This window comes from Haloferula chungangensis (assembly GCF_042664875.1).
GTDB classification, from domain to species: Bacteria; Verrucomicrobiota; Verrucomicrobiia; order Verrucomicrobiales; family Akkermansiaceae; genus Haloferula; species Haloferula chungangensis.
In genome coordinates this window covers 1-56,667 of the sequence record NZ_JBHTBS010000014.1, presented here as the reverse complement: position 1 = coordinate 56,667, position 56,667 = coordinate 1, and the positions used below count along the sequence as shown (strand labels likewise).

The following is a 56,667-nucleotide window of genomic DNA, read 5'->3' as shown; positions in this document are numbered from 1 at the left end:
CATCACGCTCTTTGATCGGAGAATTGGATTTTCAAGCTGAGATGCGCCATCTAGCTTGGCGCCATGGAAAGCCATGAAGTGCTCAGAAAGGCGTTTGCGAAGACCAGTCCGAAGGCCGTCGCCTCGGAACTCGGGGTATCGCTTTCACTGGTTTACAAGTGGGCGGAAAAGCAGAGTGACGACGGTTCCGGCAGCCGAAATCCGCTGGATCGATTGATGAAGATCATCGAGCTGAGCGAGGATACGACGATCATCGAGTGGCTTTGCCAGAACAGTCAGGGATATTTTGTTAGAAATCCGGAAAGTTCATGCACCAAAGGCTTCGAGGTGCTGCCGGCAACGAATGAGATCATTGGCCAGTTCTCAGGCCTGCTTCAGCAGATCTCGGCGGCGGCTTTGGACAACTCGATCGATGCGAAGGAGGCCAAGGAGATCCGCGAGTGCTGGGACAAGCTGAAGAGTTATGCCGAGGGCTTCGTCAGATGCTGTGAGGAAGGCGACTTTGAACAATTGAAGCACATCCCCAAGCCGAGCGAAGGACCGAAACGCTACTATACGGACTGAGCCGCCTTCGGCGGAGTGCCGAGTGATCAGTGATCAGTAATCAGGGGATCGTCGCCCGGACCCTTGGGGATGGGTGGAGTTGCCAGGTAGCTTGTCGGGTCGGTGATCCCGGCGAGCTGGAAGGCTTCGCGCCTTTCGACGCAGGTTCCGCAGGTTCCACAGTGGGTGCTGCCACCTTTGTAGCAGGACCAGGTCTCGGCGAAATCGATGCCGAGTTCGTGGCCGCGTTTGGCGATGGCGGTTTTATCCATCGCGATAAACGGACGAAGTAGCTCAATCCGCGCGTAGGTGCCTTCCTTCATGGCCGTGGCCATGGCTTGCATGAAGGGTTCGCGGCAATCCGGATAGATCGCGTGATCGCCGGAGTGGGCGGCGATGGCGAGGGCTTCGGCTTCAAGGCTTTCGGCGAAGCCACAGGCGACGGAGAGCATGATGCCGTTGCGGAAAGGGACCACGGTGCGGATCATATTTTCCTCGGCGTAGTGTCCGTCGGGGATTTCGCCACCACTTGTCAGGAGGTCGGAGGCGAAGAGTTCGTTGATGAAATCCAGCTTGATCACCTGGAATGGAATTCCGGCGCGCTCAGCATGGAGTTTGGCGAACGGGATTTCATTGGCGTTGTGCTTCGAACCGTAGTCGAAGGACAGGGCCGCGACGATTTCGTGTTCGCGCGCGACTTCGTAAAAGGCGGTGACGGAGTCCATGCCGCCGCTGAGGAGAACCACTGTTTTCATGAAACTTTAAACCTCGAATTATAAACTCCAAAAGGGGGAAAGTCGGGGGTTTGAGATTTAGGGTTTGGAGTTGGAAGGCTCCGGATGGCTGGCTTCGCAGGTGAGCTGGATTCCGCCGCGCGAGCCGAACTTGCCACTGACGTGGAGCTCGGTGGGATTCATGGCAGTGACGAGGTCGTCGAGGATGCGGTTGACGATTTCCTCGTTGAAGGCGGGAAGGTTTCGGAAGGAAGCGAGATAAAATTTGAGGGACTTCGTTTCCACGCAGGACTCGCCGGGGATGTAGCGGATGATGACGTGGGCGGTGTCGGGCTGGCCGGTGACGGGGCAGAGCGAGGAGAATTCCGGGCAATCGAGGTGAATCCAGAAGCGGCGGCCAGGGCGGCAGTTCGGGAAGGTTTCGAGTTTGGCTTCTTCCGGGTTGGCGGGGAGGCGGTTCTCTGAGCGGCCGAGGAGAGTCAGATCAGGTGAATTCATGGGGCGGAGGCTAGCGCTGGCGGGGGCTGCTGTCGATGATTGCGAAAGGAAGTGAAAACGGGGGCTTTACAAAGGCCCCGATCTTGTTGCATATCCCGCCCGACGGGCTGTCCAACGGAGAGATGGCTGAGCCCGGTCGAAGGCACTCGATTCGAAATCGAGCGTGGCAGTGATGTCACCGTGGGTTCGAATCCCACTCTCTCCGCCAAAGTCCCCGCCCAGCTCGTCTGGACGGGGACTTTGGCGTTCAGGCCTCGGGAAGATCGTCGGACCTGAGTCGGTTTTCGATGGAGTTCCCGGCGCATTGGGTTTTTCAGGGCCGGAGAGTTGGGCCTGCCATCGACGTGCTGCTCGGCTTTTGCTGCGTCGATCTCTAGGTGATCACATCTTTCTGCAGTTGTCTCGCGGCATAGAGACGCTCCGGTTTGGGGGCGAGTTCAAGTCCGCGCATCGGACGGGCTGCCTTTTTGCGGCCTTGGGAAAAGTGGTCGCGGCAGGCGGCAAATGCCTGCTCGACGAAGTCGCGATGACCGATGACGAGGCCGTCAGTAAAATAGCGAATGCGACATCGCAGATAGGTCGCGCGGTCCAGACGACCGCCTTTGGCGAGGACGTCCAGAGCGGCTTTTCGTGGGACGCGGTCCCTGATAGTTGCACTGCCTGCTCGAGTTTTCTCGCGATCCAGTTGTTCGGCTTGGCCTGCCTCGCTTTCAGGAAGACCGAATAGCCAGCAGCGCCATCGCTGGAGGCCCTCCTTGTGAGTTCTGGGTCTTTGATTGGCTGGAAGCAGCCCGCCGTGTGGCGCAAGCGAATTGAGGAATGAGACGGCTTGGCGGGCAAGCTGACCGCCCGCGAGCGCCTCGGCGTAGTTACACCAGCGGTAGTCCGCAGGATCTTCGCAAATGCCCGCGCGCACGGGGTTGAGGTCAATGTAGGCTGCCATTGCGCGCAAGGCATGGCATTCACCCTGAACAAGAACGGAGCGGAATCGGTCCTCCCAGAGGGTGCCTTTTCGCTTGTGGCGTGCGTTGAACCATTGGGTGAAGCGTTGTTTGAGCGTCTTCATGAAGGAGCTGATGTCCCACATGCGCGCGAACCAACGTTCGCGCAGGGCATCGGCGCCTTTGATATTTCCGATGGATTTCAGATGTCCGAGTTCCCATTCGAGTTCGTTGGCTGACTTTTTGCCGAGAGTCTTGCGCACGAGACCGACGAGATTCTCGTCGTTGGGAAGCTCGTCGGGGGAGGGGCGTTGGGGAACTTCCACGAGGAGGTGGAAGTGATTTGACATCAGGCAGTAGGAAGCGATGCGGAGTCCGCAAAGTGCCTCGTAGATCCGCATCAGCTTGATGAAATGTTCCTTCTCGGCAGGACCGAGCAGGTATTCCCGCCCGACCACACGAGAAACGCAATGGAAGTAGGCCACGGGAAGATCCTTCGGGCCACGGAAACGAGGTCGACGCATAAGGCACCCAAACACGCACCAAAAAAAATTCAATTTCTTTTTAAAGGGACAGACACTTTAAGAAGAAAAACGGCCGTTGCTTTGGAGGGCTGTTTGTCGTAGGGGATTGCTTGATGTATGGGTTACCAATTCAGGACTTCCGGATGGATCTCAGTCTCGCCGTGCTGCGATGTTTGGGCTTGGGACTAATTTCTGCGGCGCATGCTCAGGAGTCGGTGGTGATGGCCAGATCTGGGGACATCGCTGAAGGGCTCTCAGGAAGTCTTTTCGAAATCGATTCCTGTTATCTTACCGATTCCGGGGATGCCTACATTCATAGCACTCTGCGCGAGAATGGCGCATACCAGTCTAACGGTTTGTTCAAGGCGAATGGCAATCGTGATAGGATATCGGCCCTGCTCCTTTCGGGTGATCCAACTCCAGATAGCAATGGCCGGATCGGGGGGGTGACAAATGATGCGTATTTGGCGAATGGTCGAGGGGACCTCGCCGCGCTCGTCCCGTTGACGGAGACATTGGGTGGATCCAGCGATAATGGAGCGCTTTATTTCATAAGTGAGCCCGATCAGATACTTCACCAAGTGTCGCGAAAAGGCGAGGTGATCGACAATGGCCACGGGGGCTCTCTTACCCGGTCACCCCTGAACTTCGCGCTGAATCATGAAGGTCAGCTGGCTTATGCAGCTGCTATCGTGGACGGCTCCGCCGGCTTTTTCGGGAACGCTGTTTACCTGTACAATAACAGCGTCGAAGCGGAGGTATTTCGGTCAGGATGGCGAACACCCGAGGATGATGGAAGCTTTCAAAATCTCAGCGTCGTCAATGACCTGCAACTGAACCAACGTGGAGAGATGCTCTTGAATGTAGGAGTGCTGCCCGATGATCCGAATGGGTCGCGAGCAGGGATCTTTCTCGCCAATCAGGCTGGCATCACCACGGTGGCCAGAGAGAATCAAAGCGTTCCGAATGGCAACGGCACCCTCAACGCGCTGAATGTTGTCGTGCCGTCGCTCGGAAATAGCGGGCATGTGGCGTTCTGGGCTCAGCTGCGGAATACCAACGCTGGAACGAGTGACGGCGCGGCGATTTTTCGTTCTGAAGGAACCGGCCTCATCGAGATTGCACGCCGTGGCGATCTGCTGCCCGATGGCAACGGCCGCTTTCTTAATCTCTCGACTACCGTCGATGTGAACGGAGAAGGAGAGGTGGCCTTTCAGTCGGGTATTTCCGGAGCGAGTGGAGGATCGGTTGATGGCATATTCGTAGGAGACGGTTCCAGCATTCGTGTTATTTCCCGTGTAGGCGATCCGGCACCCGGGGGAGGTAGCATGGGAGGGTTCTTCGAAAACTCGGTGGGCATCAATGACGTCGGTCAGATCTGTTTCCTGGCAGTTCTGAAGCTTGAAGATCCATCGGCACCTGCAGGCACTCTGGGATTATTCCTTCATGATCCAAGTTTGGGGCTTATGGAGATCGCCCGGGAGCAGCAATCATTGGAAGGCTTCGGTAAGATCACCCAGCTCCTTCCCAATCTTCGGTTTTCGATGCCGGGAACTCTGAACTCAAAAGGGCAGGTGATCTATCGGGCGTTTGTGGAGGGTGACGCGGTGGTGGTTCGATGGTCACCTCCCAGCGGTGCGGGACCCCTGACTCTCCCGCAACCCGAGATCATGAAGTCAGAAAGCGAAGTCACTCTTTCTTGGCCGCGGACGGATATCACTTTGAATCTGGAGTCGACTTCTGATCCCGGACTGCGGTCAAGTTGGAGAGTCCGCAGCGACGTGGTCCCTGCTCTGAATGGAGACATCTATCAGGTCACGGTTCCGGCGGATAAAGCGCGGGAATTTTTCCGGCTGCGGCGGAGTCGCTGAGATCAAATCGCGACCGCTCGCGCACCGCGGGCGATCTGATTGCCAGTCTGGCCGATGGCATTCTGACGGGGAATGAGCCTGGCGGAGGCGACATCGCTGACGAGATCGGCAAGTTGTTGGCTCCAGCTCTCTACTTCGGAAGTGATGAGCTTTTTGTCAAAGTCGCTCGACTCACTATGGTCGGTGACGTTGAGAGTGGGAGTAAGGACGTGGGCGAGGGCGGCCGAGCGCGAGTCGGCGTGAAGAATGATGTCGGCGGCGGCGCCCAGACCGGTGACACGTTCGACAGAATTCTCAGTGATACACTGCATGATGTGCATGCCGGCGGTGCTGACATCCTGTGCGAAGCTTAGAGTCGGTGCCCAATGGGTGATGCCGAGCTGGAGGCGGAAAATGCTGGAGTCACGCAGTGGATCGAGATCGGGGACGATGATGTTGCCGCCAGAAGCGATCACGTGTTGGGCGAGTTCTCCGAGGCTGCGTGCGAGTTCGTCGCTGAGATTGTCGCCGGACATCATGGCGAGCTTGAGGTCGGAGGCGCTGCCTTGGGCGAAATTTCGGGCAGGGATGTTCTCAAGCTGCTGATGGAACCACTCTTCGACAGCGGTGATGGTGTTCGCGGTGCCGCGGGCTCCTTGAATCGTCAACCAGCCAAAGTAGTCGAGTTCGATTTTTCGGTTCCGCACGGCTTTGGTGATTTCGGGGAAGCCGATGTCCTGGCCGCTCATCGCGGAGCGAAGGAAGTTAAGGGAAACCATTTCACAACCGAGTGAGAGAAATAGGCAGCGCTCGACGAGGGAGTGGTTCGAGTACCCGAGCATGAAATTGATGATCTCCGATCCGGTGGTGACGCCGCAGCCTTCTGTGTTTGAGAGCACGACGAAGCGTGAGACACGTTCACTTGTTAGAAGCCTGCTCCTGTTGAGGCGGATCGCTGCCTGCTCAGCGGTGGCGACCGAACAGCCGACCGTGGGGAGGATCAGTCCGACGCGTTCCCTAGGAGTCACGCGTCCGTTTTCGCGGATGCCATCGAAGGAAATTTCGAGCCTGCGCCAAGATGCCGAGGGTTGGAGTGTGAGGGGCTCACCGGAGAGGCGACTTGCGTGGGAGGGGGCCGGCAAGACGGGTTCGGCCATGAAAAATTTCCGGCGCCAGAGAAGATCGATGTTCTGGTGGGCCTTTTCACCATTGGTCCTTTCGCCCGAAGCAATGGCGGCGACGCGGTCGAGGCTTTCGGCCGTGAGATCTTCCATCGACATGCCATCGAGGTAGCGGCCGGCATTGATGTCGATGTCATCCTTCATCAATTCGTAGCGCTCGGTGGTATTCACGATCTTGATAGTGGGAACAATCGATGAATTCGTGGGGGTGCCGCGACCGGTGACGAACAGGATGATGTTGCAGCCGGCAGCGGCTTGGCCGGTGTAGCTGGCGATGTCGCCGCCCATGCCATCCATGAAGTAGAAACCGGGGAAATTCATGCGCTCTCCAAACTCGGTGACGTGCTGGATCGGGATCCGCGGGTCGCGTTTGACCGCGGCGCCGAGTGATTTGAGCGTGATGTTGTAAAGGCCGCCCAGAAGGTTTCCTTCCGAGGGGTTCTTGTCGACCTTGCCGCCGTGCCATCCGAGTTGCTGCTTGAAGCGATCGAGCATGTCGAGGAAGCGAGGTCCGATCGCCGGATCGGTGATTGATGAAAGCGTGTAGTCTTCCGCACCGGCGAGCTCTGGAGTCTCAGTGAGGTTGGCGCTACCCCCATAGTAGATCACTTCCCGGGCGATGGCGGAGGATAGGACGTTGCCGCAAATGCCGGAGAAGGCATCGGACGCGCCGCAGTTGAGGCCGATCTTGAGTTCGGAAAAGGGACGGTCGCTTCGTTCGGAACGGTTCGCTTCTGTTAGAGCCGTTTCAATCTGCCTGCATACCGCATCCAGATCCCGGGAAAAGGTTTCGGCGGCGGTGACGAGATGGATGGACAGATCGGAGATGTCCGGACCGTGTTTGGCAATCCAATCGAGGAGTTCCCCATTGGTGATCTCACTTTCGGTGCGGGTATCGATGGCGACGAGGGCGCCGACATTCGGGTGGGTGACGAGTCCGGCGAGGGTGCGCAGTGTGCGTTGGCGTTCTTCGTGATCGGTCTCTGCGCCTTCGGTGTGGCGAATGGCAACGACATCATCGACCTGGGTGAATGCAGCGGTTTTCCCCTGAAATCGCTCGGCGGCGCGCTGGGCGAGTGCCGATGTGCGGGAGGTGGTGCCGAGAACGACCACGAGGTTGCGGGTGCCGGTGCCGCGTTCGCCACGGAAGTGGCCGGCGAAGCCCCGAGTGGTGGCGTAGGCTTCGAGCGCTTCCGGCTCTGTCCACCCGCTTTCGTCGAAGACATACTCAGGCATGTCGTCGATGAAATTGGGTTCGCTCGGGATCTCGAGGTTCCGGTATTTCGGATCCTGCTGGATGGCGAAGCGATCGAGCACGCCCTGGTTGCAGAGGTACTCACCTGGTTGGATATCGCGTGTTGCCCGACCAAAGGGATATTCCCACGAGGTAATGGCGTCCCCCTTCTTGATCTCGCGGGCCGCAAAGCGGTGACCGGTGAGGATGTCGTGCTGGACACGGATCTCCTGCCCGCCGTGGAGAAGCGCGTAGCCCTTCTTCAGGTCCTGGGTGGCGATGACGGCATTGTCCCCGGGAAGGGGAAATCGGGCAAAACCTTCGATCGGGGATGCTTGAAATCGGGCGCTCATGATGATGGATTCAGGAAAGGGTTTCCTTCATGGCCTCGAAGACGCCAATTTCGAGAATACGGGCAAGGCGGGAAGTGACAGCATCTGTTAGTCCGTCGACTTCATTGAGGTTCATCTTCCAGTTTGCTTTGTAGGCGAGCACGGTTTCGACGAGTTTGTGGAGACCTTCGGGGCTGCTGTCATAGCTCGACCAGACGCGCTGATAGAGGTCGAGGATATCCTGGTTGTCTCGGCAGACATACATCTCTTCGGCCCGCTGGCCGGCGTAGAAGGCAATCAGTGCGGCGAGCGAGAAGGCGAGTTTGTCGGGGACCCTGCCGGTGTTCCTTTTGGCATCAAGCAGACTCGGAAGGACACGGGTTTCCCATTTGCTCATCGAGTTCAGGGAGATGGTCAGCCAGCCGTGGCGGATGAAGGGGTTGTAGAACCGTTCGAGGATCTTGTCGGAAAACTGCTGCAGGTAATCCTGATCACCGGGAATGTTCGGGACGATGTCCTCAGCGAGCATCTGACGGACGAATTTTCCGAGGTGCTCGTTCTCCATCGATTCGCGGACGGTGTCGAATCCACTGAGGTAGGCGACAGCCATGGTGCCGGTGTGCGAGCCATTGAGGATGCGGACTTTCTGATCCCGGATTTTTCGTTGCTCTGCTTCGTCGACGAAGCTGACGTTGAGTCCGGCCTGGTCGGCGGGGAATTCCTTGGCGACCCACTCAGGGGCCTTGATGACCCAGTTGTGATAGTACTCGCCGACGACGATCAGGTTATCTTCAAAGCCAAACTGTTCCTGATAGGTCTTCACGGTGTCGCGGGGGAAGCCGGGGACGATGCGGTCGACCAGCGTCGAGCAAAAGGCGCAGGCGTTTTCGAGCCAATCGATGAAGGTCTGTTCAAGCTTCCAATTGGCAGCGTGTCGCAGGACGTATTCCTTAAGTTTGTCAGCGTTGTCTTCGATGAGTTCGCAGCAGATGATGATGAGGCCCTTGTCAGCCGCACCGTCGTACTTCTGAAAGCGACGATAAAGAAGTGCGGTCATTTTTCCCGGGAAGGAATGTTGGGGTTCCATGTCGAGACTTTCACCATCGGCCCACTGGATGCCGGCTTCGGTGGTGTTAGAGACGACGAAGCGGACGTCGGGGCTTTCGAAAAGCCCGCGGTATTCCTGAAATTGGGTGTGAGGATTGAGGCAGCGGGTGACGCAGTGGATGAGTTCGCTTTCTTTGACGACTTGGCCGTCTTTCATGCCTTCAAGGACCAGGTGATAGAGGCCATCCTGTTTGTTGATCAGGTCGGCCAGGCCTTGCTCGATGGGTTGGACGATGGCGACGGAAGAGTTGAAGTCGACGGTCTGATTCATGCGCTGGATCATCCAGTCGACAAATGCGCGGAGAAAGTTGCCTTCGCCAAACTGGATGACGCGTTCGGGATAGTTGGGAAGGTCGCCGGCTGTGCTGCGATTGAGAGCTTTCATGATCTTTAATGAAGCCGCCGGACGGTTTTGGAGCCACGGCTCCGGTTGGCGGACGGCGGTGGGTTGTCATACAGATCGGAGTTTGTCGACTCCTGTTTCCAGGTGAAACCGGGAACCTAGAATCCGCTTGTGCCCCACTCGATGGTGAATTTCCGAGAATTCACTCGTTTTCACTGACAGGAGGGCAAGGGCGCACCTGTATTGCTTTAACCTAAAAATCCCATTGTGTCTCGAACGACCCTCAAATCATGCCTTGGTTCGGCTGCCATGCTATGGATCGTGGCTCCTTTCGTCCTCGGAGATCCCCTATCCAAGGATCTTCCTGCGCTGCTGGATGAGTACTGCATCGACTGTCATGACGGCGGCATCAAGCGAGGCGGACTCGATTTGGATGGGATCTCAGGCGATGAGATCGGGAAGCATCCGGAGATTTGGGAGAAAGTGATCCGGCGGATGGACGCGCGGCAGATGCCACCCGTGGAAGAGGTGCGGCCGGACGAAGAGACCTACCAAGCGACCTTGGAGACGCTGACGGCTTACTTTGATTCCCGGGCTTCGGAGTCGCCAGACCCGGGGCATGTGGATGCGGTTCGGCGGCTGACGCGGACGGAATATCAGAATGCAATTCGCGATCTGCTCGGGGTGGAAGTGGATGTGTTCGAGTTGCTGCCGAAGGATGAGTCGAGCCATGGTTTCGACAACATCACGGTGGGAAGTCTATCTCCGACTTTGCTGAGTCGTTACATCAGTGCGGCGCAGAAGATCAGCCGGATCGCGGTGGGTGGTGATCAAGGTTCGCCACAGATCCGGGTGGTGCGGGTGCCGGCGGACCGAACGCAGGACGAGCGGCTCGAAGGCTTGCCGTTCGGAACCCGAGGTGGCGTGGTGATCGATCACACCTTCCCGGTGAGCGGCGAGTATGAAGTGGATATCCGGCTTTCCAGGGATCGCAATGAGGAAATCGAAGGGCTTTATGAACCGCATCAGATCGAGGTGCTGGTGGGTCAGGAAAAGGTGGCGGAGTTTGAAGTAAAGCGGCCAAGGAATCGGGACTTCTCGAAAGTGGATGCGAATCTGAAGGCCCGCATCCGTGTGCAGGGTGGGCCTCAGAAGTTGGGCGTAACGTTTGTTAGGAAGTCGTCGTCGCTACAGGAAAACAAGCGGAAGCCGTATGACGCGCAGTATAACATGCACCGGCATCCGCGACAGGCTCCGGCGATTTTTCAGGTTTCGATTTCGGGGCCATTCGAGGCAGACGCTTCTGATGCCAAAACGGGGAATGGGACACCGAGCCGGAAAAAGATCTTTGTGAGGATGCCGGAGTCGGAGAGGGATGAAGAGGCCTGCGCGAGGGAGATTTTTGCAGGCCTGATGCGTCGGGCTTACCGTCGTCCGGTGAGTGAGGAGGAACTGGCGGGGCCCATGGGGTTCTTCGAGGAGGAGCGGAAAGAGAAAGGCTTCGAGGCCGGCATTGAGGCGGGCTTGAGCGCGATTCTGGTCAGCCCTCGCTTCTTGTTCCGGATTGAGGAGGATCCGGCGGAGCTGGAGGCGGGGAGTGTGTATCGTTTGGATGATCTCACATTGGCGTCGCGCCTGTCGTTCTTTCTTTGGAGCAGCTTGCCGGATGAAGAGTTGTTAGAGGTCGCGGAGAAGGGCGAGCTTTCGGCGGAGGGTGGGTTGGAAAAGCAGGTTCGACGGATGCTTGCCGATCCAAGAGCGGAGTCGCTGGTGACGAACTTCGCGGACCAGTGGCTGCATTTGCGAAACCTGGATTCGTTCTCGCCGGACCTTCGTCTGTTTCCCGACTTTGATGATAACCTGCGTCAGGCCTTCAAGACGGAGACACGGATGTTTTTCAATAGCATCTTACAGGAAGATCGCAGCGTGCTCGATCTGTTGAAAGCGGACTACACCTTCCTCAATGAGCGTTTGGCGAAGCACTATGGGATTGCGGGAATCTATGGGAGTCGTTTCCGCAGAGTGGAACTGGACGAGGATAGCAAGCGTGGCGGTCTGATGAGGCATGGCAGCATTCTTTCGGTGACCTCCTATGCCAACCGCACGTCTCCGGTGATCCGGGGGAACTGGATTTTGGAGAACATCATCGGAACACCGACTCCGCCACCTCCACCGGACACGCCGTCGCTGGATGATATGGTGATTTCCGAAAGTCTGCCGATGCGGGAGCGGTTGGCGGCGCACCGCGAGAAGAAGAGTTGCGCGGTGTGCCACGTGCTGATGGATCCGCCGGGATTTTCGCTGGAGAATTATGATGCCGTCGGCCGCTGGCGGAGCTGGGAGGGGGATTTGCCCGTCGATTCATCGGGAGGATTGCCTGATGGAACGGAGTTTTCAGGGGTCGAGGGGCTTGAGGATGGCTTGTTGGATCGCCCCGAGCTTTTTGCTAGGACAGTGGCAGAAAAGCTCCTAATCTACGGGGTTGGCAGAGGTGTTGAATACCAGGACGCCCCTGCTGTGCGCGCGATTGTTTCCGAGGCTTCGGCCTCCAACTACAAGCTGTCCGATATCATCATCGGGGTCGTGAAAAGCGTCCCCTTCACCATGAGAAAAAAACCATGATTCTTTCCCGAAAATCCCTTCATCGCCGAACCTTCCTGCGTGGCATGGGGGCGACCATTGGTCTGCCTCTGCTCGACGCGATGATTCCCGCAGCCACGGCTTCTACTCTAACAGTGGCGAAGCCGGTGAAGCGTCTGGGCTACGTGTTCATGCCCATGGGCTGTGATATCACGCGCTGGACGCCGGAGGGCACGGACAAGCTCGGTGAGTTGTCGCCCATCTTGAAGTCTTTAGGCTCGGTGAAGGATCAGATTTCGGTGCTTTCCAATCTGGAACTTCAACCGGCTTATCCCGGGACGCATGCGACCTCGAACTCGGCTTTCCTGAGTGCGGCGCAGGCGCGTCGGACCGAGAGTTCGGACTATTTCCTTGGAACGACGGCGGATCAGATTGCCGCGCAGCATATCGGGCGGGGCACGCAGTTGCCATCGCTTGAGATGTCGATGGATCTGATGCAGACAGTCGGTCAGTGCGACAATGGCTATGCCTGCGTCTATCAGAACAATCTTTCGTGGGCATCGCCCACGACGCCGCTGCCGGCGGAGGCCCATCCGCGTCTGGTGTTTGAGATGTTGTTCGGCGAGGGTGCGACTCCGGAGGAACGGCAGGCGAGCTTGAAGCGTCGGGCGAGTTTGCTCGATTGGGTGGGTGACGATTTGGCGAGCCTGAAGCGTGAGCTTGGAGCGGCGGATCGGGGTCGGGTGGATGATTATTTGCAGGCGGTTCGTGAAGTGGAGCGTCGGATCCAGAAAGCCGAGTCGGATGCGAAGGATAACCCGCTGCCTGACCTTGATCGTCCTGAGGGCGTGCCGGCTTCCTACGCCGATCATGCACGGTTGATGTTCGAACTGCAGATTCTGGCCTTCCAGGGAGACATCACGCGGGTGACGACATTCCAGTTGGCTCGGGAGACGAGCAATCGGACCTATCCGGAAACGGGCGTGACCGATCCACACCATCCGCTGACGCACCACGGCAATGACCCGGACAAGATTGCGAGGATGGCGAAGATCAATGCCTTCCACGTTTCCTTGTTTGCCGAGTTCCTGGAGAAAATGAAGGGGACGAAGGATGGTGATGGCACGCTGCTCGATCACTCGCTTTTCCTCTATGGCAGTGGCATGGGAAATCCTAACGTGCACGATCACAACAACCTGCCGATCATCGTGGCGGGCGGGGCGGCGGGTGGCATGCAGGGCGGTCGACACATTCGTTTCGACAAGCCGCAGCCGCTGGCGAACCTCCATCTCACCCTGCTCGACAAGGCGGGGGTGGATTTGGAGTCGTTCGGCGATAGCAACGGGATGATTGATGAGCTGAGCCGGCCGTTGGGAATTTGATTTTTAACCGCAGATGAACGGGGATGGACGCAGATTTTTTGAGTCGCTTATGAGTTCGTTTGGAGTGAATTCACGCGGTTTTAAATTTCGTCAATTTCGCGCAATTTCGTTGGTGGTGCTGGCTGTTTCTTCGTCGGCGTTTGCGGATGATTTGGATCGGTTGTTAGAGGCGACGGATCGGGATGACGTCGAGGCAGTGGAGGCCTTGGTGGTGAGTGGGAACCTGGCAACGCAGGCGAATCGCCACGGGGTGACGGCTCTTTCTCTGGCATGTCGGAATGGGAATGCGGAGATGGTCCGGCTGTTGCTGGAGGCGGGGGCGGATGCGAATGCGGTGCTTGCTGGAGGAGAAACCTGTTTGATGACGGCATCGCGGACGGGGAGTTCTGAATGCGTGAAGGCACTGATTGCCGAGGGGGCGGAGGTGAATGCGAAGGAGCGCAGGGGGCAGACGGCGCTGATGTGGGCGGCAGCGGAAGGGCATCAGGAAGCGGTGAAATGTTTGCTGGAGAATGGCGCGGAGCTGGGGACGAGTCTCGACTCGGGTTTCACGCCGCTCCTTTTTGCCGCGAGGCAGGGGCATATCGGGGTGGCGAAGATTTTGTTGGATGCAGGAGCTGATGCGAATGAGGTGGCTGAGCCGAAAAAGCCCAACGGCAAATTGATGAGGCCGGGGACCTCGCCCTTGATGCTGGCGGTGGAGAACGGACATTTCGAATTGGCGCTCGAGCTTGTAAAAGCAGGTGCGGACCCGAATGATCAGCGATCCAGATACACGCCTCTGCATGCAATGAGCTGGGTGCGAAAGAGCGTGCGCGGCGACGGTGTCAACGGGATGCCGCCACCCGATGGCTCGGGAAGCGTGACGAGCCTGGAGTGTGTGAGAAAGCTGGTTGAGGCGGGGGCGGACGTGAATGCTCGGTTGAAGAACGGACGTGGAAATGCCGAAGCCATGAACCCGAAGGGGGCAACGCCATTCTTCATGGCGGCGGAGACATGTGATCTGCCATTCATGAGGCTGTTGGTGGAACTGGGCGCGGATCCGACGATTCCAAATGCCGACAACACGCCGCCGATCTTGATGGTTTGCGGCATCGGGGTGAATGCACCGGGCGAAGAGGCGGGCACAGAGGATGACGCGATTGAGGCACTGCTTTATCTGCTGGAGCTCGGCGCCGACATCAATGCGACCGATAACAACAGGGAGACGGTGATGCACGGCGCGGCTTACAAGGCCTCGCTCAAGCTGGTGGCGCTGCTCGACGAAAAGGGCGCGGACATCAAGGTTTGGAATCAGAAGAACCGCTACGGACGGACGCCTCTCACAATAGCGCGGGGTTACCGGCGTGGGAACTTCCGTCCGATTGTCGAAATGATGGACGCGGTCGAGGCGCTGATGACGAAAAACGGCGAGGAGGTTCCGCCACGTGGCGACGGAGGACCGGACACGAAGAAAAAGGGTTATGGAAAGTGAGCAGTCTGCCGCTAGTCCGGCTTTAACCAATCGATGACTTGCTGATTGGATTGCCATCTTCGGATCTCGAAGGTGGCTCTGGCGGCGAGTCCGCAAATCGTTTGAGCGCCGAGAAGCAGGAGGAGACTAATAGTGAAATCCTTGGAGCCCATATCGGCGACAAGAAGGAAATAGGTGCTAAGGAGAGATGATCCTCCGGCGATCAGCCAAACGAATGCGAGGGCGATGGATAGAAGAGTGCCGAGGCCAAAGCGGATAATCGCTCGCTTCCGTCCTTTGGATCTTTCTTGGAGCCGACTCCAGATGAAAACGGGTCGAGATAGGATCCAGGTGAGACCAATGGAGGGAACCGCCATGAAGGCCATCCAAGGATTGATGTCCTCATTCAGCAACGTCAGTTGTATGGCCGCAACAGGGGCTCCGATGAGGATGAAGATCAGGGTGCGGGCGGTGGTTATCTTTGATGAAATGCGGAGGATGTCGCGCATGCTGATCGGTAGACCCGAGAAAAACAGAATGCTCTGTTCTCCGATATACCAAGTGCTGGTGGCTCGACTGATGGCATTGGTGAAGGGGAATAATCCCAGACCGATGATCAGTGGGGTGAGAAGCCAGATCCACAGGATAATACTGTCCTTGAGTTCGCCGTCCTTGAACGTGAATGCAAAGATGGCGACCGCAAGCAGCCAGATTGGGGTGATCTTCAGAACCAGGTTGGTGCGCCAGGTGTAGTTCCCGTTTGGGAGAGTAATGGCACCGGCGATGTGACGGTCCCGCAGTCCGATGCAGCGATTGATCCAGCGGTCGACCCACCCCTTGGCGGTGATGCTTAGAGGCTCGGGAAGGACGAACTCGTCAGGTTCATCTTTTGATGACAGGGAGCCACGAGCGATTGCTCTACTATTGTCAGGTTCTAGTTCGACAGAATCGAGATCATCAATTTCGTCGTATCCAAAATTGCCCCATGCGCCCAAAAAATCCTGAGGGGTATCGAAAAACCCGGCGATTTTCCGTGGCCAGGATGCCCATCGGATGAATCCCCATGAGATCCAGATGGCGGCAAGGAGGACGCCGCCACTCGAGAGAGCTTCAGGCAGAACCCAGGTGGGAGGATAGAGCCATGCAATTGCGGTGATGGCCTTGGCGACCCACCGGGGGGAATTGCCTTCGAGGAAGATTCCAGGTTGGGTGAAATAGAGAATGCTGAGAAGCAGTCCAAGACCGAGGAAGAGAAGTTGCCAGATGCTTGGAATTCGAAATTTGAGCAAGCGTTCGTCACCGAGAAGCATGACGGACGACATGGTTGTAGCGAAGAGGAGAAGACTGGTGCTGACGAGCTTAAGCGGATGATCAAGTGGCGACTCAATGAGGGCGAAGGAACATATGACACTCGCGATCAAAGGCGTAAGCCAATGCCGCCTCAAGTAGCAGCTCCTGATCCATCTGGCAGCATGGATACCGGCGATTGGAAGATTTACGAGGACGGTTGAGGCTCCCAGACGGGTAGCGGTTTCGTAGAGTTTTCCTGATCCGGCATGAGCGACAAACATGTGTAGCATTGCCGTGAGCAAGGTCTGCCAATGGAGCCCGCGAACTTCTTCGTAGGGAATTCCGAGAAGCATCGACACCCCGCCGACAAAGAGGACGAGTGACCCCAGACTTCTTAAAAACGCACCTGCTGAACTTTGATCTGGTGGCTTGAGCTTGTTCTTTTCAGAGCCAAGGCGGGCAAGTCTGAGAAGCTCTTTTTCAAGGTCGGTGTGGTGAAGCTTCATGGGTTCCCCCAGTTGCCTGTTAGAATTTTTTCCGCAGCTTCAGGGTCATCTCCAATGCGCTCCTGGATGGTCGTGGTTGAGTCCCAGAGAATGGTCTCCCCTTCCTTGATGACACAGACGTGGTCGGAGAAGTCCATGGCCATATCGACCATTTGGGTGGTGTAGACGACGGTTCCGCCACTGGCGGTCAGGTGCTTCACGAGTCGGCGGAATGCGCCCATTCCGAGGGCATCCATTCCCGATGCGAAGGGCTCGTCGACGAGCCAGAGCTCCGGTTCGATCATGGCAACGCACGCCAGGCCTGCCTTGTAAATCTGTCCACGGGAGAGGTTGGATACGGTTCGGCGCATCAGAGACGCGCTGCCGGTCTCCTTCAACCAATGAGCAACAAAGTCTTCCCGGCCTTTCGTTTCCTTCTCATAGAGGGCGGCAAAGGTTGCGATGTTTCGTCCGACTGATTGCTCGGGAAAGAGGAGGGGGATATCCGGTGTGAAGTGGAGTCTCCTCCTGAGGGAAAGGTTCTCGCGTGAGAAGGCCACTCCATCGTAGCGGACCAGACCGGAGTCAGGAACGCAGAGGCCAGCCATGATTCTTAGCAAAGTGGATTTTCCTGCACCGTTTTCTCCTAACAGAACGACGACTGACGAAGGTGGAAGGTCGAGGGTGACTTCACTGAGAGCTTGGGTCCGTCCGAAGGACTTGTAGATTTTCTCAAGCTCGATCTGCATGACCTATCAGGAGTTGGCGAAGAGGGGAACGGCAGCAAACGCTGGATCGGTGCTTGGTCTGTTAGTCCGGGAACACGATGGCCCGGCTTCCATCGATGATGGTGCGGTCGTTGACGTGGTAGCGGATGCCGCGGGCGAGGGCGGCGCGCTCACAGTCGCGGCCGAGGCGGGCGAGGTCGTTGGGGGTGTGGAAATGCTGCACGCGATCGACTTCCTGCTCAATGATCGGGCCGGCGTCGAGATCGGCGGTGACGTAGTGACAGGTGGCACCGATCAGTTTGACGCCCCGTTCGTAGGCTTGCCGGTAGGGATTGGCACCGATGAAGGCGGGCAGGAAGCTGTGATGGATGTTGATGATGCGGCCTTCGTAGGCACGGCAGAAGTCATCCGGGAGAATCTGCATGAAACGCGCGAGGACGATCAGTTCGACGTCTTCGGCTTGGAGGCGGTTTTGGATTTCGGCGAAGCCGGCGGCCTTCTTGTCGCCATCCATTTCGATGTGATGGAAGGGGATGCTGGCGTGTTTGGCGATGGGTTGGCAGGTGTCGCGGTTTCCAATGATGGAGGTGATTTCGACCGGGAGTTCGCCGAGTTCGGTGCGCCAGAGGATTTCCTGGAGGCAGTGGTCGGTTTTGGTGACGAGCACCGCGGTGCGCATCTTGTAGGGGAGGCGGCGAAAGTGCCAATCGGCCTGGAGCGCGCGGCCGAGGGTGCCAAAGCCATCGATGAAATCCTCGACTTCAACCGTGAGGCCGGCGGTATCGATTTCGAGGCGTGAGAAGAAGCGTCCTGCGAGCTTGTCGGTGAATTGAGCGAATTCGACGAGGTTGCCGGAGTAGCTGGCGACGTAGCCCGAGATTTTCGAGACGATGCCGGGTTGGTCGGGGCAGGAAAGTTTCAGGATCAGTCCGGGGCGGGCCATGGGGCCGGAATTCAGGCGGATGATCGTCCATCACGCAATGCTAGAGCGCGTCTCGGCGTGCCGGATCGATGAGGACCGGGGCAGGTGAAAGCCGGACGGCTCCATCGACGATGCCGCCTGGGGATAGTCCTCGTGGAATTAGGAGTCGGTCTTGAAAGAAAAGGCATGACCTCGGATCGGCGGTGGTGCATGCATGGAGTCATGAAAGTATCAGTAGTCATGACGGTTCTGGCAGCGGATCGAACGGGTATCGTCAAGCGGCTCTCAGAAACGGTGGCGGATCACGCCGGGAACTGGCTGGAGAGCCGGATGGCGCGGCTTGCGGGTCAGTTCGCCGGGATTCTGCGGGTTGAATGTGAGGAGGAGGGGATTGAAGAACTGGTCGAGGCTCTGGAGGCGCTTGCGAGTGAGGGGATTTCGGTTCAGGTGCAGCGGGAATCCCATCAGGAGGCACCCAAGCGCGCGATGCTTACGTTGGACGTGGTGGGCAATGATCGTCCGGGGATTGTGAAGGCGCTATCAGCGGCCATCGCGAGTGCAGGGGCAAATGTTGAGGATCTGCACACCGCGCTGGAGAGCGCTCCGATGTCGGGTCATCCCTTGTTTCATGCGAAGGGGATCGTTTCGCTTCCGGATGGCCTTTCTCCGGGAGCCCTGGTCGACTCCATCGAGTCCCTTGGCGAAGACCTTGCGGTATCGGTGGAGTGAGCGTCGCAGGAATGGCACTTGGGGGGCCATGAAAAAGGCCACCGGTCGATGGAGGACGGTGGCCTGAAAAAAAATTTCTGGGGGAGGATCAGCTCTTGTTGTCTTCCGTCGGAGCGACCTTCTCGACGACTTCCACTTTCACTTTGGTGATGCCGTTGCCGAAAAATCCAATGCGTTTGGCCACGCCTTCGGTGACGTCGATAATGCGTCCCTTGGTGTAGGGACCGCGGTCGGTGATCTTGACGATTTCGGACTTGCCGTTGTTGAGGTTGGTTACCCGAACCTTGGTGCCCATGGGCAAGGTTTTGTGAGCGGCGGTCGGCGCGTGGTTGCAGAGGGTCTCGCCGCTTGCGGTATGGGTTCCACCATTGCAGCGGATGCCGTACCAGGACGCCTGACCCTTCTGAACGGACTTAACCTTCCAGGTGGATTGGGTGGTGGCGACTTTCTTCTGATTCGCTTGTGAGGCGCAAGAAGTGAAAAGAAGGGCTCCGGCAAAGGCCAGGGCCACGGATTTATAGGTCCGGGTCATGGTATGTCTTGAGTGGTTCCTGCCGTCGAACGGCGAAGCCCAATACGAGTGGGATTTAGGGCTGGCAAGCCCAAAGTTCGCTAGGCTAAATCTCACATTTTCAATGAAATACGGGGGTTTCAGCGTGTTTAGTTTGGTTTGATTAAGCTTTTTTATCGTCAAGATGGGCAGGAATCTGCTAATTGGATCGCTATGATGGAGACGTGGATTTCCTCGAGTTGTGATCGTTTTACTCGTTCCGACTTCGCCTTTCTCGCCGAAATTCTTTCGCCGGGAGATCAGAATCGCCACTTGTGGACTCTGTGGGAAGATCCCGAGGCGATGCGTGAGATGCTTGATCTCAAGGAGGTTTTCCGAGGGGTGATCGATTCTCCCGGCGCGGTGTGCGTTTCTCCTCACTTCTATTTTTACGTGCTCGTTCGTCACTCGTTCCTCCAGGCAGGAATTGAGGATGTGGCGGTTGCCGATTTTGTGTCCGCGGTTCTGGCCGAGAGGGTGGGGGCTGATCCGGATGATGTGTTGAAAGGGGTGCCATCCGGACTGACTCATGTGACGGATTTTGTATCGATTCTCGAATCGGCGCACGGCAGGCTGCGCTTTCATTTGCAGGTGGCGGCGGGAAATCAGTTCCTCGTTCTAACAGGCTTGTTCCCGGGATTTCTTCAGCGCCGGTGTGAACGTCGTGGTGCTCCAGGTGTCGAATTCTACGAAAATTTCGCTCGGAAGGCCTATCGTCAGGCGGCGGATAATCCGAACGTCCCACGCAATGCCCCGCGACAGCTTTTTGGCAATCTCTCGGAGGTGCTGCCGCAGGCACGACTGACCCTCAACCGGGTCGCCGAGGAATTGGTTTTCCTTGGCGACTGAGCGAAGGAGGTGTCGGATGTCGGGCATGGAAGTCCGTGCCATTGATCAGCAAGCGCCATTCACGACCAAGGATGGGTCGACCATTCGCAGCATACTCGATCGATCGAATGCCCCGGTGGAGAAGCAGAGTCTCGCGGAAGCGACCATTCCCGCAGGTGGCGAGACCGAACGTCACTGGCATAAGGAAAGCGAGGAATTCTATTTCATCCTCTCCGGCAGCGGCACGATGGAGCTTGAGGGGGAAACGAGGGAGGTTGGAGAGGGCGATGCGATTTTGATTCCAGCTGGATCCTGGCATCAGATTCAGGCGCGGGAGGATCTTCGTCTGCTCTGCTGCTGCTCGCCTCCCTATCGGCATGAGGATACCTACTTCGAGTGATGCAGCTTGAGCAGACGGCTTGATTCGTTGAGGAGGAAATCGATGTCCATGAACGGGTCGGCGGAAATATCGGACCAGAGAACCCTGCCTTTGGGACTGATCAGGTGGGTGCCGTGGAGTGGCTGCTTTTCGAAGTCGTCGTAAGCATTGTAGGCTCGGAAGGATTTCATATCCGGGTCGGCGCACAGCGGGAAGGGGAACGGGCCGTCCGAACTCGCGTAGTTGTATTGGGATTTGCTGAGTTCAGTATAGTCATCGGTGCTGATGGCGATGACGGTTAGGCCGGATTTTTTGAAGTCGTCGTAGCGCTCGGCGATGGCGTTGAGTTGCTCGGCGCAGTGGAGGCAGGAATGGCCGAGGTAGTGGATGAGGATGACGGCTTGACCTCGGTAGTCGGAAAGTTGATTGGACTGGAGATAGAGGGAAGCGAGGGCAAAATTGTAGGCCTGAGGCGGGGACCAGTGGCGCGGCCCGAGATCGGTCAGGTTGGGACGTTCGCCGAAGTCAGCGGGAATTTCGTAGGGAACGGTCCAGTCATCCGGGATACCGTATTCCTTCGCGATCGGTAAAAGTCGAACGAAGGGCGGGGCCTGAAGGTCGAGATGGGAGGAGTGTTGGCGCAGTTCGCCGAAGCATCGGCGGGCTTCGTCGTGGCGCTCGAGGGCATGAAGGACTTCGATGCGAGCGGCGAGCGGGAGAGTCTGATTCCTGCTCTTCTCCATGGTGGCCTTCGAGAGCTCATCGGCCTTCTTTTCATTGCCGAGTGCCAAGTGCTTGAGAGCTTTGGCGAAATCGGGGCGTTGCGATCTTTCCAATGCGGTGAGAGCGGCATTCGTGTCGCCGTCAATCGCGCTGAGGCACGCCTTGAGTTCGTCGAGGGTCTTGTTGATTTGTTCGGCTTCCTTGTTGGCTTTGCCTCCCGCTTTCCTGTTTCCGTTATTTCTGGCTTTCTGCGGTTCCTGTCCCTTCGTCTTCTTGATGGCTTCCACCTTGGCAATGGTTTCCATGAGGTAGTCTTTTTGTTTCAATTCGGACTGGGCAATGCCGATGAGCCGGAGGCGTGGGAGTTCGTCGCGAGATTCAGGAAGGGCTTCGAGCCAGGTGGTGCCGGCGAGCATCAGGGTTTCATTCCAGAGTTCGAATTTTTCCAATACCTCGAGCAATCGGTCGCGCCCATAGCGGTAGGAGTGGGCTTTTCCTTCGAGGCTGTTGAGTTTGGGGTGGCGTGGATTGGCGAGGAGGGACTTCGCCATGGCGAGGGCCTCGGGAGCATTGCCGAGGTGGATCCAGCTGCGGGCGAGCCATTCGTTGTTATGGGCGTAGTTGTGGATCTGGTCGGGAAGGAGTTGGCGATCATGCATGTGGGCGTGATCGATGCGGGAGGATGCCATTTGGTGCCAGACGGCGTCTTCGTGGCGACTGAGCTTCGAGTAGATATGGCCGGGCATGTGCCACATGTGGGCGATCGCCGGGGCGGTGATGCCGAGCTTGGCGGCGGAGTCGATGGCGCGTTCGGCTTTGTGTTTGTCCCACAGGTGGATGCGATAGTGATGGGCGGGATGGAGCGGAGCCGTGCTAAAAATCTGCTGAAGCAAGGCGTCGACGGCTTCATGGCTGGGAATCGGGATGCCACCCTTTTCAGAGAACTGCCAGAGGCGGCAGGCGAGGAATGCCTTGGCCTCGAGGTCGTGGGGGTAGTCGTGGATGATGCCTTCGAGGTCGTGGACGAGCTCCAAGTTGCGTGCTTTGGCGTCCTCCGGAATTCCGTCGTAATAGTTCGCTTGGGCGTTGATGTATTGGAGTTCGCGGGGCGAGGCTTTGGTGGCGAGCGAGCTTGCCTTGTCGATGAAATCACGCGCTCGCTCAGGATTCTCCCAATTGGCCATCGCCATGCCCCAGTAGGCCATGGCGCAATGGGGGTCATGGGCCGCGATCTGCCGAAAGGAGCGCTCGGCTTCATAGTACCAAAAACCGTGAAGCTGCCCGAGTCCTTGGTCGAAGTATGCCTGGCCATCTTCCCATGAGGTCGTGATGGGTAAATGGACCTTTCCGGTGCCCTCGATGATGACCGCTTCCTGACGGGGCCCTTCGTTGAAGGCTTCGCCCTGATGCGAGTGGCCGGGGTCCAGGGGCTCGGCTGCGAGGGTGGTGATGAAAAGGAGAGTGAAAAGTCGGTGCATCGGAGTGAGAGACCGAGTCTCTGGAAGATCGACAGGAGTCGTCATGAATACCAAGCGGCAGGCAGGGAGCTTTCAAGCGAGGAGTCTTTGGCGGGGCGCATGATTTCGGCATCGATGGCTATTTCTTATGATTTTAGCAGCGATGCTGGACCAAGCTGCCGGTGTGGTGTGGAGTTCCGGTCTGATGAGTTCCGAACAAAAGCCCGCAGCCAATCCCCCACAGGATCTTGAAATCAAGGACGCTCAGTTGATTTTCAATCGGGTCTGGAGGGGTTTGGAGAATGAATTCGGGCGCGAGAACCTTCAATTTCCCAAAGAGCTGATCCTTCTGGGTGGCGCTCCGGGATCGGGTAAGGGGACGAATACCAATTTCATCCGCAAGGTCCGGGGGATCACCGCGGAGCCGATCGTCATCAGCGAGCTGCTCGATTCTCCGGAAGCGCGGAAAATCAAGGAAGAAGGGGGAATGGTCGGAGATGAAGAAGTGCTCCGGTTGCTATTGTTCCGCTTGCTTCGCTCCAATATTCGGGACGGCACGGTGCTCGATGGATTCCCCCGGACCAAGGTGCAGGTCGAATGCCTAAAGTTGTTTTATGATCAGATGATTTCCCTGCGCCGGGAGTTTTCCAACACGCCCACGGCTCATCTCTTCCGGCAGCCGACCTTTCACATCATGGTGTTGTTCGTCGATGAAGCTGAAAGCATCGAACGTCAGTTGAAGCGCGGTCGTGAATCGATCGCGCACAACAAGGAGGTCAGGGAATCCGGGATCGGGGAGTTGTGGGAAGAGCGAAAGACCGACTTCGACCCGGAGCTTGCGCGGAACCGTTACCGGACTTTCAAGGAGAAGACCTATGATGCCTTGGTCTCACTGAAGCAGATATTCCACTATCACTTCATCAATGCCCAGGCACCGATCGAAGTGGTCCAGCAGAACATCATCCGAGAGCTCGACTATCAGAGTTCACTCGAGCTGGATCCGCGGACTTATGATTCGCTGCGGGCAATTCCATTGGCTGAGGACATTGTCCAGCGTGCGCGGCAGGAACTGGTGAAGCGGCTGGACGGCTACCAGGTAGAGCACCCCGAACTGCTGAAGGCGGTCGTCGACTTTATTCAGGAAAAGACGATGCCGATCATCAAGCGCTACGCCGTGAGTGGACGCGCGACGATCAATACGGAGGATCCGCTCTTTGATCAGCCCATTGCTTTGGCAATCCTGATCGACATCTTTTCGGAGCGCGGTTTCAAGGCCAGCGTCGATATTCACCGTCAGGAGATTCCCGAGCGTTTCGATCTTGCGACGGGTAAGATCGAGACCCGGAAGAAGAAGGTCTATCGGATCATGGTGCTATTTACAGGATCGACGATTCGCAGGGGATAATTCCTCGCGGAAAGGCCGATGGAAATTCGGTCAGGTGGCGTCTGCTGCTCGGTGTGCCTTCGTCGACGGCTCTCCCTCCGGCGAGAGTCGATGGCATGGGCCGCGTGCGCATTTCGTGTATCTGCGTAGCGGCCTGGATTGCAGGATGTGCGACAGAATGTCCAAAGTGGGGCATTATGCATCGGCCAAATCGGTCGTCCCTGCTTGGAGGATTCACGAATAGCCTACGAAATAAGGCTTTAAGGGCGTTTGGCTGCCTCGGCACGTCATTTGCTAGGATAGCCTTGTTGAAATGACAGGGCTTCAGTGTTAACCATGTCATTACAAAAGAAGTCGAAAAAATCGGGAACAAAACAGCCCCCAGCGACGTTTAATCTTATAGTAACACTCGAACCATCCCGCTTAGGGACCCAATATTATGGCATTTGAAAATGACTCCAGCTTGAAGCTCTACATGCGAGAAATTTCCCGCACGCCGCTGCTTACCCCTGAAGAAGAGGTAGTGCTGGCAGGCAAAATTAAGAAGGGAGACAAGGAGGCGCGAACCCAGATGATCAGTGCCAACCTGCGGTTGGTGGTGAAGATTGCCCAGGATTATTCGGGCTACGGGCTGCCACTCTCCGACCTGATTTCCGAAGGCAACATCGGCCTGATGAAGGCGGTCGAGCGTTTTGATCCTGAGAAGGGTGGAAAGCTTTCAACCTATGCGGCCTGGTGGATCAAGCAATCGATCAAAAGGGCGCTCGCCAACCAGAGCAAGACGATCCGTCTTCCCGTGCACATGGTCGATAAGATCGCCAAGATGCGCCGGATTTCCTCAATGCTCGGCGAAGCCCTTGGCCGGGAACCGACCGATGAGGAGCTCTCCGAAGAACTGGGTCTTCCGCGTCGCAAACTGGCGATGCTGAAGCAGGCTTCGCAACGTCCGACATCGCTTGATGCTCCGATCAATGAAGGCGAGGCAACTCAGTATGGAGAGATCATTGGCGACGAGTCAGCCGACAACCCACTCGAAAGTCTCAGCGACAAGAACATGCATGGTGAGTTGGATGACCTCCTTTCGGTTCTTGATCAGCGGGAGCGCCAGATTATCGACGAGCGTTTCGGCCTTAATGGCAAGAAGCCGCTGACCTTGGAAGAAGTCGGCCGTGAGTTCGGGGTAACACGCGAGCGCATCCGCCAACTTCAGAATGTCGCTCTGACCAAAATGAGAAAGGCTCTCCGTCGTAAGGAGAAGCCCTTGCCCAAGGCCCTCGATGAGGGGCTGGCAGCTTCCTAACAGGAGCCATTTGATTACGAACCAGTTTAGAAAGAGGGCTGCGGGATCCATCTCGCAGCCCTTTCTGCGACCCTCACTCTAGACCTCCGACGAGATGACCGCGATGGCATGCTCGGCGGGGGTTACAAAGATCCGTTCGAATCGTTTGTCGGAACTACGTACCAACCACTGTGATCCCGCCTTGTCTCGACTGATGAATTCCATGGCCCCCCGGTCGAGGACGGCGACGCGGGTTCCTTTGCCGTTCGCGTCGACTGAGAATAGCTCGATGATTTCGTGAAGGGCGTTGGCAACGATGAGTGTGTGGGGGGGGAGGTTGCTTTCGCCCGCGTGACCGATGGGCTGCTCACCGGGCACGAACCAGCTTACCGCATCCCGATCTGATACCTGGCAAAGTGCCTTCAAGTCGCTGTTAGAAAGCGCTGCCTTGTTCCATGCCTTGCGGAATTGGAGAGGCGTCCATGAGAAGGCCTTGCTGAAGGACCGGATGAACTGTTCCCGGCTGTTGAAGCCGGATTTTCTTGCGACATCCTTGATGGAAATATCGGTGCGCATCAGATGGTGTCGCGCGAGAGTCAGACGGTGAGCCGTGAGGTGTTCGGCGAATCCTGATCCGGTCGTTTCCTTGAGGATGCGGATCAGTTGTCGGGGGCTTTTCTTGAAGTGCTCGGCTGCATCCCCGAGCTTCACCGATTTTTCCACTTGAGAGGATAACCAGCGGTGGAGATCGGTGACAAATTGCTGCTTGGCAGGGACGTTGGAGGTTTTTCGGACACGGAGTTCACCCATCGGCAGCTGGCGACCCAAGGCGACCAGGCGTTGGGCTGCGATGATCAGTGGAAGGGTATCACCGTTTTGAGAAGCCGCCGATACCGAGCAATTCCTCGCGTCGTTGATGATCTCATTGAGTTGTTGCCGATGAGCTCGGTTAAATAGGGGGAAGTTGTGGGTCGGATGACCGTTAGATCGTGCTGACAGGCCTTTGGGGGTGACTTCGATGACGAGGTATTGCTGGGATTCCAGCGTCGGTGTCAGGTGCACGCCTTCAGGGAGGAATTTGATCCCGATCGGGCCCTGATCATGGTCCCAGCGGTAGAGGAAACCCGGACCCGTGATTTTCAGCTTCGGGTGCCTATCGCCACTTATGGCGGCGGAAAGTGTGGATCCACGACCGTTTGCCCAGCTGGCCGCAAGATCGTTGAATGGGGGGGTGATGGCATTGCCGTTCTGCTTGGTCATGCGATGTCAGTGGTCCGGGGGAGGGGAGGGGGAGGAAACGCCCAGGATATCAAGGGGGGAACCTGATATCAGACGGCCGTCTGATCGGGGTGGTAGACGAAATTTTCGCTAGCAGAAAGCGAAGATTTCCCGACAGGCGCTTTCGCCGGTCGGATGGGGAGCTCCCCAACTTGGATGGGGGCGGGGGAGTGGGCATTCTCCCTTACGAGAGAAACGAGGAATGCTGGGGAGCTTTAGTGCTCTTCGTCGTCGTGGGGAGTGTTGGCATTGGGGCCGGAACTCATTCCGATTCCGGGAATCACCTTGCGCACGAGCCGTTTGAGACCGCTTTCTCCAGCTTCGACCTCGGCTTCGGCCTGACGGACGGCTTTTTCCCATGCTGGGGCGAAGCCGGGTGCCTGTTCACGCATCATACGCACGGCACTCTCGGTGATCTGATACTGACGGTGCTCGGCCCGGCCGGGCTTGTTTTGCAGACCCGCCAGAGACACTCGAAGGTTCTCGTTCTGCCTCCGCAGGTCGTCAAGCTCGTCTTGGAGTGACTGATTTCCCTGGGAATTGATCTTCAGCTGGGTGTTGAGGTGGCCCTGAAGTTCGCGCAGTTCGCTTTCCAATCGGCGCACATCGCGGGACAGCCGCAGTTTTGTCGAAAGCCCGGACTTCCAAGCGAAAAATGCGAAGGTGAAGCCAATGAGGAGTCCCCAAACGAACTCGCTTTGCATGATCTTGATGAACTGTTCCATGAAGTTAGTGGGAAATATCTGATGCGGTATCGGTTGAAGTGTGCCCGAGAGCAGAAAGGACTTCTGATGTCAGGTCGAGCGGGTTTTTTTCGTAGAGCGTGACAAATCCGTTGGCGCGTAACCTCGACGCCCCGGCGAGGGCTGTCTTCAAGCTTGCCGCGGCAACTCCGGTGGCGGAGCTGTGAGTGCTGGAGGCGGCGCTGCGGAGCATCGGCGGGGAGCATGTACCCGCTTTGACCGCCTGTCTAGCGTCCGAACTCTCCGGATGCCTGTCATCTCCGGATATCGACCGATTTCAGCGCTGCCAGCCACCGCCGAGCGACTGGATAAGGTGGGTTGCTGCCAAGGCGCGCGCGAGCTCGATGGAAAGAGCGGCCTGTTCTTCATTGAGGGCCGTTCGTTCCGATTCCACGACCTCAAAATAGTCGGTAACGCCCGCGTTGTAGCGCTTGCGCGTAAGCGTGGCGGCTTCTGCGGCACTGGTGGAGCCTTTCTTTCTCGATGCTGATGCCACGGCGAGGTGGCGGACATCGCCGAGCGCATCCTCGGTTTCCTGAATGGCGCTCAGGAGGGAACCGCGATAGATGCCGAGGGCTTCGCGATAGGCTGCCTCTGCCCTCGCTTTATCGGAGAAACCACGGCCACCTTGGAAGATGGGCGCAACAAGCTCCGGTGCAATTCCCCACAACTTTGATTGGGGATCAAAGAGGTCGGTGCTGCTGAGGGAGCGGAAACCTCCTTCACCGGTAATGGAAATGCGCGGGAGGTAAGTCGCGATGGCGACACCGATGGTTTCGCTGGCATAGGCGAGTCGGCGTTCGTTGGCCGCGAGGTCGGGGCGCCGGCGAAGGAGATCAGAGGGGACGGCGGATGGGGGCACCGGGATGGTCGGGGTGCGGCCGTTGGCTGCGAGGTGATAGCCCGCAGCACTTTGTCCGGTGAGGACGGCGAGCGCGTTCTCGTAGCGCTCGCGCCGGGCGCGCAGCTGGGCGAGCTCGGCCTTGACGCTTTCATCTTCCGTGATCGAGCGCTGGTAGTCGATCTTGCTGCTCGCACCGCCATCGAAGCGGGCTTTCATGAGGCGTCTCGCCTCACCGCGCAGCTTCGACGTTTTTTCGAGCAAGGCGATCTCGGCATCGGCAAAGCGGAGCGAAACATAGGCGCGAGTGATCTCACCACGCAGCGAGAGAATCAGGCCCTGGTAATCATATTCGGCGGCAAGGAGGCTGGCCTCTGCGGCGCCGATGCTCCGACGAACCCGGCCCCACAGATCAATTTCCCAACTCAGGTTCAGAGCGGCGCGGTACTCATTGTAGACGCCGAAGGAAAAGTTCGAGTTCGAGCTGTCCTTCTGGCGCCGCGCGTAGGCGTCGGCCGTGACGGACGGGTAGATGTCGGCGCGAGCCAGCCCGAGGGTGGCACGGGCCTGGTCGTAGCGGGCCAACTCGCTGCGCACTCCCTGGCCCTGGGTGTCGGCCATCTTGATCAGGCGTGAGAGTTCCGGGTCGTTGAAAAGCGACCACCAGGATCCCTCGGGGGGTGCCTGTGAAAAGCCGGTGTTCTTGAAGGCGGACTCGAGCTCAGCCTGGGGGGCAACGTAATCCGGGCCGACCGCGCAGGACGCGAGGAAGGGAATCACCAGCACGCAAAGCTTGCTAAGATTTCTAGGAAATGGAGATCGCATGAGTGAAATGGTTAAGCTGCCTCGGACTGAGGCTGTTTCAGGGCAAAGATCACGCTGAGAACGGCGGGGACGAGAAATACGGTGAATACCGTACTTACGGTAAGTCCGCCGACGACCACGGCGCCAAGGCCACGGTAGAGCTCGGAGCCCGCGCCCGGCATCACGACGAGTGGAAGCATGCCACCGACCGAAGTCAGCGTGGACATCAGGATGGGCCGCACCCGGCTGCGAACGCTTTCGACCACTGAAGTCATCGGATCGAGCTTTTCGTGATGCATGAAATTGAGCGCCTGGTGGACGATGAGGATGGCGTTGTTCACCACGACGCCGGCGAGAATCACGAATCCCAGAATAGTCAGCATGTCGAGGTTCTGCACCGGCATGTAGCGGTCGCCCTGGCTGAGATGGTGAACCGCGGCGAGACCGAGGAAACCACCGAAGGTCGCAAGCGGCACGCTCAGCATGATCACGAGGGGGTAGGCCCAGCTCTGAAACAGAATGACCATCAGAAGGTAGATGACGACCATGGCGAGGACCAGTTTGCTGGTGAGGGTGCCGATGAGGGATCCGTCTCCAAGGAGTGCGCCCTTGATGTCCGCCAGCTTGCCGGCTGAACCGGATAGGCTGACATCGACGCCGGGAGGGATGGCACCCTGCGCCTTCATGTTTTCCACCATCTCGGTGACCTGGCTGATCACCGTTTCGAGCGGCTGGCCGGCCGGCGGGGTGAGCTCCAGCGTGACGGCGCGCTGACGGTCCACGTGGCGGATCTGGTCGGGTCCGCGAACGCGCTCAAGCGTGGCGATCGAGCGCAGGTCGACGATGTCGCCGGACGGGGTGGCGACCGGCAGGTCGAGGAGCTGATCGAGCGGCTCCTTTCCTTCCTCTCCCTTTGTTAGAATCTTGATGTCCTTGAGTTCACCGTCCTGCTCATAGTCCCGGAAGAGCACGATGCCATCGCCTCCCGCCTGGACCGCAAGGCCGAGATCGGAACGAGTCATGTCGAGCTCCCGAAGACGGGCGTCATCGGGGACGATGCGCATTTCATCGAGCGGGAAGGCGAAGTTCGGAGGAGCGGGAGTAATCCGGGCTTGGGAGTCGGGATTGCTCATCATGGCACCCATGACGGCCGCGGCGGCCCCGGATACGGCATCGAGATCGCGGCCTTTAAAGTCGATCTGCACAGCGGATCCCGTCGAGCCGCCGACGCGGAACAAGGGCATCTGGAAGGCGATCGAAAAAGTGTCGGGCGTCGCTGTGCCGGAGGCGGCGTAGTTGAAGGCGGGGACGAGGTCGGCGACCGTCTTCTTGTCTGCCGAGATGCCGCCGTGAAAGATCCGTCCTTCGAAGGAAACGAGGAAGTAATTGTCCAGCGGAGGAGGCGTGATCATCAGCCCCGAACCATCGCCGGCGGGGATCGGCTGGATATTGTTTTCGACCACCATCTCGCCACCGGACAGGCGGGTCTCGATGCCGTACTTGTCAGGCGTGGCCTCCCACAGGGGCTGGATCCTCTCCTCAATGCGCTCGCCCATTTCCGACAGGGCGTCGAGGTTGTAGCCGGGAGGCGGGAAGAGCAGACCGAAGACAAGGTTGCGATTTCCTTGCGGGAGGTAGTCGAGCGGTGGCATCAGGATGCCAGTGCCGGTGATCATCACGAGGGTGAAGGAAATGATCACGGTGAAACGTCGCGCCCAGGTGGCGGTCACGAATCTCACCGCGCTGGCAGCCATGTCCGGCAGTCTTTCAAAGAGGATGCCGAAAGGGCGCAGAGGAGCTCCGAGGATCTTGAAGAAACGTGATCCGAACACCCGGTCAAAGAGCGAAGGTCCGTCCCCGGTTTCGGTGGGCGTCAGCCATTTTCCGGAGGCGACGGGAATGAGCGTCAAGCTCACGACCAGCGAGAGGCTCACCGCGGCCATCAGTGCCAGAGCGATGTCTCGGAACAGCTGTCCCGCCTGCTCCTCGATCATCAGAATGGGGGCAAACACGACCACGGTTGTTAGAGTCGAGGCGAGCACGGCGCCACCGACTTCGATGGCGCCATCACGGGCTGCGGTCGTCGGCTTCTTGCCCATTTCCAGATGGCGGAAGATGTTCTCGATGACGACGATGGCGTTGTCGACCACCATGCCGACCGCGAAGGCGAGACCCGCCAGTGAGATGATGTTGATCGAGCGTCCCAGCATCACCAGCACGGTGAATGAGGCGATGGTTGAGACGGGAATGGCGATCGCGATGATGCCGACCGCCCGCAGGCTGCGCAGGAAGAACAGCAGAGTGATGGTGGCAAGTAGGCCTCCGAGGACGAGATTGGAGCGGACCAGTTCAAAGGCGTCTTCAACGTAGGTGGAAGCGTCGTATGTCTGCACCAACTCCAGAGTTCCATCCATGCCGAGTTGGCGGGCCTTCTCATCGAGCAAGGCGCCGGGTTTGTTCAGCTCGGCCACTTCTGCATTGAGGAGCTCCATGGTCTCGAGAAGGTTCGCTCCCCGTTGGAGCTGGAAGTTGAAAAAGGCGGCACGTTGTCCGCGCGAACGAACCCATGAGGTCGGCTCCTTCCAGTCGTTGCGGATCTCGGCGACATCACCGAGGTAGACGGGCCCCGCCTCGTCGCGGAAAATGATCATCCTTTCCGCGGACTCCGGCGTGTCGAATCGGCCGGTTGCCCGGATTCGGAAGTCACGCTTTCCCTGCTCGATCTTGCCACCGGAAAAGTTGGCATTGGCGGCGGTGATGCCACTGCGCAGTTGAGCGTAAGTGATGCCGCGTTGAGCGAGCGCATGGGGGTCGACGACGATCTGAAGTTCGGAGGCTGTCGCACCCCGCACGCCCACCTCGCTGACTCCCGGGATTCGTTCGAAGCGCGGCTTGATGCTGCGATCCATGAAGTCGTAAAGCTGCCCGGGATTGTAGTTGGGGTCGGTCGAAAACAGCCCGATCCATGCGATGTAGTCGGCGGATTCGGGATCAATGTCCTGGACGACGGGTTGCAGCACGCCGTCCGGATAGCCGGGAACCTCATCGAGTTTCTGGAGCACTTCATGCTGGGCTTCGGAAATGTCGGTGCCGGTTTCAAATTCCAGACGGATCGTCCCCTGGCCAGCGGCGCTGGTGCTGATCATCGACTGCAGGCCGGTCGTTTCGCCGAGAACCTTTTCCTGCTCTTCGATAATGTCGGACTCGATTTCGTCTGATGAGGCATTTTCCCAGGTCGTGGTGACGGCGATCACCACCGATGAGATCTCGGGCGTCATCCGCACCGGCACCTGGGTGATGGCAAGGATGCCGGTAAATACGGCAAGCATCGTACCCACCGCGATGCTGATGGGTTGCCGGATGAGTGATTCGATGATGTTTCTCATGGCTCAGCGTGCGCTCGTGTTTCCTGCTTCACCGCGTGTCTCGGTCCATGGTTTCGGATCGAGAGGGGTGCCGGGAAAGAGGCGCTCGTTTCCTTCGACGATGACCTGGTCACCTGCTTTCAGAGTTCCCGGAACCAGGATGGATTTGCCGTTGCGCTCGAAGAGCAAATCGACGGGCACCTGCTTCGCGATTGGTGGTCCCTCGCTGCTCGTGTCGGGGACATAAACGTGGGTCCCGGAGTAGCTCTTGAGGATGGCGTCCGCGGAGATCACCAACTGCTTGGTTGGCAGTCCAAGCGGCACGATGGCTTCGACGGATGATCCGGGAATCAGCAGGTTCTCGGGATCGGGAACGTGGGCAATCAGGTTGAAGCTGCGTGAGCGTCCCTCGACGTCGGGAATCACTGAGATGCTGTCGGCTTTGATGCTCTCGTTGCGGCCAGGAAGCCTCAGCTGAACGGACTCCGGCGACGCATGTTTGAGCAGTGAAGCCTTCCTCTCGGGGAGTTGAAGCCATGCTTCGACGGCACCGGTGGAAACCAGCGTGATGACGGGATCACCCTCGTTGAGCCATTCGCCCAATTCGGTGTGGACGGCGACCACACGTCCCGAGAAGGGAGCTTTGATTTCCAAGTCGACAAAGCGGACGTCTAACAGCTCGAAGCGCTTGCTGGCGACTTCGACCGCTTCCTTTGCCGCGTTTACCTGAGCTTCGGAGACCTTCATTTCCCGGAGGCTGTCGAGGTATTCCCGCTCGGCCACCGCGCGCTCGTCCCACAGGCCGCGCATCATCTCTTCATCAAGAACCGCCCGTTCCCGCTCGGCTTCCCGTTGAGTCAATTCAGCCTTTGATGCGGTGAGTGCGGCGGTCGCTTCCTGTTTGAGGGCTTCCAGTCGGCGGGTGTCGAGTTTTGCGATCACGGCACCGGCTTCAATGAGGTCACCTTCGTCGACATTCAGCGAATCGACGGCTGCGGATTCCCTTGCCGCGACTTCCGCCCGATGGACGGCACGCAGTGTTCCTGTGACGGTGAGGTTCTCGACGATCTCGCTTTCTTCGACGGGGCTGACAATGACCGTGCTGGGCGGACGACCGCCGGCTCCGCCTGCTGGTCCGATCTCTGGCTCTGCTTCGCGCAGGGCTTTCAAGCCGAACCACATGGTGACGCCGAGAACGATGATGATGCCGATCCAGGCGAGGGATTGGCGCGATTTGGTTGATGAGCTCATGAGAGGATATGGGGAAATTGTTAGGAGCGGACGCTTGGGCTCTCGAGATTGGGGTGGAGTTCGGCACCGATGATCCGGCCGAATGCTCCGGCGAAATGGCGGACTCGTTCGGGATCGTTGTGAATGCGGGCCTGCGTGGAGCAGCCTTCCATCATGGAAAAGATGCAGGCAGCGGTCTCCTCGGGGTCGTCGATCGAGATGTCACCTTTCTCAATCGCTTCGCGTAGCGTGTCTTCCACGTAGGACTGGTAGCGGTCGAGCATCTGGCGGATGGTGGCAGCCACCTCGGGTTCGATGGCGGCCGTTTCAGTGCCAAGATTGAAATACGGACAGCCAAGAACGCGGCCGTGGTCCCGCTGGCAATTGATGGCTTTCTGATACCACAGCTCGATCATCCGCTCGAACCGTGCGAGCGGTGGCCGGGATGGCGAGAAGACTTCTTCAATGGTCGGCCGACTGGAACTTTCCCAAAGGTGTTCCAAGGCGGCAACGGCGAGATCGGTCTTCGATTTGAAGAAGTGATAGAAGGACCCCTTGCGGACATCCGCCCGCTCACAAATCGCATCGACCGTCGTGGATCCGTAGCTGCGCTCCCAAATGGCAGCGATCATCGCGTCGAGCAGGCGGACGCGGGCTGTGCTCTGTGGAGGCATGCGGGGACCTCTACTTGACTAATTGGTCAAGTCAATCCGCCATTTTGACTCACTAGTCAAATCGACCGGCCCTTCCCGGTCGCGTTCCCTCCAAATCGCACAAAGGATGGCTGAAGAGGCCCGATTTTTCCGATCAGTCTGCGGCCCTTTCCTTTTTCCTCAGCAACGGACCGATACCCGCCGTGAGAGACGCTCCTGCTTGGGTGAGATGACCCAAGCAGAAGCGGGGATGGGTATGAACGGTCAGGAGTGTTAGAACGCTGCCGTGATTCCGGTGAAGAATCCCAGGCCGGGGCCGGCGATGGGGGTGCCGAAGCGGGAGAGTTCGTAGTCGGTATCGGTGAGGTTCTCGACTCGGGCGTGGAGAGTGAGATGTTCGCTGACCTGGTAGCTGCCGTAGATTCGCAGCAAGAAGTAGTCTTCGAGTGGTGCGCCGCCGTAGGAACGCTCATCGATGTAGCTTGCTCCGACTCCGACTAACAGCTTGTCAATTGGTCGCCAGTCGAGGGATGCGGTGGCGGTATTTTCGGGCATGTCCCGGAGGGATTCATCGAGCCAGGTCCACGAGAGGCGGTAGCGCCATTCGTTGTCGCACCACGATCCATCAAGCGCGGTTTCGAGACCGCGTGTCGGGGTCTCACCGGAGATGTTGACGGGTGGTGTGGGGAAAGAGCGGACCTGGTCTTCGATGGAGTTGGCAAACCAGGTGACGGAAACGGCGTGGTCCTCGGCAATGATTTGCTCGACGCCGACATCCCATCCCAGGCTGGTTTCGGCCTTGAGGTTGGGATTTCCAGCGCCGAATGCGGTGCCATAGAGGTCGAGAAAGGTCGGAGTGCGGAAGGCTCGTCCGAGACCAGCACGCAGGCGGGTATCCTCAAGTGCCTGCCATGAGGCTCCGACACGCCAAGTGATCTCATCATCGAAGTCGGCGTAGTCTTCCCAGCGGACGACGGCGTCGGTGACAACGGATTCCATCGGCGTCCATTGCCAGCCGAGGTGCACGCCGAAGCGGTCCTGTCCGACATCGGAGCCGATGGTGTTAGAGAAGTCGTTGTGTTCGAAAAATGCCCCGGCTAGAATGCTGTGGCAGGGGTCGAGAACAATGGTGTGATCGGTGGAAAGAACGGTGCGATCGAGGTCGGTGCCGTAGTTTCCGAAGGCGGTGTCGTTGTCGTAGTTCTCGCGATAGTGACCGAGGGTGAAGCGGGCATTCCAGTTCTCCCGTATACGGGTGTTGGCGTAGATGGTAGCCAGAGCTGAGTCGGTGTGGTCGACGTTGGTGCCGAAGTTCTGATACTCGAAGCGCGAGTCGACAGCCCGGAAGGTCATGCCGAGGGTCAGGTTTTCATTCTGCGCCCACTCGAGTCGCAAGGCTCCGCGGGATTGGTCGAAGTCCTGGCGGATGTCGTCGTTGTGGGTGCCATCGTACCCGAGACCGGCGAACCACGAGAGTTTGCCGCTTTGCCCGGAGTTTGAGAGGTAGCCGTTGAGGGAGTCGAAAGAACCACCTTCGAGATTCAAGCGGGTAGTTGGATCGCCTGACCCCCTGGCAGTTTCGAGCCAAATCACGCCGCCGACGGCTTCTCCGCCGTGGATCGCAGCGTGGGGACCGCGCAGCACTTCAATGCGCCCGATGTCATCGATACGCGCCGCGCCGAAAAAGTTTCCGAGCTGGCTGGTCGAGTCGCTGAGGCGGATGCCATCGACGACCAACTGCGAATAGGCGGTGGAGGTGCCGCGGATGAAGACGGAGCCGACGGCTCCGGTTTGACCGGCGGTCGAAGTGGCGATCACGCCGGGAACTTCGTTGAGTGCCTGGCGGAGATCGTAGATGCCGCGACTTTCGAGATCTTCGGGATCGAGGATGGTGACGGCCGAGGTGGAATCCGAGGCGAGGCCGGGCATCCGCGTGGCGGAAATGATCAGGGCATCGAGTTCCGATTCGACTTCGGCGGAAAGATTGCCGGAGAAGGTGAGGGCCGAGGCGATGAAAAGGCTACGGCTTGTCGTGAGCGTCCTCCATGAGCAGGACGTTTGGTTGTTGTGCATTGTTCGTTTGGGTCCATGAACCCGATTCTCGCAGGTTCGCTAAGACAACTCTTCAGGCTGGTATTCTGGCTTGCGCTGCTTTCACAGCTCATACAGTGGCGGAACCGCTCCGGATTCTAACCGGATTCCCCATCAATTTCCTGCCCGTGCGACGGGCCTCCCGAAGGGTGCCGCTTTGTTTTTCGCGGCGGCGGGAGAATGAGCGACAAGGTCTGGCTGGCAAGGATGAAGAGGCCCCAACAAGGAAATCGCGCGAAACTCCCTTCGATCCCACTTACCCGTGGTTTTGGATGCGCCCGATCCGCACTCGCGAATCGGCAGTCATCATGAAAGGGTGCCGGATGCCGATGCGCCGACATTCCACCGTCGAGACCGAGTTTCAAAAAATCGAGGTCTGGAAATCGGAGCTTAGTTGTGAGTTTCGCGTGTCGGGAGCCGTGCACGCCTGGTGGCACCGGGATCGCTATCTCACGGGCTTGGCGTGGGACAATCTGGCTGCAGCTTGTCTGCTGCGCTCTGATGGTCCGCCGAAGTCGGTTCTGATGCTGGGGCTGGCCGGCGGTACGACGCTGCGGATCCTCCGGCAACTTTTGCCGAAGTGCCGATTCACGGCGGTGGATATCGATAGGAAAGTGGTGGAGGTGGCACGGGAGCACATGCATCTCGATGAGATTGGAATGAAGGTGCACTTTGCCGATGCCTATCGATGGGCGAGCGGTCGGAAGGAGCGCTACGATGTGATCATCGACGACTGCTATCTGGCGGGAGCGGAGGATGTCTATCGTCCGGAGAAGAAGCCCGGACGGGGCATCGACGTTCTAACAGAGCTGCTGGCTCCCGGGGGCTTGTTTCTAACAAATCTCGTAACCGGCTCGGGACATCGTCGCGTGCAGAGCCGGACGCGTGCGGCCTTCAAGCGCGCCTTTGCGGAGGTCCGCTCGGTGGTCACGCCGGATAGCTACAATGAAACGCTGGTGGGTGGCTCGAAGGTGCTGACGGGATCACGTCTGCGAGAATGGCAAGCCCGCTTCTCAAGAAAGAAGGACCTGGACTACTGGCGGCGTTTGCAGGTGCGTGCCGTGCAGCTCAGAAAAGCAACGGACAGTCCCGCTGACTGAGAGGGGCTGTTGGTCTCGCCAGAATGCTGTCGATCATCGTGATGAGATCGAGGGAAGGAATGACGTCGCCTTCCAGAATGGCTCGGAGTTCGGTCGACCAGGTGGATGGGTGGCCGCCTTCCTTTTGACTGAGGATCAGTGCGGTCTCACTCAATCGCCCGCTCTTCGCCAACTGCTTGCGTGTGCGCCGCAGCCAGGCAATGAGGTAGGGGTGGGCTGGTCGATGGTGCACGGGTGAACACTATCGGCTCCCGATGAGTTTGGCAAGGTTGAAGACGTGCGCAGTCCCTCATGCATTTCAAGGCTGTGCCCGCGCAGTCATAAGGTCAGGCGCGAGGCGCGGTGACACTTTCGGCTTCCTCATTGGAAGTTTCTTACGCTGACTTGATTGTCGGCTGCACTTCGTCCAAAGAAGCGGCTCTGGTTTTCGTATGAATGGTATGATTCGTCTAGTTTTGAGCAGCCTTTTGAGCTTGCCGTCGATTTTGCTCAGTGCTGATCCGGTATTTGAGGAAAAGCGCGGCTTGGTGGTGATGGAGGCGGAGTCGACGGCTTCACGGCTTGGCGATTGGGAGAAGAAAACCGATGTGAAGGATTTCGCGGGCGAGTGCCATTTGGAGTTCACCGGGAACCGGACGGAAGGTGGTCCGCCGGAGTCGGCACTGAAGTATGAGTTCAAGATTTCAAAGGATGGCGTCTACACACTGATGATTCGGGCGAGGAAGCAATTGGAGAGTAAGCGGGAAGATGTTTCGAATGATTGCTACGTGGCCCTGAAGGGAGACTTTGAGTCAGGCGGTGAGACGCCGATCAAGACGCTGAAGAACGATACCAAGATCTACGGCGGCGATGCGGATGGCTGGGGTTGGGCCATGATGCTTGACGAGGGGCACAAGAAGTTTCCGCCGGTATACAGCCTGAAAGCGGGCGAAACCTACGAGCTGACGATCCACGGGCGCTCGAAGAATTTCAACATCGACCAGATCGTGCTCTACCATGAGTCGGAGGATCGCCGCGCCCTTCAGAAAAAGAAGCTGAGCGAGAGCAAGCGGACCGAAGAAGGAATATCTGCGGGGCCGGCACGGGTGAATCGACGCCTAACAGATCGTGAGGGGCGTGCGGTAATTGCGCAGTTGATCGAGGTCGACGGAAGTGCCGTGGTCGTGATCATCAGCAACCGCCGTCACCGGATCGAAGTGGAGACGCTTTCTGACGAAGATCAGCTTTTTATCAGCCGCTGGTGGAGCGGGGAGGAGTGAATATGGAGACGGACTTCTTGTCCTTCGTAGCCTCGGCGAAGGAGGAGGGAAGTCCGTTGGGCGGAGGAGAAAGACGCTGGGGCGTGGGGATTCGCCCTGCGGACGGTTGATCATCTTGGGGTGTGGCGAAAGGAAACTCCTTCTCCCTATCGACTACGCCTGCTTGATCAGCGCGACGGCCATGGCGGCGATGCCCTCCTGGCGGCCGATCGCGCCTAACAGTTCGTTGGTGGTGGCCTTGATGCCGATGCGCTCCGGTGCAAGACCGAGGGCCTCAGCGATCTTCTTTTGCATCGCTTCGCGGTGCGGGAGGACCTTGGGGGCTTCGGCGACGAGGGTGGAATCGATGTTCACCAGTTCGTAGCCACGCTCGCGGATGAGGGCGGCGGCTTTTTCGAGAATAAGGAGCGAGTTGATGTCCTTGCAGGACGGATCACCCGGCGGGAACCAGTGGCCAATGTCGGGCAGACCGAGGGTGCCGAGGATGGCGTCGGCAATGGCATGGCTGAGCACGTCGGCATCCGAATGGCCGTCGAGTCCGTGGGTGTGGGAAATTTCCACGCCTCCGAGAATCAGAGGGCGGCCTTCCTTGAAGCGATGAATGTCGTAGCCGAAACCGATCATGGGTGAAGGGTGGGATATCGAAGATCGGGTGTCGATGCTGAGGTTCCGGCAGAGTTCGGAACAACGAAACGGCGCGAAATTACCAGGGCGATCAAGCTAGGGAAGGAATTGGACCAGGATGGATGGGATAAATAGGATGAAGGCAACGAAATCCAGTTATCTTGGTGATGATCGTCATGGTTGAACCTCAATTCTAGCCTGAACTGAGGATCATGATTTTAAAATCCTACCCACCTGTCCCGCCATAGCCTTGGCGACGGGGGATCCTATCCATCTTGGTCCGAAAAAATTAAGCTGGAGCCGATTCTCTCCCTAACTTGATCGCCCTGGCGAAATTACGCGAAATTCCTACTAGAGTATCTCTTCAATCGGGATCTTGCCGTTGGTGGCGATGATCGACCAGACGTTGTCTTTGCCGACGGGGCTGAGTTCGACTTTTCCTCCGCCTGCTTCGACGAGCAGTTTGCCGGCGGCAATGTCCCAGAGGGAGATGCGGGATTCGATGTAGGCATCGAGTCGGCCGGTGGCGACGTAGGCGAGACCGAGGGCGGCGGAGCCCATCATGCGCATCTTGCGGGCACGAAGCGAGGCTTTGCGGAAACGCTCGAGTCCAATCTTGAGGGATTCTTCGTCCTTGCCGCAACCGATGAAGAGGATGGATTCCTCGAGCTTCTCGCGCTTGCTGCACGAGACGAGGCGGCCATCGAGTAAGGGCTGGCCACCCTTTTCGACGGTCCAGGTTTCACCGGCGATGGGATCGTGGATGACGCCGAGGACGACTTCGTCATCGACGCGCAGGGCGATCGAGACGCAGAAGTGCGGGATGCCGTAGAAGAAGTTCACGGTGCCGTCGATGGGATCGACGATCCACTGGCGGCGGGAATTCTGATCGCCGCTGATGCCTTCCTCGCCGAAAAAGGCGTCGTTCGGATTGGCACCGATGAGGATGCCTTCGATGAGGTCCTGGGCTTCCTTGTCGAGCGCGAGCTTGATGTCGTGGTGCATCGCTTCGTCGACGGTCTTTTCGCTATGGAAATTGGCGCTGAGGAGTTTGCCGGCTTCCTTGGCGGCGTGGACGGTGAGTTCGAGATCGGTCATGGCGCTGAGTGAGACGGGATGGGCGCCGGGTGGCAAGTGATGAGTGGGGAAATGTCGGGAGGGCGGACACTCTTGTCCGCTGACAGGCCTATGAGGTGGGGCGGCAGACAGGAGTGTCTGCCCTCCTTACGGGTCGTGAACAGGGATTCGATGGATGAGGACTCCCGCTTTCTGAAGGCGGGCGAGGGTGAGCTTTTGGATTTGATCCCAGTCTTCAGGAGCGAAGAAGGTGTGGCTTAGCAGCAGCGTCTTTTGGAAAGGCAAGATGCCGGCGTCGTGCTTGATTCGGATGAAGTAAGAAGTGGCTTCGGCGCTTTTGGCGGAGGATAGATCCACGCAGTCGGAGGTGCTTTGCGAGTTCGCGAACTTGATGGACTTCAATCCGATTTTGAGATCGGACCGAAGTCGTTTCCGGATCAGACCGATCTGTGACCATGCGAGGCATGGCCAGATTGCCAAACTGATCAAAATTTGAACGACATCCCGATCCAAGGAGTATGTGACCTGAGATATCGCTACTGCGATGAATAGGATGCCGACGAAGAAATCCATGGGTGTCGGGATTCTGCGGGCCTTGAAGCTGAACTGATGTGCTGTTTCCAGCGCAGATTCGTCGACGACACTTGCGGCAGGCGACAAATTGCGAATTCGTTCTGACAAGGTTGATCGGACGGTTTCCCAGTTTGCGGAGGTAAACTGAGTGCGACGCAGCTCGAGCCCAAGCGGCACGCTGATCGAGTCGTGGGTGATGCTGATAGACTCAAGGTCTTCGTGGTAGTCCCTGACACGATGGAGCTCACAGGGACATTCGTCGGTCTTTGGCGAATTGAAGCCGGCTTGCGTCTCGGTGATGTAGAAGTAGCGCTTGGTCCGGCGGGTGTAAGCAATCCAGATGAAGACCGGGAAGACGGCGCACCAGGCAAGCATGGAGACTTTGCTGATGGTGCCGGGTTCGATGAGAAAGGTGGCGAGCTGGTTGATGAAAAGGGAAAGAAGGACAATGCCAAGAATCATGAAGCCGTTCGGTAGGGATCGACGGACAGGGACGCGAACGAGCGACGAGTCGGGCACGTCGATGAGTGAGAGTGATCGCGCGGCGGGTGGCAAGCGGGGAAATCGGGAGCTTTGGAGTGCGGTGGCAGAGTGAGGCACGAACGGCGGCACCGCTTTGCGAGCCACCGGGAAAAATCCGACTCAACACTGTGGGTCCGCCTGAAGTCATCACTTCATGGACATCGCTTTTCGATTAAGAACTTGGCTCCGTGCATTATACGTGGTCGCCCGAGGTGCCCGGAAGATTATGAATTTAACCGCAGATAAACGGGATGGACGAGGTTTGAAGGCAGGGATTTTTGGTGATGTTAGTGGGGCTTTAAGGGAAATACAGTGGTGAAACTTCGGAGGGTTTTTGTCTGCGTTCATCCCGTTTATCTGTGGTTGGCTTTTGTAGACGGATGTCGGGACTTCTGCGCCAGGCGGAACTGGCCTTGAGGAGAAGAGAGTAATGGTGGCTCGCAAAGCGGTGTCGTTGCCCCTTCAGGGCGTTGCCACCGCAGTCCAAAGTCTGGAGAGGCTTCGCCTCAGGGCTTGGCAGCCAGCAACTCGATCTCGCGGACGATTTTGGGGGCGAGGTGGTGCTTTTCGTCCTCAGGGAGCGGTTCGCTGTGGTCGGGGTGGACGAGGAGGACCCGATTGCGATCGGAGTCGAAGCCGATGCCGGGCTTGGAGACGTCGTTGGCGATGATGAGGTCGCAGCCTTTGCGCTGGAGCTTTTCGCGGGCGTTGGCTTCGAGGTTTTCGGTCTCGGCCGCGAAACCTACTAGAACTCCCGTAAATGCGAATTTCCCTCGGGCGGAGCCGAGGATGTCGGGATTCTTGACGAACTCGAGCGTGAGGGTTTCGCCGTGCTTCTTGATCTTTTGCGCGGAGACCGATGCGGGCCGGTAGTCGGCGACGGCGGCGGCGAAGACAGCGGTGTCCATGCGGCCGATGTGATGCTCGACGGCGGCGAACATTTCCGCTGCGGTTTCGATGGGGATGAGGTCGACTCCGTCAGGGACATCGAGATTCGTCGGGCCGGAGATGAGGAGGACCTGATGGCCGGCTTCGGCGAAGGCGCTGGCGAGCGCGTAGCCCATCTTGCCGGATGACCGGTTGGTCAGGTAGCGGACCGGATCGAGCGGTTCACGGGTAGGACCGGCGGTGATGAGGACGCGCATAGACTCTAAATATCAAATTCTAAACTTCAATTGGGAGGGGACGCTTTGTGACGGGCGATGTGATTGGGTAGCCAGCTGCATTTTCTCCCCTTTGGAGTTTAGAGTTTGAGTTAGAAAGTTTCTCACCCGGTGGTGCGGAGGCCGGAGGAGATGGCGTTGATGGAAAGCAGGAGTCTTGGGAAAAGAGCTTCGGCTTCGGAATCCTTGCCGGCGGCGACGAGCGCGCGCCATTCCTTGAGAAGGTGGACCTGCTGACGGTGGAGGACACGCAGCGGAGCTTCGCGGATCTCGAGGGTCTTCGCCATGCGCGGACGGCGCTCCGCCATGTGGCCATCAAAAATCTCGGCCAACAGATCGCGGGTGCGCTCGAACTCAGCGATGATGATTTCCATGAATCGCTCGCGCAGCTCGGCATCGGTGACAAGCTCGGCGTAGGCCTTCATCAGGTCGAGATTGGCGGAGGCGAGGTTGGTTTCGACGTTTGTCAGAGTGTAGCCGAGGAAGGTGGATTGCCTGACGGCTTCCTTGAAGGCGGCGAAGCGTTCCGGGCTTTCGGTTTTGAGATGGTGCAGACCGGAGCCGACACCGAACCAACCGGGGAGGTAGAAGCGGGCCTGAGTCCAAGAGAAGACCCAGGGGATGGCCCGGAGGTCGGAAATGGAGTGGCCCTTGTTGCCGGTGCGGCGTGCGGGGCGTGACCCGATGCGCGAGTTTTCCAGCGCGTCGATCGGGGTGACCTGGCGGTAGAAATCGATGAAGCCCTCGGCGCGTATGAGCGTTTGATAGGCCTTCTGGCTGACTTTGGTCAGTTCGGGAAGGAAGTCCTTGGCGGGTTCCCTTCCCGGGCTCGGCAAGCGGTGGGTGGCGGTGGTGATGGCGGCGCCGGCGACGAGCAATTCGAGGTTGAAGGTAGCGTTGGCCGGGTTGGCATACTTCTGGCCGATCGTTTCACCCTGCTCGGTCATCCGGAAACCGCCGGCAAGGGAGCCGTGCGGAAGCGCGGCCATGAACCAGTGGGTCGGCCCGGCACCACGTGAAATGGTGCCGCCGCGACCGTGGAAGAAGCGCAGTTTGATGCCGTGCTGCTTGCCCACTTCGGTGAGGTTTTCTTCCGCTTCATGGAGGGCCCAGGCGGCGGAGAGGATTCCGCAGTCCTTGTTCGAATCCGAGTAGCCGAGCATGACCTGCTGGCACTCCGCCTTCTGGCGCTTGACCACGGGGTGGGCGAGGAAGTCGCCAAGAATTCCGGGGGCATTTTCAAGGTCGTCGATGGTTTCGAAAAGCGGCACCACTTCCAGCGGACAGACCGGCCCATCGTTTGTGATCTCCGTGAGACCTGCTTCGCGAGCAAGCAGGAAGACACCTAACAGATCGGAAAGCTGTCGGGTCATCGAAACAATGAGCGAACCGAGCCCGCCATGGCCGTGTTGGCTGAGGTGGTCGGCGAGCACGCGGTAGCAATCGAGCACGAGATCGGCTTCGGTGCCGGCACTGGCAGTGTCGTGAAGGAAGGGGCGGGCGGATTGGAGTTCCTCGTTGAGGAAGGCGACACGCTTTTCCTCGGGCCAGCTGCCGTAGTTTTCGCCATCGGGGATTTTGGCGGCTTCGAGAAGCTGGGAGATGGCCTTGTCGTGGAACTCGGAGTTCTGACGGACGTCGAGGGTGGCAAGGTGGAAACCGAAGACATCGAGCTTCTGGCGGATCGGGCGGATGTACTGCTCTTCGATGAGGGTGCAGCCGGTGGCGCGGATGCTTTCAGACAACAGATCGAGATCGTCGGCCAACATTTCCTTCGACTGATAACCATGGCCTCCTTCGACCTGCTTTTTCATCCGGGCAGCCATCAGCGAGACGAGATGGCGCCATGGTTCTTCGTGGAATCGGTCGTGAATTTCCGTGGCCGTTTCCTCGTCGCCGAGGGTGAAGGCGAGCTCGTCGATCCGGATTTCGAGGTCTTCGGAAACGGGATTCAAATGGCAGGAGAGCGTGAGCTGGGTGCCGAGGTGTTCGAGTTCACGGTGAAGGAGCTGGAAGGCACCGCGGCGCAGTTGGTCGAGGGCCTTGGCGGTGACTTCGGGAGTGACCAGCGGGTGGCCATCGCGATCGCCACCGATCCAGGTGCCGAAGGACAGGCGCGGGATGTAGCCGCCCGAGCGGAGCTCAGTGAGCGGGAAGCCCGCTTCACGCCAGGCTTCGGTGAAGTGCAGGTCGAGGCGATCGAGAGCGAGGGGAAAGAGGTCGCGGAGGTAGTGGATGGCATCGCGCAGCTCGCGGAAAATGTCCGGACGGACGACGTGGATTTCACCAGTACGCCAGAGGGTTTCCATGGCGGTGATGATGCGCTCCCGGGTGCGGTGCTTTTCCCGGTCCGTGTATTTCTGATTCTCGGTGCGGGCGAGCAGTTCGTAAAGCGCGCGGTGGCGTTCGCGAACGGAGCCGCGCTTGGCCTCGGTCGGGTGAGCGGTGAGGACGGGTTGGACATCGACGTCGCCGAGCACGTCGACGATTTCCTTTGGAGAAAATCCAAGCGCGGAAAGATCCTTGAGGGCGCGGGGCCACAGTCCCCGGATGGAGGTGCTGCCGAGGGCTTTTTCGCGCTCGCGGCGGATCGCGGAAGCGACGCGCTCCTCGACCATGTTGAGGAGTTGAAAGCCGATCGAGTAGAGCTGCTGAGTGCCTTCGGGCGGGTTGTCGTCGGGCACGGAACCGGACCAGGGGAGGTAGGGGATGAGTTCGGTTTCGCCGAGACTTTTGAGCGCTTCAGCCAGGCAATCGGTCAGATAGGAAAGTTTCTCATCAATCAGTTCGAAGCCTTCGGTGCGAAGTTGTTCGCGTGTGGGAGAGGAAGTTGGGGAGCTCATCGGCGGGGCGAGTGAAGCAGGCAGAGTGCCGAGCGCAAATCAGGAATTCTCGCAGAAAACTGAAACCCCTTGAACGCTTTGCCGCGTCGGCGAGTCCGAGAAGCCCCTGGAGTCGGCTTTGAGCGCTGGTGGCGTGCGGCGATTCACGCTTGTCGGTGGTGGGGAATCCGGAGTGGAGCTGGGATGGGAACTTCGTGGAGCGAGCTGTGGTTACCGCTTGACGCTCACGGGTTGAGGGTGGTTCTTTTCGCCCGCCATGCTCCATCAGGTCCTCAAATCCAAGTTGTATAAGGCCGTCGTCACGGATTCGATTGTCGAGTATGAGGGGAGCATTGAGATCCCGAGGGATTTGATGGAGGCTGCGGGTTTGTGGGAGGGGGAAAAGGTGCTGGTGGCGTCGATTGATACCGCCGCACGCCTGGAAACCTACGTGCTGGCGGGCGAAGCGGGCACGGGACGGATTTTGGTCAATGGGGGCGCAGCTCACCGGATCAAGAAGGGCGAGCGTCTGACGATCATGGCCTTCGGGCTTTCCGACGCTCCGGTGATGCCGAAGAAGATCGTTTTGGACTCAGAGAACCGCATTGAGCGGGCCGGGCGCTGAATTGCCCGGAAATCCGAGGTCGAAATGGGCGAAAAACCCGTCTTTACAAGGTGGGAACCCTCTGACAGTTTCCCGCCCCCATGATTCTAGCGAACGCCGACTGGCTCTCCATCAGCATCACCCTGTTGCTGATCGTCTTCGTAATTGTCTGCCTGCTGATGAGCTTGCTGATCCTAATGCAGCGCCCCAAGCAGGAAGGCCTCGGTGCCGCGTTTGGTTCCGGCATGACCGATCAGATGTTCGGTGCCCGGACGACCAATGTGCTGCAGCGTGGTACCGTCTACCTTGCTTCGGCCTTTTTCGTGCTGACGATTACCCTTGCGATTCTTTTTGCCCGCAAGAATGAGCGCCAGTATTCGATGAAAAAGGACGAGCCCGTGGTCGTGGAAGAAGCTGCGGCGGCTTCGACCGAAGTCGAAGCTCTCGAAAGCGAGGCCCCTGCGCCTTCGCTTGAAGACGAATTGGAATCGACACCGGTGAATGGTGACACATCAGCCGCTGAGGAAACTCCGGCCGAAGTGGCTGAGCCAGCCGCTGAGGAAGCGCCAAGTGAGGAAGTTCCAGCGGAGCCGGCCGCAGAGGAAGCGCCTGCCGAAGAAACTTCGAGCGAGCCAGCTGCCGGCGAATCTCCTGCAGAAGATGCTTCCACAGAGCCAGAGGCTGCGGAGGCTCCTGCGGAAGAGGAAAAACCGTAATTGGGAGCTTCTTGTCACCACTCGTGAAGTGGAATGGACAAGAGCTGCGATGAAGGTCGCTATTTTCCCGATGGGATGACGGACGATCAACAGCAGCATGAGGATTCTGAGAAAGCAGGTAGCGAAGAATCGCAACCTGTGTGGGCACGACCGCAGGCATTCGCCGTAGCGGACGCGGGCTGGGGATGGGTGAGCCGGAAAGGTCGCCGTCATCCTTGTGAGTCGTTCGACGAACTCTCGAAAGCGATCGTCCGCGACGCGGGGGCCCAGGTGGATCTGGTTTGGACGCCGGCATGTGACTACCTGGTGTTGCCGGAGGAACTGCCGGAGCTTCACCAGGCAATGCGGGATGCGCGGATTCGCTGGGCGGAGTGGGAGATGGATGAGGGTCACCGCCAGATGGTGATCTTTGGCGTCGTTCTCATGGGCATGGCAGCGTATTCGAAATTCAGCGGGAAGCCATTGATGGCCTTTGGCCCGGCGGGGCTGGCCCTGCTGCTGTTCATCGTCCTTGGAGTGATCCCCTGGTATCAGGGGCGCAAACGTTTGCGGCGCGCGCGGACTCGTCCGCTGGTAGTGAGTGCCGATGATCTCGCCGAGATCCGGTTCGAAACCTGGCTGATGCACCAGAAGACGCCGGTGACCAAAGTGCTGCTCGGCTTGATCGCCATGGTCGCCTTGTGCCAGCTGGCGTCGGGCGGCTGGAATGCCTCGGTCATGGATGCGGGGCTGACGAAAGTGAACGGTCGCGCGAGCGATTGGTGGCGCTTGTTGACCGCGCCCTTTCTGCATGGGGGATGGATTCACCTCTTGATGAATGGCTCGGCGCTCTACTATCTGGGAAGACGCATGGAAGTGCTGGCGCGTTGGCCGCATGTGGCTGCGGTCTTTTTGCTGGCCGCCTGGGTTGGCGGGGAGGCATCGGCGCGCTATGTGACTTCGAGTTCGGTCGGTGCGTCCGGCGGACTAATGGGGCTGTTAGGCTTCCTGCTGGTCTTTGAAAACCTTCACCGCTCGCTGGTCCCCCAGGCGGCAACGCGACGGCTACTGGCGGGCGTCGTGCTGACAGGCGTGATCGGCGTGATCGGCTTCAAGCTGATTGATAATGCCGCGCACGTCGGTGGACTGTTGGCGGGGATGGTTTACGCCTTTGCCGTTTTCCCGAAATCGAACTCCACCCGCCGTCCTCGGGAAACGGGAGTGGATCGATTGTTAGGCGGTGCGGCGCTGCTGGTGCTGGGACTCTCAGCGGGCTGGGCGTGCCTGAAGCTGATGTGATCGGCTCCGGGCGGGGTGTTTGGAAGGGAGCCGGGCGGTAAAATGCGAACCCGCTTTCCCTAACAGCCTGGAAAACCGCGCTCCTTCCCTCATTCCTCCCAGCCAGGATACTTTCGATCGAGTTCCTGCTGGTAACGCAGGGCGGCGTCAGACTGGCCGTCCTTCTGAAGGGCGGCGATGAGCATTTTCAACGCTCGGGGTTTCACGACCTGATCGCTGTCGGCCATGAGCTGGACCGGCAGGACGAAGGAGCGAATGGCTTCCTTCAGGTTCCCTTGTGCTTCGTAGATCTCACCACGCAGCATGTGCAGGCTGGCGCCGATGCGACCTTCCGGGCGCAGAGCGAGGCCTTCTTCGACGGCTTTCATGGCCTCGTCGTAGCGCTTGAGCTTGTAAAGTGCTCGGCCCTTGTCGTTGAGGCAGTCGGCCTGCCAGGCGGCGTCGGATTCCTGATCGAGAGCGTGTTCGATGGCCGCGAGTGCCCCCGTCGGATCATTGGACTCGTTGCGAGCCTTGCCGAGGAAGCGCCAGATCTCCTTGGGGGCGAGCTCCGGATTCTCGTCGTCGGCGATGAGGTCGTAGAAGCGGGCGGCGTTGAGGAATTCCTTGCGGTTGAAGGCCTGGTCCGCGGCCCAGCGGATGAGCTGTTCGGGAAGGTTGAGGGCGTAACCCTTGGTGATGGCGACTTCGAGTTCAGCGATCAGCTCGCTCGGTTTCTTCATCGAAAGGTGCACGAGGCAGAGCAGCAGACCGGCATGCTTGTCGTAGTACTTCGGTGAAAGTTCTCGGGCCCTTTCCAAATAGGGAAGGGCTTCGTCACCGCGGTTCTTTTTCACCATGGCCCAGCCCGCCCAGTAGCTGGCTTTGGCGACGGCATCTTCATCGGGGTCCGGCACTTCCTTGAGGAAGGCGAGGTAGTAATTGATCATCCCATCCAGGTCGTTGGCCTGTTTGCTGATGTCGGCGCTCTCAAGGTAGGCGAGGGTCAGCAGGGTGTCGTCCTTGGTGGTCTCGATGATTTGCTGGAAGTCGGCGATGGCAAGGCCGGATTGGCCGGTGGTGGCGTAGGCGGTGGCACGGGTGGCGCGGGCGAGAGGCACGCGTTCATCCGTGGGATACTTGTTGATGAAGTCGGTTAGAGACTTGATGGCCCCTTCAGGATCCTTGGCTTCGGCGAGGCAACGGCCGCGCTGATAGAGCATGCCGCGGCGGTTCTTCTCCGAGAGCAGGGTGGAATCGATGTCGCGATAGACATCGGCTGCTTCGGCGGGTTTGTCCTCGGCAAAGAGGGTCTCCGCTTTCATCAGCAAGGCGGTGTGAATCTTGGCATCGCGCGGATGTTTCTTGCGATAGATCTGCAGGAATCCGTCGACCTGATCGAGCACATGGCGTCCTTCGATGCGGTAGAAGCAGAGCAGGCGGAAGTAGGAGGCGTCGAAGGCGTAGTTGCTGTCCGGTAGTTCGAGGCGCTCGATGGCTCGGAAAAGCGGCATGGCATCGGCATTGCGGTCGAGCATCATGTAGGAACGGGCACCGAGCATCAGACGCCGGGCTTCGCGCTCGCCCGTGCTGGGAGTGGTGGATTGGCTGAAGATGGTGACCACGTCGCGGTAGCGCTTCTGATCAAAGCGCGCAGCCATCAGGGCGATCTGGGCATCCGGACGGTAGTCCTCCATGCCCGGTGTGCGCAGGATCAGATTGAAATACTTGTCGGAAAGTTCGGTGTCGCCGAGGCGGGCGGCGACGGCTCCCGCTTCGAGGGCGGCTTTTCCGCGGATTTCGGGAGTGGAATGGGAGACGGCAACTTTGCCGAGGAGTTGGAGGGCTTCCTCGAGTTTTCCGCTTTTGGCATAGAGGGTGCCGAGGGCGACTTCGGCCTTCGAGCGATAGCCGTTGTTAGGATCGGGATCATCGAGGAGCTTGCGGTAGTAAGCGATGGCCTGTCGATCCTGGCGCATCATCTCGTAGCTCTGGGCGGCGTAGAACTGCCCGCGCTGACGGTCGGAGGATTTGGTGGCGATGGCGGCGAGCTTTTCAAACAAAGTCGCGGCGAGCGCATACTGCCGGTTGTTGTAATGATCGGCGGCGAGGCTGTAGGCCGCGGCGGCGGCGTAGCGGCCTTTGCCGAAGCGATTCAGCAAGGAGTGAAAACAGCGCTTGGCATCTTCTGGGCGGCCGATCGCGCGGTAGGACTGGCCAAGGTACCACCAGGCGGCCTCGGCATTCTGATGGCGGGGGTACTCGGTGATGTAGCGACTGAAAATTTCGGCCGCGCGGACGTAGAGCTCGAACTGGGTCGGTCCGTTGGTGCGCTTGGCGGATTCGTAGACATTGCGCCCATGCTGGAACCAATCCTGGCCGACGTCGCGTTGGAGATTCGGGTCCACGGGGACAGCCCGTGGGGCTTCCTGGGCCATCGAGAGGCCGGGAATCAGGAAAAGGAGAGCGAGGAGGCGCATGGCGGGAGTGTCTTTCTCTGGTGGGCTTTTGCAAGCCGGGGGACCACCTGTTGGTCAGGGAGCGCCGTCGGGCTGGCGACTCGTCAGAGAAACTTTGCTGATCCAGGCTTTTGCGCAAGCGTCGAGGAGGGCGAATATCGCACTTTATGAGGCGTTTCCGTCAGGATTCCGGGCAATTCGCCGGCGCGCGGGGAAAATGACGCCGCCCGGCGTGGATCGGGAGAAGGACTCGCCCAGCGACCTTGCTGTGAAAAATCGAAGCCGCCGGGCTGATAGCGCAGGGAGAAACCTCGTCCTGGGCCCCGATGGGTGCTTCGGAACATGCTTCGCGGAGCAGTTCAGTCGCCTTCAGCAGGTTTCTGAGTGGCGAAGGAAATGTTCCAAATGCCGGATTTCTGGCAGATGTCGATGACCTCGACGATTTGCTGGAAAGGAGTGTTCGAGTCGCCGCGGACGCGCACCGGCTGGTTCTTGTGCTGGGCGGCGATGGCCTTGAGGGTTTCGGCAAGGCTGGCTTTGGTCTTGGTTTCACCCCACACCGAAACGCTGCCATCGGCACGGACGTTGAGGACGATTTCACCGAGCACGCGCTGCGGGTCGGCACCTTCCTCGGAAGTGGGGACGGCAATCTTGAGGTCCATTTCATCGCGCGAGAACTGCCAGGTGACGATGAAGAAGATTAGCAGCAGGAACACGATGTCGATCATCGGTGCCATCTGCATCTCCGCCGGTTTCGGCTCTCGGTTTTGGAACTTCATCAGATGCCGTGGAGATCGGGACGGTCGTCAGCAAGCGGCGACTGGACCGGCATGCTGTAGTCATCGTGCGGACGCGGCGTCGGAGGCAGCTGCGGCGAGCTCAGGTGGAGCTGAGCCTGGAGCATCGCCATCATGTGAGTGCTGGCGGCTTCCAGCTCCGACACGTATTTCTGCACGCGGCCGCGGAAGATCGAGTAAAAGACAAGTGCCGGGATGCCGACGACGAGTCCGGTGGCGGTGGTGACAAGGGCTTCGGAGACGCCTTCCGCGAGCTTCATCTGGCGCGCCCCTTCGAAGCCGCCCTGTGAAATGTGGAGGAAGGATTTGATCATCCCGAGCACGGTGCCGAGCAGCCCGACCATCGGAGCAATCGAGCCGATGTCGGCCAGGTAGGTGATGCGCGAGCTGAGCATGCCAGCCTGGCGTGAGCCCTCGGACTCGGCAATTTCACGGATCTCACTGAAGGACGAGCCGCGGTTCTTGGTCATAAACTCGAGACTCTTCTGAGTGATCCGCGCCATGCACTGGTTCTGGCGGTGGCAGTAGCCGATCAGGCCGACGAAATCGCGCTTCCGGATCATCGCTTCAGCGGTGTTCATGAAGCGATCACTGACGACCGCATTTCGCCGGATGGTCATCAGGTAAAGGAGGATCAGCACCATTCCGACAATCGAAAGCAGGGCCAGCGGAAACATCATCGGACCGCCTTTTTCGACGATTTCCATGAAATCGAGTTGCTTGGCGGCAGCTTCGGCCTCTTCGGCGGCGAAGAGGCTGGTGGGCGACATCAGGGCCGCGGTGATAAGGATTCGGTGCCAATTCATTCGGATGCGGGAGCTTAGCTTATGACCCCCAATAGGCAAGAGCCGGGACCGAGCGGCCAGCCTGAGGCGGGGTGACTCCTTATTTCAGCGCCATCTAAATGCATTTTCGCGTTTGGATTTCCCGAATCGTGGGTTCTGTTGGGGGAAAGCAAGTGGCCGTTGATCTGAAAGAGAAGCTGCGAGAAGTCTCGCACAAACCGGGAGTCTACCTGATGAAGGACCGCCTCGGGTCGATCATCTATGTCGGCAAAGCCCGCGATCTGAAAAAGCGGCTGTCGTCGTATTTCATGGCCTCACGCAAAACGCGGGCCGATATCAAGACGCGCGCGCTGATCGATACGATCGCCGACTTTGAAACCCACGAAGTCCGCAATGAGGCCGAGGCCCTCTTGTTGGAAGGAAAGCTGATCAAGGACTATCGGCCGCGCTACAACGTCGCGCTCCGCGATGATAAGCGGTTTTTCCTGGTGAAGCTGAATCGCGATGACCCTTGGCCGCGCTTTCAGATGACCCGGATGAAGAAGGATGACGGTTCGCGCTACTTCGGACCCTTCGCCCATTCGAGTGCGTTGAAGGCGACGATCGAATGGCTGAACCGGCGGCTCGGTTTGCGGACCTGCCGACCGCGTGTGCCGGGTGAGAAAGATTACAAGCACTGCCACGCCGATGTCATTCGCAACTGCTCGGCACCCTGCGTGAACCGCATTTCCCGCGAGGAATATCTGGAACGGGTGGATGAGGCCTGCCGGATTCTTGACGGAAAAGGCCGGCGCGAGCTCTTCGATGAACTGGAAATCGAAATGCAGACCGCGGCGGGAAAGATGCAGTTCGAGAAAGCGGCGGTTTTGCGCGATGTGGTGGCGAACCTTCGCAAGACGATCAATCCGACCCGCCAGTTCACCAGAGGTCGCGGCGTGCCGACGACCGTCAAGCCGGTCGAGGACCTGGCGGATCTGGGCGAAGCGCTCGGACTCGCCGGGCCTCCACGAGTGATGGAGTGTTTCGATATCTCGAACGTTTCATCGAACCACATCGTGGCGTCGATGGTGCGCTTCACCGATGGCCTCCCGGACAATCAGAACTACCGACGCTACCGCATCCGCACGGTCGAAGGGCAGGATGATTTTGCCTCGATGGCGGAGGTGGTGAGACGGAGATACTCCAGGATATTGTTAGAAAACTCCGACGCGGCACCGGACCTGGAGGAAAGTCAGGAGGATGTGATCGAGATTCAGAGGCGCCTTGCGAAGGAGGGCCGGGCGAAAATCATTTTGCCGGATCTGGTGATCGTGGATGGCGGAAAAGGTCAGCTGTCCTCGGCGGTGAAGGAGTTGAGGAGGATTGGTCTGCATGACCTGCCGGTGATCGGCTTGGCAAAGCAGCACGAGGAAATTTTCCGGCCCGGAAAGAGTGAGCCGATCCTCATCCCGCATGATCGCGGGGCGCTGAAGCTGCTGCAGCGGATTCGCGATGAGGCCCACCGCTTTGCCAATGGCTACAACGAACTGCTCTATCGCCGGCGAATGAAGGAAAGCCTGCTCGATGACTGCCCGGCGGTCTCGCCGAAGAAAAAGCAGCTCCTGCTGACAAAGTTTGGAAGCGTCGCCCGGATCAAAAAAGCCAGTGCCGAGGAGTTGGCGGAAATTCCCGGGATCTCACTGAAGAGTGCGGGATTGATTCTCGACTGGCTGGGTGGAAGCGCCGGGGGCTGAGGGGATGAAAGCAGAGTTGAAGGAAGCTCCAACCGTGGCCCCATACTCTCCACGACGCGCCCTGGACATCCGGAACAAGGATACCAGTTCGCCTGCTGATTGGAGGGCAACGTCCAGTCAGACGCTTTGACTTGGCCTGCTACCCCCCGGGACCCGATTCGGCATTGCTTTCTTCTCTTTGTTGGAGCTGGAATATCCGATCATGAATTCGGCTCTTGAGCTTGTCGTCAATTCTCCGCTTGTGCTTCGAAGGAATGCTTGGCGACGACGCAGCAAGATCATCCATGCGCTCTTTGACCTGTAAAAAGAAGCTTTTCGTCTCCTCTTCGCTTTCACATGGCAGGGTCTTAAATAGTTCCAATTCACGACGTATCGCGCCATATGCAGCGCCGGCGGCCTTATGTTTGGCGGCCCGGTCGGACATGTTAAGGAAGGTCTGTAGCGCAGCTACGGCAGCAGCCAGCATGCTGAGGAGCCCGAACAAGATCCGCAATGCGTCACCTCCCGCGTTCGACTCCCACGAGGCAAAGACTGCGGTGCCGACAATTGTCGATAGAAGAACCGCTGGAATACCCAACCACAGATGCCGAGACTCAAGCAGGCTGCCATACTCGTAGTGCGCCATTTGGCTCTCCCGGCATCGACGAAACCAATCTTTGGCAAGGAGCTCCACTTCTTTTGATTGGATGGACATAGGATTCTCTGCCGAATGTTATAGGAATGGGGGCGCCGGTGGGAAGCCCCATATTTAATTAGACGGCTTCCTCGGCGTCGCCATCTCCGCCTGGTTCGGCTTCATGTCTCACCGCTGATCCTCGCGGGTCCGGCACCCTGTCAGGAGAAAGTACCCCGCCCAGAGGGAACCCCAGATGACGACTTCTCCTGCTAAGAAGATTCCGACATCCATCCTGTAATACCTTCGATCACCCGCGGCATTTCCACCGAAGCTTGTGACATAAGAGGTCTTATCGACAGTGGTCCAATAGGGGTTCTCAGCTTCGATATACTTCGGACATAAGAATCCCCACCAGGCTGTCAAGAGGGTGCCGATGAGGATAATCGTGCCGATCGCTTTGGATGAGGATTTCATTAGGGGGTTTCTTGGCAGAACGTCATAGCACACCAACCGCCTGACGGCAGCCGCGCGTTGACTGTGAGTTGAGGGTTGTAGGCACGGGGAAAATTCGACTCGGAGCGGGTCAGGCGGTTGTGGTGCTGCGGCTTGTTATACTTGTCGCTTCTTGGGTGGCGTCCGGTATGTGGCGATGCTCCAAATCCGAGGCTTCGATGACCCAGACCGCTCCATCCGCCCACTCAATCGTATGCAGGAGATTGCCTTCGTCGGTCAGGGTGAACTCGTCATACCTCCAATCGCCATGAATCCCATGCGACGACTCCGCCATCCTCAGTTCGTAGCGATACACCATCGGGTAGCGCAGCACGATCGTCCCGGAATACGCGGAATGTAGCTCGATCTCGATCCACGAGAACCGCTGATTGTCCCAGGTGGGCGCTCCGTGGTCACCCATTCGGAACGCCATGAGTCGGGAATCATGGGGAGCCTCGGGCAGATCGAACTGATACCACCAAATTGATGTGGCAATCTCGAAAGCCGACGCGGGAAACTTGTCTCTGGGCGCCTCAAGATGGGCTTGGTAGTCGTTCCAATTCTTGCGCGCCTCGTCGATGGAGTCGCGGTCTCGATTGGCGGCTAGAATGAAGGACATTTTTTTAGCACAACGTCATAGCACACCAACCGCCTGACGGCAGCCGCGCGTTGACTGTGGGATGAGGGTTGTAATCACGGGAAAAATTCGACTCGGAGCGGGTCAGGCGGTTGAGTGCTGCGACTTGTTGGCTTTGGCATTTCTAGGTCAGGCCATAGGCGCTCTGAATCAGCTGTGATACTCGATCACACTTGAACCACTCTACCACAACGTGGAAGCCGGCAAGCTCCTTGTCCCAGAACGCATTACCCAGCTTGCCCTTCGCGAGCTCCTGGGAATTACGCTCATAATAGGAAAGAAGCGCCTCGGTAGACGTCTCGATCCTCTGAAGGAATGGGGTGACGTCCAAGCCCATCCGTGCAATCGAGCATACAAGCCCGTCAATATCCCATCCGTCCTCCTCCTCAATCGCCGCTTGTAACGCGGCATGCAGGAAATCCGTCAGTGCGTCCAAGCGATGTGCAGGCCACTCTGAAGGGATCGTCTCTCCAATGGCGCGCCCCGTGATCTCAAGGTCGGGCCACCATCCACCCTCCACGCATCCGATCTCAAGTATCCGTGGAAGGAAGTAGAGGTAATCCGCCGTGGAGCCGACCGTCAGAAACGCGGACTCTGAATAAGAAGTAAGCTCTCCGCCTGTAAGATCACGGAGCGGCTTTGAGAGCAAAGTGCAGATCTCTTTCTCATCAAGGCAACACTGACACCCATCGATCTTGGACGGCTTGAGGGCGTCGCCGAACGCAGCGTAGAGCGCTTCAAGGGTATCGGCGAGTGAGCCCATGGTTTTCCAGCCAACGTCAAAACTGAGGCGATCCCGGTAACCGCACCGGAGAAGCCACGGACAGTCAATCAGCTCCCGAAGCGTAAGCGCCCAACAGAGCACCTCTCGCATAGGTGCGATAATTCTGGGGGCTCCGGCTTCTATGCAACTCGGGCGACCGAGGGGCTTTGATCAGGCTGCTGGGATTCGATCCAGACGGAGGGCAGC

47 protein-coding genes, 1 tRNA gene and 1 riboswitch are annotated in these 56,667 nt (G+C 58.5%); of the genes, 17 read left to right on the top strand and 31 right to left on the bottom strand.

What is annotated here, in order from left to right; translation table 11 throughout:
• The first annotated feature begins 63 nt into the window (after positions 1-63).
• Complete coding sequence (locus ACFQY0_RS18870) at positions 64-564, top strand: hypothetical protein (protein ID WP_379715753.1); 501 nt, start codon at positions 64-66, stop codon at positions 562-564.
• A gap of 26 nt (positions 565-590) precedes the next feature.
• On the opposite strand, the gene queC is transcribed toward ACFQY0_RS18870, so the two are convergent.
• Entirely contained in the window at positions 591-1,298 is a 708-nt protein-coding gene (gene queC / locus ACFQY0_RS18865; RefSeq protein ID WP_379715750.1) for a 7-cyano-7-deazaguanine synthase QueC, read from the bottom strand.
• 57 nt (positions 1,299-1,355) lie between these two features.
• A complete protein-coding gene (gene queF, locus ACFQY0_RS18860; protein ID WP_379715747.1) occupies positions 1,356-1,775 on the bottom strand; it encodes a preQ(1) synthase in 420 nt (139 codons plus the stop codon).
• A gap of 116 nt (positions 1,776-1,891) precedes the next feature.
• Between queF and ACFQY0_RS18855 the strand changes: the two genes are divergently transcribed.
• A tRNA-Ser gene (locus tag ACFQY0_RS18855) sits at positions 1,892-1,983 on the top strand.
• 165 nt (positions 1,984-2,148) lie between these two features.
• Here ACFQY0_RS18855 and ACFQY0_RS18850 read toward each other — a convergent pair.
• Positions 2,149-3,201: a transposase gene (locus ACFQY0_RS18850; RefSeq protein WP_379715744.1), complete on the bottom strand. Its 1,053-nt coding sequence runs from the start codon at positions 3,199-3,201 to the stop codon at positions 2,149-2,151.
• A gap of 152 nt (positions 3,202-3,353) precedes the next feature.
• Here ACFQY0_RS18850 and ACFQY0_RS18845 point away from each other — a divergent pair, with 152 nt between their 5' ends.
• Positions 3,354-5,111 carry a DUF7453 family protein gene (locus ACFQY0_RS18845; protein WP_379715741.1) on the top strand — a complete coding sequence of 586 codons (1,758 nt, stop codon included), beginning with the start codon at positions 3,354-3,356 and terminating at the stop codon, positions 5,109-5,111.
• A gap of 2 nt (positions 5,112-5,113) precedes the next feature.
• Here the strand turns inward: ACFQY0_RS18845 and ACFQY0_RS18840 are convergent, their stop codons facing one another.
• A complete protein-coding gene (locus ACFQY0_RS18840) occupies positions 5,114-7,858 on the bottom strand; it encodes a UxaA family hydrolase (RefSeq protein WP_379715738.1) in 2,745 nt (914 codons plus the stop codon).
• Positions 7,859-7,868: 10 nt separating this feature from the next.
• The gene (locus ACFQY0_RS18835; RefSeq protein ID WP_379715735.1) at positions 7,869-9,329 is read right to left on the bottom strand and encodes a tagaturonate reductase; all 1,461 of its coding nucleotides are present in this window, start codon (positions 9,327-9,329) and stop codon (positions 7,869-7,871) included.
• A 225-nt stretch (positions 9,330-9,554) separates the two neighbouring features.
• Here ACFQY0_RS18835 and ACFQY0_RS18830 point away from each other — a divergent pair, with 225 nt between their 5' ends.
• The 3 genes from ACFQY0_RS18830 to ACFQY0_RS18820 all read left to right on the top strand — a co-directional run bounded on the left by ACFQY0_RS18830 (position 9,555) and on the right by ACFQY0_RS18820 (position 14,723).
• Positions 9,555-11,909 (top strand): DUF1592 domain-containing protein, encoded by a 2,355-nt coding sequence (locus ACFQY0_RS18830; protein WP_379715732.1) that lies wholly within the window; start codon positions 9,555-9,557, stop codon positions 11,907-11,909.
• Positions 11,906-13,249 (top strand): DUF1552 domain-containing protein, encoded by a 1,344-nt coding sequence (locus tag ACFQY0_RS18825; protein WP_379715729.1) that lies wholly within the window; start codon positions 11,906-11,908, stop codon positions 13,247-13,249. Before ACFQY0_RS18830 ends, ACFQY0_RS18825 begins: the two co-directional genes overlap by 4 nt.
• 115 nt (positions 13,250-13,364) lie before the next feature.
• On the top strand, positions 13,365-14,723 hold the full coding sequence (locus tag ACFQY0_RS18820) for an ankyrin repeat domain-containing protein (protein WP_379715726.1): 1,359 nt from the start codon (positions 13,365-13,367) through the stop codon (positions 14,721-14,723).
• 11 nt (positions 14,724-14,734) lie between these two features.
• Here ACFQY0_RS18820 and ACFQY0_RS18815 read toward each other — a convergent pair whose 3' ends face one another.
• The 3 genes from ACFQY0_RS18815 to purU all read right to left on the bottom strand — a co-directional run bounded on the left by ACFQY0_RS18815 (position 14,735) and on the right by purU (position 18,148).
• Positions 14,735-16,498, bottom strand: coding sequence for a hypothetical protein (locus tag ACFQY0_RS18815; protein WP_379715723.1), 1,764 nt, complete (start codon positions 16,496-16,498; stop codon positions 14,735-14,737).
• Positions 16,495-17,226, bottom strand: a complete 732-nt coding sequence (locus ACFQY0_RS18810) for an ABC transporter ATP-binding protein (RefSeq protein WP_379715720.1) — start codon at positions 17,224-17,226, stop codon at positions 16,495-16,497. Before ACFQY0_RS18810 ends, ACFQY0_RS18815 begins: the two co-directional genes overlap by 4 nt.
• Positions 17,227-17,287: 61 nt before the next feature.
• The gene (purU, locus tag ACFQY0_RS18805; protein WP_379715717.1) at positions 17,288-18,148 is read right to left on the bottom strand and encodes a formyltetrahydrofolate deformylase; all 861 of its coding nucleotides are present in this window, start codon (positions 18,146-18,148) and stop codon (positions 17,288-17,290) included.
• Between the two features lie 201 nt (positions 18,149-18,349).
• Between purU and ACFQY0_RS18800 the strand changes: the two genes are divergently transcribed.
• Complete coding sequence (locus ACFQY0_RS18800; protein ID WP_379715714.1) at positions 18,350-18,856, top strand: glycine cleavage system transcriptional repressor; 507 nt, start codon at positions 18,350-18,352, stop codon at positions 18,854-18,856.
• 88 nt (positions 18,857-18,944) lie between these two features.
• On the opposite strand, the gene ACFQY0_RS18795 is transcribed toward ACFQY0_RS18800, so the two are convergent.
• The gene (locus tag ACFQY0_RS18795) at positions 18,945-19,388 is read right to left on the bottom strand and encodes a septal ring lytic transglycosylase RlpA family protein (protein WP_379715711.1); all 444 of its coding nucleotides are present in this window, start codon (positions 19,386-19,388) and stop codon (positions 18,945-18,947) included.
• Between the two features lie 195 nt (positions 19,389-19,583).
• Here ACFQY0_RS18795 and ACFQY0_RS18790 point away from each other — a divergent pair, with 195 nt between their 5' ends.
• The gene (locus ACFQY0_RS18790) at positions 19,584-20,255 is read left to right on the top strand and encodes a hypothetical protein (protein WP_379715708.1); all 672 of its coding nucleotides are present in this window, start codon (positions 19,584-19,586) and stop codon (positions 20,253-20,255) included.
• A gap of 25 nt (positions 20,256-20,280) precedes the next feature.
• A complete protein-coding gene (locus tag ACFQY0_RS18785; protein ID WP_379715705.1) occupies positions 20,281-20,634 on the top strand; it encodes a cupin domain-containing protein in 354 nt (117 codons plus the stop codon).
• On the opposite strand, the gene ACFQY0_RS18780 is transcribed toward ACFQY0_RS18785, so the two are convergent.
• Positions 20,622-22,814 carry a redoxin domain-containing protein gene (locus tag ACFQY0_RS18780; RefSeq protein ID WP_379715702.1) on the bottom strand — a complete coding sequence of 731 codons (2,193 nt, stop codon included), beginning with the start codon at positions 22,812-22,814 and terminating at the stop codon, positions 20,622-20,624. The genes ACFQY0_RS18785 and ACFQY0_RS18780 overlap by 13 nt on opposite strands.
• Before the next feature lie 184 nt (positions 22,815-22,998).
• On the opposite strand from ACFQY0_RS18780, the gene ACFQY0_RS18775 reads away from it, so the two are divergent.
• Both ACFQY0_RS18775 and ACFQY0_RS18770 read left to right on the top strand, forming a co-directional pair.
• Entirely contained in the window at positions 22,999-24,198 is a 1,200-nt protein-coding gene (locus ACFQY0_RS18775; RefSeq protein WP_379715699.1) for a nucleoside monophosphate kinase, read from the top strand.
• A gap of 418 nt (positions 24,199-24,616) precedes the next feature.
• Positions 24,617-25,477, top strand: a complete 861-nt coding sequence (locus ACFQY0_RS18770) for a sigma-70 family RNA polymerase sigma factor (protein WP_379715696.1) — start codon at positions 24,617-24,619, stop codon at positions 25,475-25,477.
• Positions 25,478-25,555: 78 nt separating this feature from the next.
• On the opposite strand, the gene ACFQY0_RS18765 is transcribed toward ACFQY0_RS18770, so the two are convergent.
• The 8 genes from ACFQY0_RS18765 to ACFQY0_RS18730 form a co-directional block, all read right to left on the bottom strand.
• Positions 25,556-26,716: a helix-turn-helix transcriptional regulator gene (locus ACFQY0_RS18765; protein ID WP_379715693.1), complete on the bottom strand. Its 1,161-nt coding sequence runs from the start codon at positions 26,714-26,716 to the stop codon at positions 25,556-25,558.
• 233 nt (positions 26,717-26,949) lie between these two features.
• Positions 26,950-27,459 (bottom strand): hypothetical protein, encoded by a 510-nt coding sequence (locus ACFQY0_RS18760; RefSeq protein ID WP_379715690.1) that lies wholly within the window; start codon positions 27,457-27,459, stop codon positions 26,950-26,952.
• A 4-nt stretch (positions 27,460-27,463) separates the two neighbouring features.
• A complete protein-coding gene (locus ACFQY0_RS18755) occupies positions 27,464-27,670 on the bottom strand; it encodes a hypothetical protein (protein ID WP_379715687.1) in 207 nt (68 codons plus the stop codon).
• 84 nt (positions 27,671-27,754) lie between these two features.
• On the bottom strand, positions 27,755-29,143 hold the full coding sequence (locus tag ACFQY0_RS18750; RefSeq protein ID WP_379715684.1) for an efflux transporter outer membrane subunit: 1,389 nt from the start codon (positions 29,141-29,143) through the stop codon (positions 27,755-27,757).
• An 11-nt stretch (positions 29,144-29,154) separates the two neighbouring features.
• Positions 29,155-32,508, bottom strand: coding sequence for an efflux RND transporter permease subunit (locus ACFQY0_RS18745; protein WP_379715681.1), 3,354 nt, complete (start codon positions 32,506-32,508; stop codon positions 29,155-29,157).
• A gap of 3 nt (positions 32,509-32,511) precedes the next feature.
• The gene (locus tag ACFQY0_RS18740) at positions 32,512-33,738 is read right to left on the bottom strand and encodes an efflux RND transporter periplasmic adaptor subunit (protein WP_379715678.1); all 1,227 of its coding nucleotides are present in this window, start codon (positions 33,736-33,738) and stop codon (positions 32,512-32,514) included.
• A 20-nt stretch (positions 33,739-33,758) separates the two neighbouring features.
• On the bottom strand, positions 33,759-34,391 hold the full coding sequence (locus ACFQY0_RS18735) for a TetR/AcrR family transcriptional regulator (RefSeq protein ID WP_379715675.1): 633 nt from the start codon (positions 34,389-34,391) through the stop codon (positions 33,759-33,761).
• 252 nt (positions 34,392-34,643) lie between these two features.
• A complete protein-coding gene (locus ACFQY0_RS18730) occupies positions 34,644-36,443 on the bottom strand; it encodes a TonB-dependent receptor plug domain-containing protein (RefSeq protein WP_379715672.1) in 1,800 nt (599 codons plus the stop codon).
• A 38-nt stretch (positions 36,444-36,481) separates the two neighbouring features.
• Positions 36,482-36,622, bottom strand: a riboswitch (cobalamin riboswitch).
• A gap of 147 nt (positions 36,623-36,769) precedes the next feature.
• Here ACFQY0_RS18730 and ACFQY0_RS18725 point away from each other — a divergent pair.
• Entirely contained in the window at positions 36,770-37,561 is a 792-nt protein-coding gene (locus ACFQY0_RS18725) for a spermidine synthase (protein ID WP_379715669.1), read from the top strand.
• Here the strand turns inward: ACFQY0_RS18725 and ACFQY0_RS18720 are convergent.
• Entirely contained in the window at positions 37,530-37,793 is a 264-nt protein-coding gene (locus ACFQY0_RS18720; protein WP_379715666.1) for a hypothetical protein, read from the bottom strand. The two genes, ACFQY0_RS18725 and ACFQY0_RS18720, sit on opposite strands and share 32 nt — an antisense overlap.
• 208 nt (positions 37,794-38,001) lie before the next feature.
• Here ACFQY0_RS18720 and ACFQY0_RS18715 point away from each other — a divergent pair, with 208 nt between their 5' ends.
• Positions 38,002-38,820, top strand: coding sequence for a hypothetical protein (locus ACFQY0_RS18715; RefSeq protein ID WP_379715663.1), 819 nt, complete (start codon positions 38,002-38,004; stop codon positions 38,818-38,820).
• 153 nt (positions 38,821-38,973) lie between these two features.
• On the opposite strand, the gene ispF is transcribed toward ACFQY0_RS18715, so the two are convergent.
• From ispF to ACFQY0_RS18690, 5 genes are all read right to left on the bottom strand, one after another.
• Positions 38,974-39,444 carry a 2-C-methyl-D-erythritol 2,4-cyclodiphosphate synthase gene (ispF, locus tag ACFQY0_RS18710; protein WP_379715660.1) on the bottom strand — a complete coding sequence of 157 codons (471 nt, stop codon included), beginning with the start codon at positions 39,442-39,444 and terminating at the stop codon, positions 38,974-38,976.
• A 351-nt stretch (positions 39,445-39,795) separates the two neighbouring features.
• Complete coding sequence (locus ACFQY0_RS18705; RefSeq protein ID WP_379715657.1) at positions 39,796-40,542, bottom strand: inositol monophosphatase family protein; 747 nt, start codon at positions 40,540-40,542, stop codon at positions 39,796-39,798.
• Positions 40,543-40,668: 126 nt separating this feature from the next.
• A complete protein-coding gene (locus tag ACFQY0_RS18700) occupies positions 40,669-41,556 on the bottom strand; it encodes a hypothetical protein (RefSeq protein ID WP_379715654.1) in 888 nt (295 codons plus the stop codon).
• Positions 41,557-42,122: 566 nt separating this feature from the next.
• Positions 42,123-42,761: a phosphopantothenoylcysteine decarboxylase domain-containing protein gene (locus ACFQY0_RS18695; protein WP_379715651.1), complete on the bottom strand. Its 639-nt coding sequence runs from the start codon at positions 42,759-42,761 to the stop codon at positions 42,123-42,125.
• 122 nt (positions 42,762-42,883) lie between these two features.
• Positions 42,884-45,622, bottom strand: coding sequence for a phosphoenolpyruvate carboxylase (locus ACFQY0_RS18690; RefSeq protein WP_379715648.1), 2,739 nt, complete (start codon positions 45,620-45,622; stop codon positions 42,884-42,886).
• A gap of 256 nt (positions 45,623-45,878) precedes the next feature.
• On the opposite strand from ACFQY0_RS18690, the gene ACFQY0_RS18685 reads away from it, so the two are divergent.
• From ACFQY0_RS18685 to ACFQY0_RS18675, 3 genes are all read left to right on the top strand, one after another.
• A complete protein-coding gene (locus ACFQY0_RS18685; RefSeq protein WP_379715645.1) occupies positions 45,879-46,226 on the top strand; it encodes an aspartate 1-decarboxylase in 348 nt (115 codons plus the stop codon).
• An 80-nt stretch (positions 46,227-46,306) separates the two neighbouring features.
• Positions 46,307-46,921 (top strand): preprotein translocase subunit SecG, encoded by a 615-nt coding sequence (gene secG, locus ACFQY0_RS18680; protein WP_379715642.1) that lies wholly within the window; start codon positions 46,307-46,309, stop codon positions 46,919-46,921.
• A gap of 33 nt (positions 46,922-46,954) precedes the next feature.
• Complete coding sequence (locus tag ACFQY0_RS18675; RefSeq protein ID WP_379715640.1) at positions 46,955-48,199, top strand: rhomboid family intramembrane serine protease; 1,245 nt, start codon at positions 46,955-46,957, stop codon at positions 48,197-48,199.
• An 89-nt stretch (positions 48,200-48,288) separates the two neighbouring features.
• Here the strand turns inward: ACFQY0_RS18675 and ACFQY0_RS18670 are convergent, their stop codons facing one another.
• The 3 genes from ACFQY0_RS18670 to ACFQY0_RS18660 all read right to left on the bottom strand — a co-directional run bounded on the left by ACFQY0_RS18670 (position 48,289) and on the right by ACFQY0_RS18660 (position 52,240).
• Complete coding sequence (locus tag ACFQY0_RS18670; RefSeq protein WP_379715638.1) at positions 48,289-50,658, bottom strand: tetratricopeptide repeat protein; 2,370 nt, start codon at positions 50,656-50,658, stop codon at positions 48,289-48,291.
• 338 nt (positions 50,659-50,996) lie between these two features.
• Positions 50,997-51,416, bottom strand: a complete 420-nt coding sequence (locus ACFQY0_RS18665; RefSeq protein ID WP_379715636.1) for an ExbD/TolR family protein — start codon at positions 51,414-51,416, stop codon at positions 50,997-50,999.
• Complete coding sequence (locus tag ACFQY0_RS18660; protein ID WP_379715633.1) at positions 51,416-52,240, bottom strand: MotA/TolQ/ExbB proton channel family protein; 825 nt, start codon at positions 52,238-52,240, stop codon at positions 51,416-51,418. Before ACFQY0_RS18660 ends, ACFQY0_RS18665 begins: the two co-directional genes overlap by 1 nt.
• 152 nt (positions 52,241-52,392) lie before the next feature.
• Between ACFQY0_RS18660 and ACFQY0_RS18655 the strand changes: the two genes are divergently transcribed.
• Complete coding sequence (locus ACFQY0_RS18655; protein WP_379715630.1) at positions 52,393-53,952, top strand: excinuclease ABC subunit UvrC; 1,560 nt, start codon at positions 52,393-52,395, stop codon at positions 53,950-53,952.
• A 139-nt stretch (positions 53,953-54,091) separates the two neighbouring features.
• Here the strand turns inward: ACFQY0_RS18655 and ACFQY0_RS18650 are convergent, their stop codons facing one another.
• The 4 genes from ACFQY0_RS18650 to ACFQY0_RS18635 all read right to left on the bottom strand — a co-directional run bounded on the left by ACFQY0_RS18650 (position 54,092) and on the right by ACFQY0_RS18635 (position 56,460).
• Positions 54,092-54,646, bottom strand: a complete 555-nt coding sequence (locus ACFQY0_RS18650; protein ID WP_379715627.1) for an SLATT domain-containing protein — start codon at positions 54,644-54,646, stop codon at positions 54,092-54,094.
• A gap of 108 nt (positions 54,647-54,754) precedes the next feature.
• A complete protein-coding gene (locus ACFQY0_RS18645) occupies positions 54,755-55,042 on the bottom strand; it encodes a hypothetical protein (protein ID WP_379715625.1) in 288 nt (95 codons plus the stop codon).
• A 109-nt stretch (positions 55,043-55,151) separates the two neighbouring features.
• Positions 55,152-55,679: a hypothetical protein gene (locus ACFQY0_RS18640; protein WP_379715622.1), complete on the bottom strand. Its 528-nt coding sequence runs from the start codon at positions 55,677-55,679 to the stop codon at positions 55,152-55,154.
• A 142-nt stretch (positions 55,680-55,821) separates the two neighbouring features.
• A complete protein-coding gene (locus ACFQY0_RS18635) occupies positions 55,822-56,460 on the bottom strand; it encodes a hypothetical protein (protein WP_379715619.1) in 639 nt (212 codons plus the stop codon).
• Between the last annotated feature and the right edge of the window lie 207 nt (positions 56,461-56,667).

Excerpts from the sequence above, each read along its gene's own strand:
- ACFQY0_RS18870 (WP_379715753.1), top strand. The coding sequence starts at position 64 with ATGGAAAGCCATGAAGTGCTCAGAAAGGCGTTTGCGAAGACCAGTCCG.
- queC (WP_379715750.1), bottom strand. The coding sequence starts at position 1,298 with ATGAAAACAGTGGTTCTCCTCAGCGGCGGCATGGACTCCGTCACCGCC.
- queF (WP_379715747.1), bottom strand. The coding sequence starts at position 1,775 with ATGAATTCACCTGATCTGACTCTCCTCGGCCGCTCAGAGAACCGCCTC.
- ACFQY0_RS18845 (WP_379715741.1), top strand. The coding sequence starts at position 3,354 with ATGTATGGGTTACCAATTCAGGACTTCCGGATGGATCTCAGTCTCGCC.
- ACFQY0_RS18840 (WP_379715738.1), bottom strand. The coding sequence starts at position 7,858 with ATGAGCGCCCGATTTCAAGCATCCCCGATCGAAGGTTTTGCCCGATTT.
- ACFQY0_RS18835 (WP_379715735.1), bottom strand. The coding sequence starts at position 9,329 with ATGAAAGCTCTCAATCGCAGCACAGCCGGCGACCTTCCCAACTATCCC.
- ACFQY0_RS18825 (WP_379715729.1), top strand. The coding sequence starts at position 11,906 with ATGATTCTTTCCCGAAAATCCCTTCATCGCCGAACCTTCCTGCGTGGC.
- ACFQY0_RS18815 (WP_379715723.1), bottom strand. The coding sequence starts at position 16,498 with ATGAAGCTTCACCACACCGACCTTGAAAAAGAGCTTCTCAGACTTGCC.
- ACFQY0_RS18810 (WP_379715720.1), bottom strand. The coding sequence starts at position 17,226 with ATGCAGATCGAGCTTGAGAAAATCTACAAGTCCTTCGGACGGACCCAA.
- purU (WP_379715717.1), bottom strand. The coding sequence starts at position 18,148 with ATGGCCCGCCCCGGACTGATCCTGAAACTTTCCTGCCCCGACCAACCC.
- ACFQY0_RS18800 (WP_379715714.1), top strand. The coding sequence starts at position 18,350 with ATGAAAGTATCAGTAGTCATGACGGTTCTGGCAGCGGATCGAACGGGT.
- ACFQY0_RS18795 (WP_379715711.1), bottom strand. The coding sequence starts at position 19,388 with ATGACCCGGACCTATAAATCCGTGGCCCTGGCCTTTGCCGGAGCCCTT.
- ACFQY0_RS18790 (WP_379715708.1), top strand. The coding sequence starts at position 19,584 with ATGGAGACGTGGATTTCCTCGAGTTGTGATCGTTTTACTCGTTCCGAC.
- ACFQY0_RS18785 (WP_379715705.1), top strand. The coding sequence starts at position 20,281 with ATGGAAGTCCGTGCCATTGATCAGCAAGCGCCATTCACGACCAAGGAT.
- ACFQY0_RS18780 (WP_379715702.1), bottom strand. The coding sequence starts at position 22,814 with ATGCACCGACTTTTCACTCTCCTTTTCATCACCACCCTCGCAGCCGAG.
- ACFQY0_RS18775 (WP_379715699.1), top strand. The coding sequence starts at position 22,999 with ATGAGTTCCGAACAAAAGCCCGCAGCCAATCCCCCACAGGATCTTGAA.
- ACFQY0_RS18770 (WP_379715696.1), top strand. The coding sequence starts at position 24,617 with ATGGCATTTGAAAATGACTCCAGCTTGAAGCTCTACATGCGAGAAATT.
- ACFQY0_RS18765 (WP_379715693.1), bottom strand. The coding sequence starts at position 26,716 with ATGACCAAGCAGAACGGCAATGCCATCACCCCCCCATTCAACGATCTT.
- ACFQY0_RS18760 (WP_379715690.1), bottom strand. The coding sequence starts at position 27,459 with ATGGAACAGTTCATCAAGATCATGCAAAGCGAGTTCGTTTGGGGACTC.
- ACFQY0_RS18755 (WP_379715687.1), bottom strand. The coding sequence starts at position 27,670 with ATGCTCCGCAGCGCCGCCTCCAGCACTCACAGCTCCGCCACCGGAGTT.
- ACFQY0_RS18750 (WP_379715684.1), bottom strand. The coding sequence starts at position 29,143 with ATGCGATCTCCATTTCCTAGAAATCTTAGCAAGCTTTGCGTGCTGGTG.
- ACFQY0_RS18745 (WP_379715681.1), bottom strand. The coding sequence starts at position 32,508 with ATGAGAAACATCATCGAATCACTCATCCGGCAACCCATCAGCATCGCG.
- ACFQY0_RS18740 (WP_379715678.1), bottom strand. The coding sequence starts at position 33,738 with ATGAGCTCATCAACCAAATCGCGCCAATCCCTCGCCTGGATCGGCATC.
- ACFQY0_RS18735 (WP_379715675.1), bottom strand. The coding sequence starts at position 34,391 with ATGCCTCCACAGAGCACAGCCCGCGTCCGCCTGCTCGACGCGATGATC.
- ACFQY0_RS18730 (WP_379715672.1), bottom strand. The coding sequence starts at position 36,443 with ATGCACAACAACCAAACGTCCTGCTCATGGAGGACGCTCACGACAAGC.
- ACFQY0_RS18725 (WP_379715669.1), top strand. The coding sequence starts at position 36,770 with ATGAAAGGGTGCCGGATGCCGATGCGCCGACATTCCACCGTCGAGACC.
- ACFQY0_RS18715 (WP_379715663.1), top strand. The coding sequence starts at position 38,002 with ATGATTCGTCTAGTTTTGAGCAGCCTTTTGAGCTTGCCGTCGATTTTG.
- ispF (WP_379715660.1), bottom strand. The coding sequence starts at position 39,444 with ATGATCGGTTTCGGCTACGACATTCATCGCTTCAAGGAAGGCCGCCCT.
- ACFQY0_RS18705 (WP_379715657.1), bottom strand. The coding sequence starts at position 40,542 with ATGACCGATCTCGAACTCACCGTCCACGCCGCCAAGGAAGCCGGCAAA.
- ACFQY0_RS18700 (WP_379715654.1), bottom strand. The coding sequence starts at position 41,556 with ATGATTCTTGGCATTGTCCTTCTTTCCCTTTTCATCAACCAGCTCGCC.
- ACFQY0_RS18695 (WP_379715651.1), bottom strand. The coding sequence starts at position 42,761 with ATGCGCGTCCTCATCACCGCCGGTCCTACCCGTGAACCGCTCGATCCG.
- ACFQY0_RS18690 (WP_379715648.1), bottom strand. The coding sequence starts at position 45,622 with ATGAGCTCCCCAACTTCCTCTCCCACACGCGAACAACTTCGCACCGAA.
- ACFQY0_RS18685 (WP_379715645.1), top strand. The coding sequence starts at position 45,879 with ATGCTCCATCAGGTCCTCAAATCCAAGTTGTATAAGGCCGTCGTCACG.
- secG (WP_379715642.1), top strand. The coding sequence starts at position 46,307 with ATGATTCTAGCGAACGCCGACTGGCTCTCCATCAGCATCACCCTGTTG.
- ACFQY0_RS18675 (WP_379715640.1), top strand. The coding sequence starts at position 46,955 with ATGGACAAGAGCTGCGATGAAGGTCGCTATTTTCCCGATGGGATGACG.
- ACFQY0_RS18670 (WP_379715638.1), bottom strand. The coding sequence starts at position 50,658 with ATGCGCCTCCTCGCTCTCCTTTTCCTGATTCCCGGCCTCTCGATGGCC.
- ACFQY0_RS18665 (WP_379715636.1), bottom strand. The coding sequence starts at position 51,416 with ATGAAGTTCCAAAACCGAGAGCCGAAACCGGCGGAGATGCAGATGGCA.
- ACFQY0_RS18660 (WP_379715633.1), bottom strand. The coding sequence starts at position 52,240 with ATGAATTGGCACCGAATCCTTATCACCGCGGCCCTGATGTCGCCCACC.
- ACFQY0_RS18650 (WP_379715627.1), bottom strand. The coding sequence starts at position 54,646 with ATGTCCATCCAATCAAAAGAAGTGGAGCTCCTTGCCAAAGATTGGTTT.
- ACFQY0_RS18645 (WP_379715625.1), bottom strand. The coding sequence starts at position 55,042 with ATGAAATCCTCATCCAAAGCGATCGGCACGATTATCCTCATCGGCACC.
- ACFQY0_RS18640 (WP_379715622.1), bottom strand. The coding sequence starts at position 55,679 with ATGTCCTTCATTCTAGCCGCCAATCGAGACCGCGACTCCATCGACGAG.
- ACFQY0_RS18635 (WP_379715619.1), bottom strand. The coding sequence starts at position 56,460 with ATGGGCTCACTCGCCGATACCCTTGAAGCGCTCTACGCTGCGTTCGGC.